The sequence below is a fragment of the Cellulomonas sp. ES6 genome (genome assembly GCF_030053835.1).
Taxonomy (GTDB): domain Bacteria; phylum Actinomycetota; class Actinomycetes; order Actinomycetales; family Cellulomonadaceae; genus Cellulomonas.
The window spans coordinates 1,820,795-1,877,575 of record NZ_CP125655.1 but is presented as its reverse complement, the minus strand read 5'-3'; the positions used below and the strand labels follow the sequence as shown (position 1 = coordinate 1,877,575).

The following is a 56,781-nucleotide window of genomic DNA, read 5'->3' as shown; positions in this document are numbered from 1 at the left end:
AGCGGCGGCATGTTCAACAACTACGCGATCGTGCAGGGCGTCGACCACATCGTGCCGGTCGACATCTACCTGCCGGGCTGCCCCCCGCGCCCGGAGATGCTGCTGAACGCGATCCTCGAGCTGCACGAGCAGATCAAGAACGAGCCGCTCGGCCGGGACCGCGCCGAGATCGCGCGCAAGGTCGAGGCCGCCGCGCTCCAGGCCGCCCCCACCTCGCACATGACGGGACTGCTGCGATGAGCGACGAGAAGCGCGACGCCGCCGAGGCCGCGAAGGCCGGTGACGCGTCCGGCGCGGACGCCGGCGCGCAGACGACGAGCGAGTCGGCCCTCGAGGCCGGCTCGCAGAACGTGCCCGCCGACCGGACGCTGCCGCTGGAGGTCGTCACGACCCGGCAGGGCATGTTCGGCGTGCACGGCTCGGGCGACACGTCCGGGTTCGGCGGCCTGGTGCAGACCGTGGCGCTGCCCGGCCCGAGCGAGCGGCCGTACGGCGGCTGGTTCGACGAGGTCGTCGACGTGCTGAGCGAGCTGCTGGACGCCTCCGGCACGGGGGCGGACGCCGCGCTGGAGTCCGTCGTCGTGGACCGCGGCGAGCTCACGCTGAACATCGCGCGGGAGCACCTCGTCGAGGTCGCGCAGCACCTGCGCGACGACCAGGACCTGCGGTTCGAGCTCTCGCTCGGCGTCAGCGGCGTGCACTACCCGCACGACACGGGCCGCGAGCTGCACGCCGTCTACCACCTGGTGTCGGTCACCCACGGCCGCCGCCTGCGTCTCGAGGTGGCCGCCCCCGAGGGCGACCCCACGATCCCCAGCACCGTCGGGGTCTACCCGGCGAACGACTGGCACGAGCGGGAGACCTGGGACTTCTTCGGCATCGTCTTCACGGGCCGCACCGACCTGGCGCGGATCGAGATGCCGGACGACTGGCCCGGGCACCCGCAGCGCAAGGACTACCCGCTCGGCGGCATCCCGGTCGAGTACAAGGGCGCGACCATCCCGCCGGCCGACCAGCGGAGGCAGTACTCATGACGACCCAGACCCCTCCGGACGTCCACGCCACGGGCCACGTGGTCGACGACGAGACCGTCGGCCTGCGCACCTTCGAGGCGACGGGCGGCGACTGGTCCGACATCGCCGAGGAGGCCGCCCGGCTCGGCGAGCAGCGCATCGTCGTCAACATGGGCCCGCAGCACCCGTCCACGCACGGCGTGCTCCGGCTCATGCTCGAGATCGACGGCGAGACGGTGACCGAGGCCCGCGCGGGCATCGGGTACCTGCACACCGGCATCGAGAAGAACATGGAGTTCCGCACCTGGACCCAGGGCGTGACGTTCTGCACCCGCATGGACTACGTCGCCCCGCTGTTCCAGGAGGCCGCGTACTGCCTGGCGGTCGAGAAGCTGCTGGGCATCACGGACGACGTCCCGGAGCGCGCCACCCAGATCCGGGTGCTGATGATGGAGCTCAACCGGATCTCGTCGCACCTGGTGTGCCTCGCGACCGGCGGCAACGAGCTGGGCGCGACGACGATCATGACGATCGGGTTCACGGCCCGCGAGGAGATCCTGCGGATCTTCGAGCTCATCAGCGGCCTGCGCATGAACCACGCGTACATCCGCCCCGGCGGCGTCGCGCAGGACATCCCCCCGGGCGCGCTCGACTCGATCCGCGAGGCGCTGGTCGGCGTGCGGCGCTACATGAAGCAGCTCGAGGACCTCATGCTCGGCCAGCCGATCCTCAAGGGGCGGCTGCAGAACGTGGGGGTGCTGAACCTCGCGGGCTGCATGGCGCTGGGCATCACCGGCCCGATGCTCCGGTCGACCGGCCTGCCGTACGACGTGCGCAAGGCCGCGCCGTACTGCGGCTACGAGACCTACGACTTCGACGTCCCGGTCGCCGAGGGCTCGGACTGCTGGGACCGCATGGTCCTGCGCATCGAGGAGTGCTACCAGTCGATGCGGATCATCGACCAGGTGCTCGAGCGCCTGCAGGCCGGCGGCCAGCGCGGCGGGGCCCCGGTCATGGTCGGCGACAAGAAGATCGCGTGGCCGGCGCAGCTCGCCATCGGCTCGGACGGCATGGGCAACTCGCTCGACCACATCCGCGAGATCATGGGCACCTCGATGGAGGCCCTGATCCACCACTTCAAGCTCGTGACCGAGGGCTTCCGGGTCCCGGCGGGGCAGGCGTGGCAGACCGTCGAGCACCCCCGCGGCGAGCTCGGCGTGCACCTCGTCTCCGACGGGGGCACCAAGCCGTACCGGGCGCACTTCCGCGACCCGTCGTTCAACAACCTGCAGGCCGTCTCGGTGCTGTGCGAGGGCGGCCAGGTGGCGGACGTCGTCTGCTCGGTCGCCTCCATCGACCCGGTGCTCGGAGGGGTGGACCGCTGATGACCACGATCGACCACCCGCGCGTGCCCGGCAGCGGCCGTCCCCGCGCGGCGTACGACGAGGAGACGCGCGCCCGGCTCGCCGCCGACGCCGCGCAGGTCGTCGCGCGCTACCCCGACAGCCGGTCGGCCCTGCTGCCGCTGCTGCACCTGGTGCAGAGCGAGGACGGCTACGTCAGCCCGGCGGGCGTCGCGTTCTGCGCGCAGACGTTGGACCTGTCGACCGCGCAGGTCTCGGCGGTCGCGACGTTCTACACGCAGTACAAGCGCCGCCCCAACGGCGAGTACACGGTGGGCGTCTGCACCAACACGCTCTGCGCGATCATGGGCGGCGACGCGATCTGGGAGGACCTCACCGAGCGCCTCGGCGTGGGGAACGACGAGACGACGGCCGACGGCAAGATCACGCTCGAGCGCATCGAGTGCAACGCGGCCTGCGACTTCGCGCCGGTCATGATGATCAACTGGGAGTTCTTCGACAACCAGACGCCGGAGTCCGCGGCGGAGGTCGTCGGGAAGCTCATCGCGGGGGAGCCCGTGGCCCCGACCCGCGGCCCCTCCCGGGTGCAGACGTTCAAGCAGGTCTCGCGGGTGCTCGCCGGGTTCTCCGACGGGCTCGCCGACGAGGGCGTCGCGGCCGGACCCGCCACCCTGCGGGGCCTGGAGCTGGCGCGCGAGAAGGGCTGGAGCGCCCCGGCGCTCGACGGCTCCGACGGGGCGGCGGCCGAGCCCGCCGCCCCCGCCACGCAGGCCCCCGCGGCCGGCTCCGCCCCGCAGCCCGGCGGCACGCAGTCCAGCGTCGACCGGCCCGCGGCCGGCGCGCCGGAACGCACCGCGGAGCAGGAGAAGGCCGAGCACCGGGCCGACGACACCAGCGAGCCCGCGGGCGACACGCCCTCCACCGACACCCCCGCGAAGGAGTCGTGATGGCCGAGACGACGCTGACCCCGGTGCTCTCCGAGCGCTGGGACGCCGACCGCCCGTGGACGCTCGGCACGTACGAGTCGAAGGGCGGCTACCGGGGCCTGCGCAAGGCGCTGTCCATGGACGCCGCCGACGTGGTGACCGTGGTCAAGGACTCCGGCCTGCGCGGCCGCGGCGGCGCCGGCTTCCCGACGGGCATGAAGTGGGGCTTCCTGCCCGCGCCCGACGGCGGCCCGCGCTACCTCGTGGTCAACGCCGACGAGTCCGAGCCGGGCACCTGCAAGGACATCCCGCTCATGCTCGCGGACCCGCAGGTGCTGGTGGAGGGCGTCGCGATCACGTCGTACGCCATCGGCTGCCACCACGCGTTCATCTACCTGCGCGGCGAGGTCGTGCACGTCTACCGCCGGCTGCTCAAGGCCGTCGAGGAGGCGTACGCCAAGGGCTACCTCGGGAAGAACATCCTGGGCAGCGGGTACGACCTGGAGGTCACCGTGCACGCCGGTGCCGGCGCGTACATCTGCGGCGAGGAGACGGCGCTGCTCGACTCGCTCGAGGGGCGCCGCGGCCAGCCGCGCCTGAAGCCGCCGTTCCCCGCCGTCGCCGGCCTGTACGCGCGGCCGACCGTCGTCAACAACGTCGAGTCGATCGCGTCCGTCCCCGGCATCGTGCTCGGCGGCTCGGACTGGTTCCGCCGCATGGGCACCGACCGGTCGCCGGGCCACGGCCTGTTCTCGCTGTCCGGCCACGTGCAGCGCCCCGGCCAGTACGAGGCCCCGCTCGGCATCACGATGCGGGAGCTGCTGGAGATGGCCGGCGGGGTCCGTGAGGGCCACGAGCTGAAGTTCTGGACCCCGGGCGGGTCCTCCACGCCGATCTTCACGGCCGAGCACCTCGACGTGCCGCTCACCTACGAGGAGGTCGGCGCCGCCGGCTCCATGCTCGGCACCCGCGCCCTGCAGGTGTTCGACGACACCGTGTCGGTCGTCAAGGCCGTCTCCCGGTGGACGCAGTTCTACAAGCACGAGTCCTGCGGCAAGTGCACCCCGTGCCGCGAGGGCACGTTCTGGCTGGCGCAGGTGCTCGGGCGCCTCGAGGCCGGCCAGGGCACCCCGGGCGACATCGACCTGCTGCTCGACCTGTGCGACAACATCCTCGGCAAGGCGTTCTGCGCCCTCGGGGACGGCGCCACCAGCCCGATCACCTCCGCCATCCAGTACTTCCGGGAGGAGTTCGAGGCCGGCACCCACACCCCGGCGGACGTGCTGTTCCCGCCGGAGCGCTCGGCCCTCTTCCCCTACACGCCGCGCCGCACCGGCCAGCTCGCGGGAGCCCACGCATGACAGTCACAGCGTCCAAGCCCTCCGGCGCCCCCGCGCCCACGGACGGCGTCACGTTCACGATCGACGGCATCGAGACCACCGTGCCGAAGGGCACCCTGGTCATCCGCGCCGCCGAGGAGCTCGGGATCCAGATCCCGCGGTTCTGCGACCACCCGCTGCTCGCGCCGGCCGGCGCCTGCCGGCAGTGCCTCGTCGAGGTCTGGGCCCCGGGGCGCGACGGCAACCTCGCGAAGATGCCGAAGCCCCAGGCCTCCTGCACCCTGACCGCCACCCCCGGCATGGAGGTGCGCACGCAGCGCACGTCGGCCGAGGCGGACAAGGCGCAGCACGGCGTCATGGAGCTGCTGCTCATCAACCACCCGCTGGACTGCCCGGTCTGCGACAAGGGCGGCGAGTGCCCCCTGCAGAACCAGGCGATGTCGAACGGCCGCGCCACGAGCCGGTTCGTCGACGTCAAGCGGACGTTCCCGAAGCCGCTGGCGATCTCGACCGAGATCCTGCTGGACCGTGAGCGCTGCATCCTGTGCCAGCGCTGCACCCGGTTCTCCCGGGAGATCGCGGGCGACCCGTTCATCGACCTGCAGAAGCGCGGCGCGATGCAGCAGATCGGCCGCTTCGACGCGGACGTCCTGGGCTTCGCGGGCGCCGACGGCGGCGTCGGCGAGACCATCGAGGACGCGGACCGGCTGCCGGCCGACGGCGTCTTCCTCGGCGCCGACATCCCGGTCGGCCCGGCCGAGGACGACGAGTCCGGCTCGCCGTTCGCGTCCTACTTCTCCGGCAACACCGTGCAGATCTGCCCGGTCGGCGCGCTGACCGGCGCGGCGTACCGGTTCCGCGCCCGCCCGTTCGACCTGGTGTCGACGCCGGGTGTCGCGGAGCACGACTCCTCCGGCGCGGCGATCCGCGTCGACCACCGGCGCGGCGTCGTGCTGCGTCGCCTCGCGGGCGAGGACCCGGAGGTCAACGAGGAGTGGATCACCGACAAGGACCGCTTCGCGTTCACCTGGCAGGCCGCGGCCGACCGCATCACGACCCCGCTGGTGCGGGACGTCGCGGCGGACGGCACGAAGGGTGAGCTGCACCCGGCCTCCTGGGCCGAGGCCCTGGAGGTCGCGGCGCACGGCCTGGAGCAGGCCCGCGCGGCCGGCGGCGTGGGCGTGCTGCCCGGCGGCCGCCTGACCGTCGAGGACGCCTACGCGTACGGCAAGTTCGCCCGCGTCGTGCTCGGCACCAACGACGTCGACCTGCGCGCCCGGCCGCACTCGGACGAGGAGCTCGCGTTCCTCGGCCACGCGGTCGCGGGCACCGGGCTCGGCGTGACGTTCCGCGACCTGGAGGCCGCGCCGGCCGTGCTGCTGGCGGGCCTGGAGGCCGAGGAGGAGGCCGGCGTCGTGTTCCTGCGGCTGCGCAAGGGCGTGGTCGCGGGCCGGACGCGCGTGCTGTCCGTCGCGCCGCTCGCGAGCCGCGGGCTGGAGCGCCTGGACGGCACGCTGATCAAGGCCGCGCCGGGCACCGAGCCCGAGGTCCTCGACGCCATCGGCTCCGGCGAGCTGGCCGACGCCGGTGCCGCGCTCGGCGCCGAGGGCGCGCTGGTGCTCGTGGGCGAGCGGCTCGCCGCCGTGCCGGGCGCCCTGTCGGCCGCGCTGCGGCTGGCGGCGCGCACGGGCGCGCGCCTGGCGTGGATCCCGCGCCGCGCGGGCGAGCGCGGCGGCGTCGAGGCCGGCGCCCTGCCGACCCTGCTGCCGGGCGGTCGCCCCGTCGCCGACGCGGCGGCCCGCGTCGACGTGGCCGCGGCCTGGGACGTCGAGCACCTGCCGGCGGAGCCGGGCCGCGACACCTCGGCGATCCTCGCCGCGGCGGCGGACGGCACGCTGGGCGGCCTGCTGGTCGGCGGGCTCGAGCCGCGCGACCTGCCGGACCCGGCAGCGGCGCGCGCCGCGCTGGCCGCCGCGGGGTTCGTGGTCTCGCTGGAGGTCCGGGCGTCCGAGGTCACCGCCCTGGCCGACGTGGTGCTGCCCGTCGCGCCGCCGGTGGAGCGCCCCGGCACGTTCGTCAGCTGGGAGGGCCGCCCGCGGCCGTTCCCGCAGGCCCTGACGTCGACCGCCATGGCCGACCACCGCGTCCTCGACGCGCTGGCGGACGAGCTCGGCGTCGCCCTCGGCCTGCGCACGATCGCCGACGTGCACGCCGACGCGGACGCGCTGACCGGCGAGTGGGACGGCGCCCGGGTGCCCGCGCCCGCCGCCGCCTCCGCCGAGCCGCCGGCCGTCGCGCCCGGGCACGCCGTGCTCGCGACGTGGCACCAGCTGCTGGACGCCGGCCGGCTGCAGGACGGCGAGCCGTTCCTGGCCGGCACCGCGAAGCGCCCGGTCGCCCGGCTGTCGGCCGCGACGGCCGCCGCCGCGGGGATCGAGCCGGGCGGTCGCGTCACGGTGTCCACCGACGCGGGCGCGATCACGCTGCCCGTCGTGGTGACCGACATGGTCGACCACGTCGTGTGGCTGCCCACCGCGTCCGCCGGCAGCCAGGTCCGGGACGCGCTCCACGCGCTGCCGGGCGACCTGGTCCGGGTCGCGGCCGCCGCCCCCGACGCCACCGCCACCACCGACGCCGGGACCGGCGCCGACGAGGAGGTCACCGCATGAGCGCCGTGCTCAGCCCCGTGCTCACCGGCCTGCCGGCCGCGCTGCCCGCGGCCGCCGTCGACGGCGGCGCCGCCGACTTCAGCCAGGACGTGTTCTGGGTCTGGCTGCTCAAGGCGGTCGGCATCCTGGTGTTCCTGCTGCTGAGCGTGCTCATCGCCATCTGGTTCGAGCGCCGCGTGGTCGGCCGGATGCAGCTGCGCCCCGGCCCGAACGTCCACGGCCCGTTCGGCCTGTTCCAGTCGCTGGCCGACGCGATGAAGCTCCTGCTCAAGGAGGACATGACGGTCAAGGCCGCCGACAAGGTGGTCTACATCGTCGCGCCGTTCATCGCGGTGTTCTGCTCGCTGCTGACGTACGCGGTGATCCCGTTCGGCCCGGAGGTCTCGATCTTCGGCGTGGTGACGCCGCTGCAGCTCACGGACTTCCCGGTCGCGGTGCTGTACATCCTCGCGTGCGCGTCCGTCGGCGTGTACGGCATCGTGCTCGGCGGCTGGTCGTCCAACTCGACCTACCCGCTGCTGGGTGCCGTGCGCTCGACCGCGCAGGTCATCTCGTACGAGCTCGCGATGGGCCTGTCGCTGGTCAGCGTCTTCATCCTCGCGGGGTCCATGTCGACCTCGGAGATCGTCGGCTCGCAGACCACCCTGTGGTGGCTCATCCCGCTGGCGCCGGCGTTCGTCATCTACGTGATCTCGATGGTCGGCGAGACCAACCGCCTGCCGTTCGACCTCCCGGAGGCCGAGGGCGAGCTCGTCGGCGGGTACACCACCGAGTACTCCTCGATGAAGTTCGCGTGGTTCTTCCTCGCCGAGTACATCAACATGCTCAACGTCTCCGCGGTGGCGACCACGCTGTTCTTCGGCGGCTGGCGCGCCCCGTGGCCGCTGTCGGCGATCAACGACGGCATGTTCAACACCGGCTGGTGGCCGCTGCTGTGGTTCGTCGCCAAGGTCTGGCTGTTCATGTTCCTGTTCGTGTGGATCCGCGGCACGCTGCTGCGGTTCCGGTACGACCAGTTCATGAAGTTCGGCTGGAAGGTGCTCATCCCGGCCGCCCTGGTGTGGCTGGTGTGCGTCGCGGTGGTCCAGGGCGTCCGCCAGTTCGCCGAGGTCGAGCTCGACACCCTGATGTTCGTCCTCGCGGGCGTGATCGTCGCGATCGTCCTCGTGTCGTTCCTCATCCCGGAGAAGAAGCCGGAGCCGGAGCCGGACCGCTCGGACGAGCCGTTCGACGCGTTCGCCGGCGGCTTCCCGGTCCCGCCGCTGCCCGGCCAGACGCTGCCGCCCTCGCCGCGCGCGCTGCGTCGCCAGGCCCAGGCGCCCGCGTCCCCCGCGCTGGTCGGCGGTCCCGCCGCCGGCGCGTCCGACGAGGGCGACGCCCCCGAGTCCCCCACCCAGGAGGTGCCGCGTGGCTGACACGCCCGACAAGTCCGTCGCGAAGGCCGACGGCGGCGGCGAGGTCGCCGCCGCGGGCCGGGTGCGGCCGTACGAGTCGCTGATCCCCAAGCGCAGCGCGGTGGCCGACGCCCTCGCGCCCGCCGCCGGGTTCGGCGTGACGCTGAAGAACTTCTTCAGCCGCACCGTCACCGAGCAGTACCCGTTCGAGACGGCGCCCGTGAAGCCGCGGTTCCACGGCCGGCACCAGCTCAACCGGTACCCGGACGGCCTGGAGAAGTGCATCGGCTGCGAGCTGTGCGCGTGGGCGTGCCCCGCGGACGCGATCTACGTCGAGGCCGCCGACAACACCCCGGACGAGCAGTTCTCGCCCGGGGAGCGCTACGGCCGCGTCTACCAGATCAACTACCTGCGCTGCATCTTCTGCGGCCTGTGCATCGAGGCGTGCCCGACGCGCGCGCTCACGATGACCAACGACTTCGAGCTGGCGGGCCCGACTCGCGAGGGCCTCATCTACGAGAAGCAGGACCTGCTCGGCCCGCTCGTCGACGGCATGCTCGCGGCGCCCCACCCCATGGTGGAGGGGACGACCGACACCGAGTACTACCGCGGCGAGGTCACCGCGCCCACGCCGGCCCAGGTCGACTGGGTCGCGGAGCACCGGCCCGACGACGAGACGCTCGAGGCGGCACGCGCCCGGGCCGGGGCGGCGGGCACGACCCAGCCGGTGGGCGGGGAGGCCCGATGAGCCCGAGCACCGCCGAGGCGGTCCTGTTCTGGGTGCTGGCGCCGATCATGGTGCTCGCGGCCCTCGGCCTGCTGTTCGCGCGCAAGGCCGTGCACGCGGCCCTGTGCGTGATCACGGTCATGATCTCGCTGGCGTTCCTCTACATCGCGCAGGAGGCGCCGTTCCTCGGCGTCGTCCAGGTGGTCGTGTACACCGGCGCGGTCATGATGCTGTTCCTGTTCGTCCTCATGCTCGTCGGCGTCGACGCGTCCGACTCGCTGGTGGAGACCATCCGCGGCCAGCGCTGGATCGGCTGGCTCGCCGGGGTCGGTCTCGCGGTCGTGCTCGTCTCGGTGATCGGGCGGGCGACGTTCCCGGCCGCCGCCGGGCTGGAGTCCGCGAACGCCGACGGCAACCCGGTGGGCGTCGCGCGGATCGTGTTCGGGCAGCACGTCTTCGGCCTCGAGGTCGTCGGTGCCCTGCTCGTCACGGCCGCGCTCGGCGCGCTGGTGCTCACGCACCGGCAGCGCCTCAAGCCGCTGGTGAAGCAGCCGGAGCGGGCCGCCGCGCGCGTCGCGGCCGGCGCCCGCCTGACGCCGCTGCCCGCCCCCGGCGTGTACGCCCGGCACAACGCGATGGACGTGCCGGCGCTCGACCCGCAGGGCAACCCCATCGACGAGTCCGTCCCGCGCGTGCTGCGCATCCGCGGCCAGGAGGCCGGCACGGCGGAGTTCCGCGCCGACACCTACCGGCGCGCCGTCACCGCCGTCCTCGCGGAGCGCGGCACCGCCGTCACGCCCGACGAGGTCGAGGCCGCCCTGGGGACGAGCACGGACGACGAGCCCCGCCCGCCCGCCGCACCGCCGGGCACGACCACCGGACCGCAGACCGACATCGACCTCGGCGGCGCCTCGACCCGGACGGAGACGCAGCCGTGACGCTGACGAACTACCTGGTGCTGTCCGCGATCCTGTTCTCGCTCGGCGCCGCGACGGTGCTGCTGCGCCGGAACGCGATCATCGTCTTCATGGGCGTCGAGCTCATGCTCAACGCGACGAACCTCGCCCTGGTCACCTTCTCCCGGATGCACGGGGACCTGACGGGCCAGGTCATGGCCTTCTTCGTCATGGTCGTCGCCGCCGCGGAGGTGGTCGTCGGGCTGGCGATCATCGTGTCGATCTTCCGCACGCGGAAGTCGGCGTCCGTCGACGACATCAACCTGCTGAAGAGCTGAGGGGACCGTGGACCTTTCCTCCGTCGCCGCGCTGCTGGTCGCGGTACCGCTGGCGAGTGCGGCCCTGCTGCTGCTCCTGGGGCGCCGCAGCGACCGCTGGGGCCACTGGCTCGGCGTGGTCGCCTCCGCGTCCGCGTTCGCGGTCGCCGCGTACCTGCTGGTGGACCTGCTCGGCCGGCCCTCCGACGAGCGGGTGCTCGACCTGCACCTGTTCGACTGGATCTCCGCGGGCCGGTTCGACCTGGCCGCGGGGCTGCGGGTCGACCCGCTGTCGCTGACGTTCGTCCTGCTCGTGACCTTCGTGGGCACGCTGATCCACCTCTACTCGGTCGCGTACATGGAGCACGACGCCGCGCGGCGTCGGTTCTTCGCGTACCTCAACCTCTTCATCGCCGCGATGCTGATCCTGGTGCTCGCGGACTCCTACCTCCTGCTGTTCGTCGGCTGGGAGGGCGTGGGTCTCGCGTCGTACCTGCTCATCGGGTTCTGGAACCACCACACGCCGTACGCCGTCGCCGCGAAGAAGGCGTTCGTCGCCAACCGCGTCGGCGACATCGGCCTGCTGGTCGCGATGATGCTCATGTTCGCGACGTTCGGCACGGTGTCGTTCGAGGGCGTCGCCGCGGGCGTCGAGGGCGGGCTCGCGTCCACCGCGACGCTCACCGCGACCGGCCTGATGCTGCTGCTCGCGGCCTGCGGCAAGTCGGCGCAGTTCCCGCTGCAGTCCTGGCTCGGTGACGCGATGGCCGGCCCCACGCCGGTGTCCGCGCTCATCCACGCGGCGACCATGGTCACCGCGGGCGTCTACCTCATCGTGCGGTCCGCGCCGGTGTTCGAGGGCGCGCCGACCGCGCAGCTCGTCGTGACGATCATCGGCGCGATCACGCTGGTGCTCGGGGCGGTCATCGGCTCCGCGAAGGACGACATCAAGAAGGCGCTCGCCGCGTCGACCATGTCGCAGATCGGCTACATGGTGCTCGCCGCGGGTCTCGGCCCCATCGGGTACGCGTTCGCGATCTTCCACCTCGTGACCCACGGCTTCTTCAAGGCCGGCATGTTCCTCGGTGCCGGGTCGGTCATGCACGGCATGGACGACCAGACCGACATGCGGCGCTTCGGCGGCCTGCGCAGGTACATGGTCATCACGTGGGTGACGTTCGGCGCCGGCTGGCTCGCGATCCTCGGCGTCCCGCCGTTCTCGGGCTTCTGGTCGAAGGACAAGATCATCGAGTCCGCGTTCGTGGTCCCGGAGGGCGCCGGCGAGTGGCGGGCGTGGGTGTTCGGCCTGGTCGCGCTGATCGGCGCCGGCATCACCGCGTTCTACATGTCGCGCCTGTTCTTCATGACGTTCCACGGGCGCAAGCGCTGGACCCGTGACGAGGCCGGCCACGAGCCGCACCCGCACGAGTCGCCCGCGCTCATGACGATCCCGATGATCGTGCTGGCGCTGGGCTCCGTCGCGCTCGGCTTCGTGCTCCAGCTGGGCGGCGGCTTCACCACCTGGCTGGAGCCGGTCACCGGGCACGTGGAGCACCACGAGCCGGTGCTGCCGGTCCTGGTCATCCAGGTCGTGACGCTCGTGGCGGTCGCCGCCGGGGCGCTCCTCGCCTGGCGCCAGTACGGCGCGCTGCCGGTCCCCGAGACCGCGCCCGCCGGCTCCCCGCTGACCCGCGCCGCGCGCGTCGACCTGTACCAGGACGCCGTGAACGACGCCCTGCTGGTCGAGCCCGGCCGGCACCTGACCCGCTCGCTCGTGTTCGGCGACCGCACCGCGGTCGACGGGGCGTTCACGGGCCTCGGCCGGCTGACGGTCGGGATCGGGGAGCTCGTGCGCAAGGCGCAGACCGGGTACGCCCGGCAGTACGCCGCCACGATGCTGCTCGGCCTGGTCGTCCTCGCGGTCGTCGTCCTGGCGCCTCGGATCTGAGGGGATGTTGATGTCGACTGTCGCCGTCACCACGGACGTGCCGTGGCTGACCCTCCTCATCGTGTGGCCGCTGGTCGGCGCGCTGGTGCTCTGGGCGCTGCCCGGGGCCACGGCCGCCGACGGGACCGCCACCGGTGCCCGCCGCTGGTCGCGCCAGGTCGCGCTCGGCGTCGCCCTCGTCGAGGTCGTCCTCGCGCTCGGCGCGCTGCGGGCGTTCGACACGGCCGCGGCCCGGGTGCACCAGCTCACCGAGACCCACGGGTGGATCCCGCAGCTCGGCGTCTCGTACGCCGTGGGCGTCGACGGCGTCGGGCTCGCGCTCGTGCTGCTGTCCGTCGTCCTGGTGCCGGTCGTGATCCTCGCGGCCTGGCGCGAGCAGGGCAGCGGGGAGGCCGCCACCAACCGGCTGCGGCACTACCTGGCGCTCGTGCTCGTGCTGACCGCGTTCATGGTCGCCGTGTTCGCGGCCCGGGACGTGTTCCTGTTCTACGTGCTGTTCGAGGCCATGCTGATCCCGGTCTACTTCATGATCGGCGCGTTCGGCGGGCCGCAGCGGCGGTACGCGGCCGTGAAGTTCCTGCTGTTCTCGCTCGCGGGCGGGCTCATCATGCTGGCGGGCGTCATCGCGCTCTACCTGCAGGGCCCGCGCGGCGAGCAGGGCTTCCTGGTGGACAACCTGGTCGGCAACCTCGACCTGTCGACCAGCACCGAGCGCTGGCTGTTCCTCGCGTTCTTCCTCGCGTTCGCGATCAAGGCGCCGATGTTCCCGGTCCACACCTGGCTGCCGGACGCCGCCGAGCAGGCGCCCGCGGGCACCTCGACGCTGCTGGTCGGCGTGCTCGACAAGGTCGGCACCTTCGGGATGCTCACGCTCTGCCTGCCGCTGTTCCCGGAGGCCTCCCGCTGGGCGGCGCCGGTGATCATCGTCCTGGCGATCGTGTCGATCTTCTACGGCGCGCTGCTGGCCATCGGGCAGCAGGACCTGTTCCGGCTCGTCGCGTACACGTCGGTGTCGCACTTCGGGTTCATCGTGCTGGGCATCTTCGCCTTCACGTCGACGTCCATCGCCGGCTCGTCGTTCTACATGGTCAACCACGGCCTCTCCACCGGCGCGCTGTTCCTCCTGGTCGGCTTCCTCGCCGCCCGCCGCGGGTCCGCCCGCATCGAGGACTTCGGCGGCCTGCAGAAGGTCACCCCGGTGCTCGCCGGCACGTTCCTGGTCACCGGCCTGTCGGCGCTCTCGCTGCCCGGCCTGTCGACCTTCGTCTCGGAGTTCCTGGTCGTCGTCGGCACGTTCGCCGCGAACCGCCCGGCCGCCGTGGTCGCCGTCGTCGCCGTGGTGCTCGCCGCGATCTACGTGCTGTGGACGTACCAGCGGGTGTTCACCGGCCCCGTCCGCGACGAGCTCGCGGGCACCCGGGACCTCGGCGGTCGCGAGCGGTGGGTCGTCGGCCCGCTCATCGCGATCATGCTGGTGCTCGGCTTCTACCCCGCCCCGGCGCTGCGGCTGGTCGACCAGCCCGCCGCCGAGTCGGTCACGCAGGTGGGCGTCGCCGACGCCCCGGACACCCCGGTCGCGCTGACCGGTGACGACGAGGGGAGCGACCAGTGAGCGCGTTCACCGTGCCCGAGATCGCCTGGGCGCAGCTGACGCCGGTGCTGCTGGTGCTGGGTGCCGCGGTGGTGGGCGTGCTCGTCGAGGCGTTCGTGCCCCGGCGCGCCCGCCGGCCCGTGCAGCTCACGCTGACGCTCGTCGCGCTCGCCGCGGCGGTGGTCGCCGTCGCCGCCCTCTGGTCCGACGTCAAGGACACCGGCGGGACCGACGTGCTCGGCGGCTCGCTGCTGGTGGACGGCCCCACGCTGGTCCTCCAGGGCACGCTGGCGCTGCTGGCCCTGCTCGCGGTGCTCGTCATCGCGGACCGCACCGACACCGGGGAGGACGCGTTCGCCCCGCAGGGCGCGGCCGTCCCCGGCTCCGGCTACGAGGAGGCGGCGCGCGTCGCCGGCCTGCAGCAGACCGAGGTCTACCCCCTGGTGCTGTTCGCGACCGGCGGCATGCTGATCTTCCCGGCCACCGGGGACCTGCTCACGCTGTTCGTCGCGCTCGAGGTGCTGTCCCTGCCGCTGTACCTGCTGGCCGGGCTGTCCCGCCGGCGTCGCCTCCTCAGCCAGGAGGCGTCCATGAAGTACTTCCTGCTCGGGTCGTTCGCGTCCGCGCTGCTGCTGTTCGGCATCGCCCTGCTGTACGGGTTCTCCGGCTCGCTGCGGTTCGCCGACATCGCCGCGGCCGTCCGCACCGTGACCGGCATGGACGGCCTGCTGCTCGCGGGCGCGCTGCTGGTGCTCGTCGGGCTGCTGTTCAAGGTCGGCGCCGTGCCGTTCCACTCCTGGACGCCGGACGTGTACCAGGGCGCCCCGACGCCGATCACCGGCTTCATGGCCGCGTGCACCAAGGTCGCCGCGTTCGGCGCCCTGCTGCGGGTGTTCTACGGCGTGCTGCCGGACCTGCGCTGGGACCTCGAGCCGATGATGTGGACCGTCGCCATCGCCACGATGGTGGTCGGGACGGTCGTCGCGCTCGTGCAGACCGACATCAAGCGCGTGCTGGCGTACTCGTCCATCGCGCACGCGGGCTTCGTGCTCACGGGCGTCGTCGCGCTCACGGAGTCGGGCATCACGGCGGTGCTGTTCTACCTGCTGGCGTACGGCGCGGCGACGATCGGTGCCTTCGGGATCGTGTCCCTGGTGCGCGAGCGCGGGTCGGTCCGCGCGGCGCAGTCCGAGCGCGTGCCGCTGCTGGTCGCCGCGGGTGCGGCGCCGGCCGGTGCCACGGCGCTCGCGTCCGCCCCGACGGTCGGCAGCACGGCCGACGTCGCGGGGACCGGCGGCCCGGTGGACGCCGCGGACGAGGCCCGGGAGCTCGAGCGGACGGAGCCCGGCGCCGACGGGAGCGAGCCGGTCGGGGCCGGCGGCGCCGACCCGGTCGAGGCCGGCGGCGCCGACCCGGTCGAGGCCGAGGGCGCCGACCCGGTCGAGGCCGAGGGCCCGGTGCTCGGCGAGGCCACGCACCTGTCGCAGTGGGCGGGGCTCGGCCGGACGAACCCGGTGCTGGCCACCACGTTCGCGCTGTTCCTGCTCTCGTTCGCGGGCATCCCGCTGACCGCCGGCTTCACCGGCAAGTTCGCGGTGTTCTCCGCGGCGGTCGACGGCGGCGCCTGGCCGCTCGCCGTGGTCGGCGTGCTCGCCTCGGCGGCGGCGGCGTTCTTCTACGTGCGGATCATCGTCCTGATGTTCTTCACCAGCCCGCACGGCGGCCCGCAGGACGGCGACGACGAGGCCCGCCCGGGCGCCGTCGTGGTCGGCTCGCAGGGCCTGGCGATCGTGTCGATCGGCCTGTGCGCGGTGCTCACCGTCGCCCTCGGCGTGTTCCCCGGCCCGGTCCTGGACGCGATCGCCGGCGTCGCCCAGCTCCTGCCGTGACCTCCGCGGCCGCCCGGTCCGGTGCCTGCGCGCCGGGCCGGGCGGCCGCGTCGGTTCTGCCCGGGCCCGCGCGGCCAGATAGGTTCGTCCCGTGACATCCCCGACCACCCTGCCGCTCGCCGACGCCGCGCTCGCCGAGCGCATCGCGGGACGCCTCGACCTGGTCGAGGAGCGCCTGCGCTCCGCCGTCGCGTACGCCGACCCGCTCGTCGACGACGCCGCGCACCACCTCGCGAACGCCGGCGGCAAGCGCCTGCGACCGCTGCTGACCCTGCTGGCCGCCGAGCTCGGGGACGGCGCCCGCGACGAGGTGCTCCAGGCGGCGGTCGTCGTCGAGCTCACGCACCTCGCGTCGCTGTACCACGACGACGTCATGGACTCCGCGCCGCTGCGCCGGGGCGCGCCCGCCGCGCACGAGGTCTGGGGCAACTCCGTCGCGATCCTCGTCGGGGACCTGCTGTTCGCGCGCGCGTCCACCACCGTCGCGCACCTCGGCCCCGAGGCGGTGCTCATCCAGGCCGGCACGTTCGAGCGGCTCTGCCTCGGGCAGCTCCACGAGTCGATGGGCCCGGGGGAGCACGGCGACCCCGTCCAGCACTACCTGCAGGTGCTGGCCGACAAGACCGCCTCGCTCATCGCGACGTCCGCGCGGCTCGGCGCCATGTACGGCGGCTGCAGCCCGGAGGTCGTCGAGACCGTCGCGGCGTTCGGCGAGCGCATCGGCGTGGCGTTCCAGCTCGCCGACGACGTGCTGGACCTCACCTCCGAGGGTGCCGTGTCCGGCAAGACGCCCGGCACCGACCTGCGCGAGCAGGTGCCGACCATGCCGGTGCTGCTGCTCCGCGAGCGCGCGGCCGCCGGGGGCGACCCGGCCGACGTCGCGCTCGTCGCCCGGCTCGACGGCGACCTGTCGGACGACGCCGTGCTCGCCGAGACCGTCGCCGCCCTGCGGGCGCACGACGTCGTCGCGGAGACCCGCCGCCGGGCGTCCGCGCTCGTCGAGGAGGCCGTGGCCGTCCTCGCGCCGCTGCCCGACGGGCCCGTCAAGGACTCGTTCGTCTCGTTCGCCGACGCCCTGGTGGACCGGGCGTCCTGACCGGGCGCCGGACGGTCCGCGTACAGCCGCCGCGGGCCGGGCGCGAGCAGGGGGAGGCATGACCACGGACCACGCCGGTGCGCGATGCGCCGTGTGCGGGGCGGCGCTCGAGCCGGGGGCGGCGTTCTGCGGCGCCTGCGGGGCGCGCACGGCCGCGCCGGCGGGTGGCGCACCTGCGCCCGTCGCCGAAGGGGCGTCCTCGGCCCCGGTGGCGCCCCCGGTCCCGGCGTGGCACGGGTCGCCCGCGGCCGGCACGGTGGTGGCGCGCGCGTGGGCCGAGGACGCCGACCTCGACGAGCTGGCCGCGCCGGTCTGGCGGCGCCTCGTGGCGCTCCTCGCCGACCAGGTGGTGACGTTCGCCGCGGGCGGGCTCGCCACGCTGGCGGTGCTGCCGACGCTCCGCGACGGGGACACCGGGTCGCTGCTCGTCCCCGCGCTCGTGCTGCTCGTCCTCGGGGCGGCCCAGTGGTTCGCCGAGGCGTTCGCGGGCCGGACCCTCGGCGGCGCGCTGCTCGGCACCCGCACGGTCTCCGTCCGGACCGGCCGGCCCGCGGGACTGTGGGCGGTCCTCGTGCGGTCGGTCGTCCAGGCCGCCGGCGTGCTGCTCGGCGGGATCGGGCTCTACGTGGTCGCGGGCTCCGGAGCCTGGGACGAGGGCCCCGCGCAACGCGGCTGGCACGACAAGGCCGCGGGGACGATGGTGCTCCGCGCGCGGGCGCAGGGTCGGGCGGGGGAGCGTTCGGCGTCGGCGTCGGCGTCGGCGGCGCCCGGGGCGGAGGCGGTGGGCTCGCCACCGTCGCCGGCGTCCCCACCCGCGGTTGCGGGGGCTCCCTCGTCCGTGGCTCCTGCGGCGTCTGCGCCCGTGGCTCCTGCGGCTGCTGCGGCTCCTGCTCCGACCGCTGCGGCCGCTCCCACCCCGGCCACACCGCTGCCCGGCTCGCTGCCGCCCGCGTCTCCGACGCCTGGTGCTGCGTTCCCGTCGGAGCCTCCGAGCGTGACGGCTCGGGCGGTGCCGGACATCCCGCCCGCGGGCGGGCTCGCTCCTGCCGACCCGCTCGTTCCTGCCGCGTTCCCGTCGGAGCCTCCGAGCGTGACGCGTCCGGCGGTGCCGGACATCCCGCCCGCGGGCGGGCTCGCTCCTGCCGACCCGCTCGCTTCTGCCGCGTTCCCGTCGGAGCCTCCCGGCGAGACGCCTGCCGCGCCGCCGGGCCCCCGGTCGCAACCGCCGTCGCCGGGGTCGGCTGGCCCGGCGCGCAGCGGGCCCCGGGCCGAGATGCCCGCCTCACCGGGCCCGCTGGAGCAGCTGCCCGACGCGGCGCCGGGAGACGGCGTGCCCGAGGCGACCATCCCCACGGTGCCCGAGCTGGGCGACCTGGAGCACACCCGGCTCGTCCGGCGCGGTGGGGAGGACGCAGGTCCGGCGCCCGAGGCGTTCGCCCTGGTGCTCGGCCCCGCCGAGCGGGTGGTCGTGAGCCGGCGAGCGGTCGTCGGCCGCCGGCCTGTGGCGCCGGACGCCACGTGGGAGCGGGTGACCGTCGCGGATCCCGGCCAGTCCGTGTCGCAGACCCACCTGGAGGTCCACCCCGCAGAGGACGGGCTCGAGGTCCTCGACCGCGGCTCGACCAACGGCACCGTGCTGGTCGACCCGGACGGCGGCCGGTGGTCGCTCCCGCCGGGCCGACCAGCCCTGGTCGGGGCCGGGTGGACGCTGGTGCTGGGCAACCTGCGCGTCGCCGTCGAGGCCGCCTGACGAGACCACGGGTCCCGCGCCGCGCCGGCCCTGTGTCTCGGGGCCCGTGACCCGGCGCGCCGGTTCCGGCCGGACGCGTGCCCGTCGCACCCGGGGGAGTGCCCGGTGCGCCTGGCGTGCGCCCGGACGCGTGCCCGTCGGGCCCGGTGCCTGCCGGGTCACGGGCTCGTCGTGCGCCGGTGCACGGCCGAGCCCGACGCCCCGGCGGCCTCAGAGCGTCGGCGGCGTCCAGGCGAGCTGCACGACCTGGCGGCCCTCGTCGCGGGTGACGAGCTGCGCGCGCCCGGGCACGCCCGGCACGGGCTTCGCCCCGCCGACCAGCGCGCCCTCGTCCGGGCTGCCGGACAGCACGATGCCGGGCGCGGCGAGGTCGCGCAGCGCCTGCAGCACGGGCTCGTACAGGGCTCGGCCGGCACCGCCGGAGCGGCGGGCGAGCACCAGGTGCAGGCCCACGTCGCCGGCCTGGGCCAGCAGGGGCACGAGCGGGGCGAGCGGGTTGCCCGTCGTGGTGGCGACCAGGTCGTAGTCGTCGACCAGGACGTACACCTCGGCGCCCGACCACCACGAGCGGTTCCGGAGCTGCTCGGGCGTGACGTCCGGCCCGGGGAGCCGCCCGCGCAGGTAGTCGGCGATGCCCTGGACCTCCCCGGCGGCCTGCTCCTGCGTCGTGAAGTAGCCCGCGAGGTACTCGTCGGGGATCTCGCCGAGCAGCGACCGGCGGAAGTCGACGGCGAAGATCTGCGCCTGCTGCGGCGTGTGCAGCCGGCGGATCTCCTGGGCGACGGCCCGCAGCAGCGCGGACTTGCCGGAGCCGCCGTCGCCGAACGCGTACAGGTGCGGCTCCTCGCGGACGTCGACGCCCACGGGGGCCAGCGCCGCCTCGTCGATGCCGAGCAGCAGGCGACCGGCGTCGGCGCGGGGGTCGGCGTGGACCTGCGCGAGCGTGACCTGCTCGGGCAGCAGCCGCAGCTTCGGAGCCGCCGGCCCCTGCCAGGCCGCGTTCACCGCGTCCACGAGGTGCGTGACGCCGGCGCCGAGGGTGTCGGGGGAGGCGTCGCCGTCGATGCGCGGCAGCGCCGTCAGCACGTGGTGCTTGGACACCGCGAGCCCGCGGCCGGGACGCTCCTTCGGGACGTTGACGGCGACCTTGCGGTCGATCTCGGAGTCCATGGGGTCGCCGAGCCGCAGCTCCAGCCGGGTGCCGAACAGGTCCTTCACCTGGGTCCGGAAGTCCATCCAGCGGGCCGCGGTCGCGACCAGGTGCACCCCGAACGTGAGGCCGCGGCCGGCGAGCGCCTGGATCCGGGCCTCGAGCTCGTCGAACTCCGTGCGGACCGTCGACCACCCGTCGACGAGGAGGAACACGTCGCCGTAGCCGTCGTCGGCGGTGCCCTGCTCGCGCCGCGTCCGGTACGTCTCGATGGAGTCGATGGCGTGCTGCCGGAAGTACCGCTCGCGCTCGTCGACGATCGACTCGACCTCGGAGACGACGCGGCGCACGACGTCCGGCTCGGCGCGCGAGGCGACGCCGGCGACGTGCGCCAGCGACGCCAGCGGGGCGAAGGTGCCGCCGCCGAAGTCGAGCACGTAGAACTGCACCTCCAGCGGGGTGCGCGTCAGCGCGAGCGACGTGACGACGGACCGCAGCACGGTGCTCTTGCCGGTGCGCGGTGCGCCGACGACCGCCATGTGACCCGCCGCGCCGCCGAGCGACACGGTGAGGTTCTCGCGCCGCTGCTCCAGCGGGCGGTCCACGGTGCCGAGCGGGACGGTCAGCGTCCCGGCGGCCCGCCAGCCGGGGGAGACCAGGCCGAGGCGCGGGTCGGCCGTCAGGTCCGGCATGAGCTCGTCGAGCGTCCGCGGCACGACCAGCGGCGGCAGCCACACCTGGTGCGCGGGCGGGCCCTGGCCCTTCATGCGCTGCACCGCGATGTCGAACGTCGCGCGGGTCTCCTCCGGCTCGCTCGGCAGCACCTCCGTGGTGGCCGGCAGCTCCTCCACCCCGCCGAGGACGGGCGCGGCGGTGAACGACTCGAGCCGCCCGCGACCGGTGCCGGTGACGGCACCGCCCCCGCCGCCGGTGCGCCGGGTCCTCGGGGGCCCGGAGACGTAGGCCGCGCGGAACTGGATCATCGTCGTGGTGTCGGGCTTGAGGTACCCGGTGCCCGGGACGGGCGGCAGCGTGTAGGCGTCCGGGACGCCGAGCACCGTGCGCGACTCCGCGGCCGAGAACGTCCGCAGGCCGATGCGGTACGACAGGTGCGACTCCAGCCCGCGCAGCCGGCCCTCCTCCAGGCGCTGCGAGGACAGCAGCAGGTGCATCTGCAGGGAACGGCCGAGCCGGCCGATCGTCACGAACAGGTCGACGAACTCCGGCTTGGCCGACAGCAGCTCGGAGAACTCGTCGCACACGATGAGCAGCGCGGGCAGCGGCGCCAGGTCGGTGCGGCCGCCCCGCCGCGCCTTCTCGTAGTCCGCGACGTTCGCGAAGTTGCCCGCGGCGCGCAGCAGCTCCTGGCGGCGCACCATCTCGCCCTGCAGGGCGTCCTGCATGCGGTCGACGAGCGTGAGCTCCTCGCCCAGGTTCGTGATGATCGCCGACACGTGCGGCATGTCCGCCATGCCCGCGAACGTCGCACCACCCTTGAAGTCGACGAGGACGAAGTTGAGGTCCTCCGACGAGTGCGTGAGCGCGAGCGCGAGCACGAGCGTGCGCAGCACCTCGGACTTGCCGGATCCCGTCGCGCCGATGATGAGGCCGTGCGGCCCCATGCCCTGCTGCGCGGACTCCTTGATGTCGAGGGCGACGGGCTGGCCCTGCGGTGTCACGCCGATGGGCACGCGCAGCCGGTCCCGGGGCAGCCGCGGCCGCCACGCCACCGACAGGTCCAGGTCCCGCACGTCGCCGACGCCCAGCAGGTCCACGAGCTCGGAGGAGACCTCCTCGTCGGAGCGCTCCGGGCCGGACTCGACGTGCAGCGGGAGCAGCCGGCGCGCGGTGGCCTCGGCGTCCGGGACGGACATCTGGTCGCCGTCCACCCGCACGGGCGCGTTGCCGAGCCGCAGCACGTCGACCGGCGCGCGCGTGGCCTCCGGGGTCGCCACGGCGGCGCCGACGTTGAGCCGCAGCGTCGTCGCGTCGTCGAGCTCGTCCCAGCGCTCCGGGAGCTCCAGCACCGTCACGCCGAGCACGCCGTCCGTCGTGAGGATCGCGTTGCCGACCGGCACCTGCCCGCCGTCGACCACCACGAGGACGTGGGGCAGCGGCGCCTCCGCGGCGTACCCGAACCGCGGCCGGTCCACGAGGTCCTCGGGCAGCAGCGACTCGACGTCCGCGAGGGTCGTGCCGATGAGGCGGGCAGCGCCCACCGCGTCCCGGGAGCGCGTCGAGTGGGCGTGCGGCAGCCACTTGACCCAGTCCCACTCGGGGAGAGCCGCGTCGTCCGCGATCACCGCGACCTGCAGGTCCTCCGGGGCGTGGAACGTCGCGAGCTGGGCCACGAGCGCGCGGGCCAGGGCGCGCGACTCGGAGGCCGCTCCCGTGACCTCGATGCGCGCCACGGAGCGCACGTCGAACGCCAGCGGCACGCCTTGCTGCACGCGGTGCGTCACGAGGAACCGGTGCGCGGCCGACGCGGCGACCGGGTCGAGCTGGGCGAGCGGCGGCGTCTGCGGCGCCTCCAGGTCCAGGCACAGCGGCTGGGCGCCGACACCGACGCGCGCGTGCAGGAAGTCGTCGTGCTGCGGGCGCCGCTCCCACACGCGGGTGCGCTCCTCCGCGACGGCGGGCAGCGCGCGGGGGTCGGGCGACGTCCACTCGGCGGCGCGACGCTGGGCGCTCGCGGCCTGGCGGACGGACGACCGCAGGTCCGCCAGGTACGCCAGGTACTCCCGCCGCGCCCCGACCACCTGGGCCTGGTGCTGCGAGCGCTGGCGCCAGCCGTTCACCCCGACGAACCCGAGGGACGCGAGCAGGAACATGCCAGCCGCGATGTAGCCGCGGGGGCCGGGCTGGTTCATCGCGACGAGGACGATCGAGCCGACCGACCCGAGCATGGGGATCGCGTTCGCCAGCAGGCCGCTGACGCCGTCGGACGGCTGGATCTCCGGGGGCGGCTGCAGGACGACCTGCCCGCTGGGGACGGCGGGCGGCTCCAGGCGCGTCCCCTGCTGCGGCGCGATCGACATCGTCGGCGCTCGGTCCCTCCTGCCGGGCGGGGAGCCGCACGCCCCCCGACGTTCTCGTGCGGTCAACCTACCCGGGCGGGCGCGCGCGGGCGGCTCGTGGCTCCTCCGTCCGGGCGAACCTGGGGACCACGACCGCGGCCGGACGAGGACCGACGTGCCGACGCGGCCCGACCGCATAGCATGACTGCGCTGCGCCCGGGGGCAGGCGGGTCCGCCGCCGCCGTCCGTCCCGAGCGCCCGACGGCGGAGGGAGCGCGCGTGACGGTCCAGGCACCCGGCACGCCGCTGACGCGCGTCGCCGTGCACCTGGGAGGCCGCCGCCTCGACGTCGCCCTCGACGCCGGCCGCACGCTCGGGGAGCTCCTCGCCGCCGCGCAGGTCCCGCTCGTCCCCGGACTGCTCGTGCTCGACTCCGCGGGTGCGGCCCTCGACCTCGGCACGCCGCTCGCCGCCCAGGTCCCCGACGGTGCCGCGGTCCACGTCGTCGCGCCCGCCCCCCGGCCCCGCGGGCGCGCCGCCCGGCTGCGGGCCGGCTGGGTCGCGCGGCGTCCCGACCCGCAACCCGCGCTGCTCGCCGCTGCCGCGGCCTCGGCCGCCGTCCTCGCGACCGTCGTCATGGCGGACCCCGCCCCGCGCGGCGCCCTCACGTTGGTCGCCGCCCTGGTCCTGGCCGCCGGGGCGGTCGCGCTCGCGGTCGTGCCCGTGGCGTCGCGCTCGGCAGCGACGCTCGCCGTGCCCGTGCTGGCGTTCGCCGCGGGGGTCGCAGGGGTCGACCCGACGTCGGCGGCGGACCGCCGGCTCGCGCTCGCGGCCGGGCTGGTCTGCGCCACAGGCGGCGCCGCCGTCCGCTGGGTCGCCGCGCGGGCGCAGCGCGAGGGCCGGGACCTGGCGTCCGCCGTCCTCGCCGGGGCGGGCGTCCCGGCCGTCGTCGTGCTCGGCGTGCTGCTGGCCGGGCTGCCCGGCGTGCTCGCGGCGGCCGTCCTGCTCGGGGTCGTCCCGGTCGCCCTGCGGGCGCTGCCCGTGCTCGCGCTGTCCGTGCCGGACGAGCAGCTCGTCGACCTCGCCCACGTCGCGCGCACGGCACCGTCCGTCCGCGGCCCCCGTCCCCGGGCGCTCGGCCGGGTCAACGAGCGCCAGGTCGTCCTCACCGTCGGCGCCGCCGAGCGCCGCACGGACGCGGGCGTGCTGCTCGTCTGCGCCGTCCCGCCGCTGCTGGTGCCCGTCGTGGTCGGTGCCGCCCTCGCGGATCCCGCGCGCGGCGCGCTGCGCGGCTGGGCGGCGGTGGCCCTGGTGGCCGCGCTGCTCGCCGTGCTCGGACTGCAGCCCCGGAACGCGCGAGGGTCGGTCGCCCGGTGGGCGCCGCGCGCCGCCGCCGGCCTGGTGCTGCTCGAGCTGGCCGTGCTCGCCGGCGCCCGGATGGGCGGGTCGGCCGTCCTGGCGGCCGTCGCCTGCGCGGTGCTGGCGGTGCTCGTCGCGGGCGTCTCCGTCGCGCTCGGCCGCGGCTGGCGGTCCGTCGTGGCGTCGCGGTTCGCCGACGCCGTCGAGGGGCTCGGCGTCGTGCTCGCGCTGCCCGCCGCGCTCGTCGCGGCGGACCTGGTCGAGACGCTGCGGCGGGTGACGTCGTGAGGCGCGCGGCGGGCGCCGGGTGCGCCACGGCCCGTCGGGACGGCCCGGTGAGGCGGTCGAGGGGGACGTGGACGTGGGGGACGAGGACGACGGCGACAGGGGGCGGGACGTGGAGCAGACGATGAGCGCCGTACCGGTCGCCACCCTCGCCGTGTGCGCGAGCTGTCGTCGGCCGCTGCAGCCCGGGGCGCGGTTCTGCACCGCGTGCGGGGCGCCCGCGCAGCCCGACGCGACCGTCACGCTCGTCGAGGGCGCCCAGGGCCGCTCCCGGTCGACCGCCGCCGCGCGCGAACCGCGTCCCGCCGTGCTGCACCCCGCCTTCGGGGCCGCGACGCCCGCCGCACCCGTGCGCCGGGTCCTGGCCTACGCCGTCGACGCGGTCGCTGTCGGCGCCGTCGCCGGCGGGCTGCTCGCGTGGACCGGCTCGTGGCTGCTGGCCGGCCTCGTGGTCGTCGAGCTGGCCGTCGGCCTCGTCGTCTGGGAGGCGCACACGGGGCGCACGCTCGGCAACACCGCGCTCGGGCTGCGCACGGCCCGCGAGGAGACCCCGTACTCCGTCGGGCCGGCCCGCGCGTTCCTGCGCGGTCTGGTGCTGACCGCCGGCCACGCCGTCGCGGGGCTCGGGCAGTGGGTCGTCGTCGCCTCCGGCGCGTTCGACCGCACCGGACGCGCGCAGGGGTGGCACGACCGCGTCGGCCGGGCGGTCGTCGTGGACGTCCGGGCGCACGAGCGCGCCGCCGGGACCGCGTCGGACACGGCGGAGCGCGACCACACCGGGGCCGCCGTCGTGGAAGGCCGTGGTGGGGCCGTTGCGCCGGTCGCGTCCGGGCTGCAGGTCGGAGCACCGGGGGCGTGGGGGACAGCGCCCGCGGCCGCGTCGCCCAGCCCGGTCGCCCACACCGGCGGCGTCCCCGGGCCCACGGCTGCGCCGGCCGGGCAGGTCGTCGCGTCCGGGGGCGCCGGTGCTGCGCCCGGCGGGCTCCTCGGTGCCGCCGCGTCCGCGCCGCCGGCCGCGGTGCCGGCCGCGGTGCCGCCGACTCAGGGTGCCGTCGGCACGGGTGCGGGCCCTGCCGGGACGCCCACCGAGCCGGCCGCGCCCCTCGGCCGTCGTGCGGCCCGAGCCGCCGCGGAGCGCGCCTCCTCGGCCGCGGGCACGCCGCCCGCCGCCGCGTCCGCCTCGCAGGCGCCGTCCTCGGCCGGCATCCGCCCCGTCGTCCCCGGCCCCGCCCCGGTGGAGCCCCTGCCCGCGGCCGCGCCCCGCGTCGCCGACCGGGCGCAGCCGGCGCCGTTCCTCGTCACCCTCGACACGGGCCAGGTCATGTCCGTGACCGGTCCGGGTCTCATCGGACGCGCGCCGCGTCCCACCCCGGGTGAGCGCTGCGACCACGTGATCGTCGTCGAGGACCCCGAGCGGAGCGTCTCCCGCACGCACGCGCGGTTCGGCATCGAGGCGGGGACGTTCTGGGTGTCCGACGCGGGATCGGGCAACGGCACGACCCTGCGCCTGCCGAGCGGCCGCGTGGTGCCGGTCCCGACGGACCAGCGCGTGCCGGTCCCGTCGGGCTCGACGATCCAGGTCGGTGACCGGGGCGTCCGGATCGACGCCCCGGAGCCGCGCGGCTGAGCTCCTCGGGCTCGGTGAGCCCGAGGCTCAGCGTTCCGAGAGCTCGAGCCCCGTCCCGCAGCGAGTTCGCGCGTCCGCTCAGCGAGGCGGGCGTGCTCCGCCTGACCCGGCCGCGGGTGAGAGCGCCATCGTGCGCGCCGCCTGGTGGACCAGGACCGTCACCTGCGCGACGCAGAGACCGATGATGACGGGTGTGGTGACCGACAGCAGGAGCGAGCCGGCACCGCCCGCCGCCCGCGCGACGCCGTACACCAGGCCACCGAGCGCGAGCAACGGTGTCAGGCAGACCAGGACGAAGGAGGTCGCGACCGGCGCGCGCCCCGCGACCACGGCGAAGCCGCAGACGGAGGTCACGAGCAGGACCCCGGTGAGCCCTGCCGCCCACGCCGCGAGGCGGAGGTCTGGTTCGGTGCCGTACACCGCGGTCAGCACGCCTATCCCGAGCGCCAGAGGTGCGGTGACAAGCGACCCCAGTGCGCAGGTCAGGGCATTGCGGCGGGCTCTCTCGGGTGTCTTGAGGACTGGTGCCGTGCTCATGACAGCGCGAAGGACGGCCAGGCGGTCAGGCCCGAGGACCCGACCCCGTTGAGCGTGCTCTCGGCGGACGATGCTTGGGACGTGAGGACGGCGAGCGTCCCGCCGAGCGAGGCGAGCGCGGTGAGCACGGCGGCCGCAGCGAGGACCGGGGCTGCCGGAAGGCCCACGATCGTCCCCGTGGCGGTGATCGCGCCGATGATGCCCGCCACCAGAGCGGCGAGCGCTGCCCCTGCACCGCACCAGAACACGACGATCCCGTCGCGCACCTGGTCGAGGGCCGCGGTGATGCCGGCCGTGAACTCGTCACGGATGGCCCGGATGGCCGCCTGCTGCTCGGGCACCTTCTGGCGGTACTGCTCGGCGGCCGCACCGTCCCACGCGTCGTCGGTGCGCAGGTCGCCGGCGTCCAGCCTCTCGGCCAGGGCGGACGTCACCGCGGCGACCTCCGCGTGCCAGGCGTCGCGCGTCTCGGTGAGCTCCCCGGGGTCCCCGGCGTACAGCAGCTTGTCCCCGATCCACAGCATCACCTCGCGGAACCGGCGCATGAACTCGTCCCAGCCGTCCTCGACGCGCTCGACGACCCACGTGAGGAGGTCCGGCACCCCACGCAACGCGGAGCTCACGGCCGCAGCCAGCTCGGCGACCTTGCGGTCGAGCCGCTCGAGCAGCTCCGTGATCTCGGCGACCACCTCGTCCATCCCAGTTCCTCTCAGTGGTCCCAGGTCCAGAGACCGGCGATCCTGTCGCGAGCGTCCTGGTCGGCGCCCTCGTACGTCGCGCGCACCCGTCGCAGGGCGGTGGCAGCACCGCCGCTCGCGGCCTCACGCTCCTGGAGCAGGCGCTCGACCTGGGCCCGGAGGGACTCGTAGGTGTCCGCCACGCCGAGCGCGGCGAACGAGAAGGCCCGGGGGCGCACGTGGAGGCCGATGACGCGAGTCCTGGCGTCCTCGAGCCCGTCCGCGGTCTCGTCCCAGAGCGCCGCGTCGGCGGTCAGTGCGTCCAGCGCGGCGGTGACGTTCATCGTCGTCCTCCCGCCGTCACAGCACACCGAGGCGGGTCGCGAGGCCCCGCGCGTCGGCGACGTCGGCCGCGATCGCCCCGAGCGCGGTGCCGTCGAGCACCGAGGCCGGTGCCGCCGCGGCGGCCGCTGCGGCGGCGGCGTGCACCGCCTGCGTCATCTCCCGCGAGATGTTCGTGCCGTGGGCGCGCGCGGCCCAGCCCTCGTCGACCTCCACCCGGACCGGGGACCCCGAACCGTCCGCCCAGGCGCGCACGTGACCATCCGTGCTCCGGCCCGCGTGCTCGCGCGCCGCACGCTGCTGGACCTGCTCGAGCGCCGTGTCGAGCTCGGCGTTGATCTCCCGGAGCATCTCCGCGAGCGACCGCATCGCGTGCCGGGCGTCCACGCGATCACCGCGTGCGCTCACGACGTCGGCCAGGTCGGCGGCGAGACTGGTGCTCCTGGGCGGAGCCGGTCGTGTCACCGGCGTCGAGTCGTCGTCGGCGACCTGCTCCGCCCAGGAGCGGAGCCGTGCGGTGGCGGCCGAGGCCACCGCGCTGACCAGGGCAGGGCCGAGATCGGCTGGTGCCAGGACGTTGCGCCAGGTGCTGGTCAACCTCACCCGGTGGACTCGACCGTCCGCGCCGAGGAGCACGCTCAGCTGTCCGGTCTCGTCCGAGCCTGCGACCGGGGGCCCAGCGCCGGCGGCGCGCTCGTAGACCTGCGCGCGCCGGTCCAGATCGTCCCGGATGTCGGCGAGCGGCTCGGCGTCGTCACTCACGTCGGTCGGACCCTCACCACTCGTCGGGGTCGACGTCGCCCGCGGACGGGCGCTCCTCGACCGGGGTGGTGCGCAGGGAGTCGCGGCCCCCCGCGCCTGCCGCGAGACCGAGGTCGGGACGCTCCGCGCCGTCCTCGACGTCGATGTCGGGGGCCAGCAGGCCGTCGGACGTGCGACGCTTCGACCCCTTGGACGAGCCAGCGCCGGCACCGCCACCCATCGGGGCGCCCATCATGCCGCCGCTCCGGGCGCCGGACGCACCGGCACCCGTCGCGCCGGCCTGCGAGCCCTGCACGAGGGCGGACGTCGAGCCGGACAGACCCGACCCCGACGAGCCCGCGCCGACCGTCCCCAGGGGGATGCCGGCACCCGACCCGCCGGCGCCACCGACACCACCGACACCCCCGACGCCGACCCCGCCGCCTCCGGCGAGCCGGCTGAGCCCGGCACCGCCGAGCGCGGCGCCACCGACCGTCAGGCCGCCGGCGAGGCCACCCGCGCCGAGGCCGGACAGGCCGCTCGCGCCGGAGCCGCCCGCCGAGCCGCCGGGGCCGCCGAGGTGGGCGCCGCCGGCCCCGCTGCCCGAGCCGGGCACCGTCCCGCCGACGAGACCGTCGGACGAGCTGCCGTCGCCCGTGCCGGGCACGTAGCCGCCGCCGGTCCCGGACCCGCCGCCGGACCCGCTGCCGCCGGTCCCGGACCCGGACCCGGATCCGCCGCCAGGCTGCCAGCCCGGTCCGACCGACCCGCCGCCGGAGCCGGATCCGCCGGTCCCGGACCCGCTGCCACCGGTCCCGCTGCCCGAGCCGCCGCCCGGAGTCCACCCGATGTCCACGGTGCCCCCGCCCGGCGTCGGGGTCGGGGTGCCCACGGTGCGGCCGCCGCTCCCGCTCGTACCGGTCCAGCCGTCGGGCACGCTGCGACCGCCGGTGCTGCCCGTCGGACCGCTCGGGTCGGTGGTGCCGGTGCCGGGAGTGAAGTCGCTCAACCGGTCGTGCGCCGGTGGGTCGACACTGATGGCAGCCATCGACGCGTCCAGCTCCCGCAAGGCTGCGGCCGCCCGGGCCTCACGTGCCTGCTCGCGCTGCCGGGAGAGGATCTCACCGGCGGCGATGCCCGTCACGGTGCCGATACCCGGCAGGGCGACGGTCCCGGCAGCGGTCAGGCTGGCGCGCTCCGCGAACGTGAGCTCGCCATCGGGGAGGTTGGCGTACGCCGCCTTCGCCGCGACGATCGCTTGGGTGGCGCGGGCGCCGGCATCGGCGAGGGTCGACAGGTAGTCGGCGACGGCGGCGACCTCGCGCGCGAGCCCCACGAACCGGTCGGCCGCGGCGTCGGAGCTCGCGCCCTCGATGCCGGTGTCGCTCCCGACGGCCCGGAGCGTGTCGACCGTGGGCTCGATGTCCGACGAATAGGCCGAGAGCTGCCGCACGGACGTGTCCATCACGCCGAGGTCGGCCTCCCGTGCCCGTCCGAGCTGCTCTGCGCGCTCACCCATGGTTCCCCCTCGTGTCGGTCGGCGGTGCGTCGTGGTGGTCGGAGGCGGCCACCGCCGGATGCCGACGGCGGCGTGCGAGGACGGTCGCGACGGCGACACCGACCACCACCACGCCGGCGGCCGCCCCGAGCACGACACCGATCCCGGGGCCGGTCGTGGCCGCCTCAGTGGGCCCGGTGCCGGATGCGTCGCCGTCGACGTCCCCGGGGGCGGCGGTGGCGCTGGGCCGGTCGTCCGTCGCAGGCGCGGTCGCCTCCGCGGTTCCCAGGATCTCGGCGGCCGTGGGGACGACGTTCGGGTCGTCAACGATGAACGGGTTGACGTCGGGGAGTGTGGTCGGGTCCACGGTCATCAGCACCCGGGCGTTGACGACGCCGTAGCCCCAGGCGGGGTCGTGCGTCCACGTGTCCTTGACCTCGCCGTCCGTGGTGCGGATCAGCGCCTGGAGGATCTGCCCGTCTGTCGCGTCCGGGTACAGCGACCACAGCAGAGCCAGGACGCCCGCGGTGTACGCCGCGGCGTTCGAGGATCCGGTCGTCGTGCCGTAGCTGTCCCACGTCGGCGCGAGGGCGCGGAAACCGGTCCCCGGGGCGACGACGCTGAGACGCGGGCCCTCCACGCTCCCAGGATCGAGCGTCTGGTCAGGGGTCAGCGTGCCGGTGGAGACGACGCCGTTGAAGACGGCGGGCATGCCCGTGAGCACGCCGCCGTCGTTGCCGGCCGCACCCACGACGATCACGCCGGCTCGTTGGGCCGCGGCGACGACCTCCTGGGACATCTCCTGGGTACCGGGCACGAAGATGATGTCCGCGCCGTCGGCGATGGCGTCGCGCACGGTGTCGTCCGAGGAGATCTGGTCGCCTCGTGGGGTGTGGCACGGGAGGCCGTCGAGGTTCGACGCGTACGTGCGCAGGGTGATCCCGGGGGCGATACCGGGGATGCCGGGCTGCCCGTCGAGGCCGGCGTCGCGGCCGACGAGCACGGTCGCCATCGACGTCGCGTGCCCTGCGTCAGGTCCGGTGGACGTGCCCGGATACGGATCACCGCCCGCCGCGTCCGCGCAGTAGGACGGTTCGTGGGGGCGGATGTCGGCGCCGACGAGGTCGGCGACCTCGGTGTTCACGCGCCCGTCGACCAGGGCGACGGTGATGCCCTCGCCGGTCGTCCGCTGGTGGATCTCCGCCATGCTGGTGGCCTCGTAGTACCAGCGGCCGTCGTCGACCCCGGGCACCGCGGCGGACGCCGGGGTGGAACCCCCGAGGGCGACCAGTGTGACGGCGGCGACCACTGCGCCCGCGCGGCGCGGCGCGAGGCGCATCAGAACGCGGACCGGCCGAGCCGACCGGCGGCGACGGCACCCGCGACGAGCGCCTCGGGGACCGGCGTCGCCTCCAGGCGCTCGGCGAGCAGGCGGAACTGCTCCTGGATGGCGGCGTCCTGCTGCTCGAGGGAGAGGCCGCTGTCCGCCAGTGCCTGACGGCAGGCGTCGATGGTCGTGCGGATCACCTCGAGCCGGTTCTCCACGGACTGCAGCGCCTCGCGGTACCGGGCCGCGAACGCCTGGACGCTCGGGATCTCCGGCCACACGCCGCCGCTCTGGTTGTACCGCAGCGTCTGGATGCGGGTCTTGAGCTGGTCCGTGTCGTCGAACAGCCTCACGAGCTGCCGCAGTCGGGCCTCCAGGACCTGCGTCCTGACCTCGACGTCCCCTGCCACGTCCGTCCTCCGCGTGAAGTCTCGGTGCGCCGCCCCCGCGGCGCCCGTGCTCCGCGCGGTCGCGCCCGGCCGTCGGTGGGACGGCGGACGCGACCGCGCGGGTCGTGCTGGGTGGCGTCGCGCGGTGCGCGGCGCCGGGTGTTCACCAGCGGGCGGCGTTGGCCCGCTCGGTGGACTGGTAGTCCTCCCCGGAGGTGGACACCGCACGGCCGACGTCGGCGAGGAGCGCCTTCATGTCGGTGAGCGCGGCCTCCCACTTGGCCTTGGCGGCGGTGTAGGCGGTGGACGCCTCACCGGACCAGTTGGCCTTGAGGGGCTGGAGCGACCGGTCGAGGTCCGCCAGGCGGGACTCGATGTTGCCCGCGGAGGTCTGGATGTCCGCGGCGGCGGTCGACAGACCGCCGAAGTTGACCTTGAGATCAGCCATCGTCTCGTCCTTCCCGGGTCAGCCCAGCCGGCCCTGCAGGCGGCTGAACGTGGACTGCTGGGCCTCGTCGGACGCGGTGTACGTCGACTGCGAGGAGAGCAGGTTGGCCTCGAACTCGTTGAGGGCGGACACGATCTTGTTCGCGTCCTCGCGCCAGCGCGCCATCAGCGCGGTGAACGCCACGGCGCCCTGGCCCTGCCAGTGCGACCCGATCCCGGACAGCTTGCCCTCGAGGGCGCTCAGCTCGCGCTGCAGCTCCCCACGACTCTGGGCGACCGCGTCGGCGCCCTGCTTGAGCGCGCCATCTGCTGCGGAGACCTCTGCTGCCATGTCACCTCCCCTGCCACGGCCCTGCGGGCCTGCTCGGTGCGTGCACCCCTGCGGCGCCGCAGAACCAGGACCTGTGCGGTTCCTGGGACTGCTCAGGAGGCTAACCCAGGGCTCCGGAGAGCGTCACTCCAGATGACGCGGGCTGTGGACGGTCACGCTGACTGGTGTCGCGCTTCACCCGATCGGCCCATCAGGATCCGCTGTTCTGCGCGGAGTTGTCCCGATTGTCGCGTCGGCGGTGCACCGCAGGAGTGACGGCCGACCGGTCGGACGCCGCCGAGGTCCACCCGGTCGGCCGCCACCACCCGGGGGGCGTGCGTCGTCCGACGAGCGGTTCCGTGAGCCGTCGCTATGCTGACCGCCGACCTGCCCAGGGAGTACAGGGGACCCGATGACAGACGCCTCCGCCTCCACGACGTCCGTCGGGACGCTCGTGCGGGTGTCGGTGACCGCGGGGGACCGGCGGCTCGACCTCGGCATCCCGGGCGCCGTGCCGATGGCCGAGGTGCTGCCGGGCCTGGCCCGCGCGCTCGGCCTGCTCGATGCCACGACCGCGCACGGCGGGTACCGGCTCGTGCGTGCCGACGGCACCCCGGTCGACTCCGCCCGCAGCCTCCTGGCCGAGGGCGTCGAGGACGGCGCGGTGCTCACGCTCGAGTCGGGCGCCCGGCGCGAGCAGGAGCGGATCTACGACGACGTCGTGGAGGCCGTCGCGGACGCCGTGGAGCAGCAGTACGCCCCGTGGACGCCGCGTGACTCCGCGCTGAGCGCCGCGTGGACCGCCGCCGCGCTGCTGCTCGCGGGGGCGGCGCTGCTGCTCGGCGCGGACCGTGCCTCGCTGGTGCCGCCGGTCGTCGCGGGGCTCGGCTCGCTGCTGGCGCTCGTCGCCGGTGCCGTCGTCGGCCGCGTGGGCACGGAGCCTGCCGCGGGCCGCGTCCTCGTGCTGGTCGCCCCGGTGCTCGCGGGCGTCGCGGGGCTGACCGTCACGTCAGGGTCGCCGTCCTGGGGGTGGCCGGCCGCGCTGGCGGGGACCGGTGTGCTGGTCGCCGGCCTGCTGGGCATGCCGGCCCTGGTGGACCACCGCGAGCTCGGCGCCGCGCCGCTGGCCGGCGGGCTCGCGGTCGCCGTGGCCGGGACGGCCATCGCGCTGACGGGTGCCGAGCCCGGCGAGGTGCTGGCCGTCGTCGTGGCCGCGGTCGCCACGGCCAGCATCGGGGTGCCCTGGCTGGCGCTGTCGAGCACGCCGCTGCGGGTCGTCTCGCCGCGCAACGACGCCGAGATCCTCGCGGACCCGCAGCCGGTGGGTCAGGCGCAGGTGCGGGCGCAGCTCGCCGCCGGGCACCGCGTGCAGGTGGCGCTCCGCGTCGCGATCGGCGCGCTGGCGGTGCTGGCCGCCCCCGCCGTCGTCGCGACCGGGGTCGCCGGGACCCTGCTGCTCGTGCTCGCCGCCGCCGGGCTGCTGCTGGCGACCCGGCAGACGTACTCGCGCCTGGACGTGCTGCTGACGGTCGGCATGTCCGTGCTGGTGCTGGTCACGGTGGCGGTGGTCGCCGCGACGCAGCACCCGTCGTGGCGCCCGGCGCTCGTCGTGCTGGCGGGCGCCGCCGCGGCCGTCGTCATCGGGCTCGGGCTCGTGGCGCCGCGGCGTCGGGTCGGCCTCGCGCGGCTGGGGGACTTCCTCGAGATCGCGTGCCTGGCGCTGCTGCTGCCGCTCGGCGTGACCGCCGCGGGCCTGGTCTGAGCCGTGGCCTCCAAGCGCGACCTCGTCGAGGCGCAGACCTACAGCCGCCGCCGGCTGCTGACGGCGTTCACGAGCGGTGCGCCCGGCGGCCGGGAGCTCGAGCCCACGAAGCCGCTGCGCGGCGTCGTCGCCGGGGTGTCGCTGACCGTGCTGCTGGTGCTGGGCAGCCTCGGGTTCGGCCTGCTGAGCCCGTCCCTGCCGGACGGGTGGGACGACCAGTCGCTCGTCATCGTCGAGGGCGACGGGAGCCGGTACGTCGGGATCCAGGGCACCCTGCACCCGGTGTTGAACGTGACGAGCGCGCGCCTGGTGCTCGACTCCGGCGCGTTCCACGTGGTCGACGTCAGCGAGGACGACATCACCGACGCGCCGCGCGGGGCCACCATCGGCATCCCGGGCGCGCCCGACGAGCTCCCGCTCCCGAGCCGGCTCACCGCCGCCGGGTGGGCGTCGTGCGTGGCCCCGGACGGCAGCACGACCCTCGACCTCGACCCGGAGGCGCCGGCCCCGGACGTCGACCCCGACGCGGGGGTGCTGGTGGAGGTCGCCGGGAAGCTCCACCTCGTGGCCGGCGGCGTACGCCACGCCGTCCCGGAGTCCGACGAGGCCGCCGTGCTGCGCGCGCTCGGCCTCGACACGGCCACCCCGGTCGAGGCGGGCGCCGACTGGCTCACGCTCTTCCCGCTGGGCTCCGACCTGGCGCCGCTGACCGTCGAGGGGGCGGGCGACCCGGCGCTGCCGGAGGGCGGGCTGCCCGTGGACACCCGTGTCGGGACGCTCGTCGAGGTCACCGGGACCGGGGAGGGCGACCGCCGCTACGTCGTCGACGCCCGTGGTGAGCTCGCCCCGCTGAGCGACCTCGCCTACCCGCTGTACCTGCTGGGCGCGGGCGACCTGGCCGCGGAGCCGCTGCGGGTGAGCGCCTCGGACATCGGGGAGGTCCGGACGTCCACGACCCCGGTCGCCCCCGCGGACCTGCCCGCGACCGTGCCGACGCTCCCGGCGGCGGGGCAGGCGCCCTGCTCGGTGCTCCGCCCGGGCGAGGACGGCGGGGTGGACCTCGTGCTGCGCGACGGCGACGTCGAGCCGGGCGTGCGCGTCGCCCCGGGCTCCGGTGCGCTCGTGCGGGCGCAGACCACCGAGGGCGGGACGGCGACCGTCAGCCTCGTCGACGGCTCCGGGCGGGCCTACCCGGTGCCGGACGCGAGCGACGAGGTGCTGGCCCGGCTCGGGTACGGGCCCGAGGACGTGACGACCGTGCCGCCGGCGTGGGCGGCGCTGCTGCCGACGGGTCCGTCGCTGACGGTCGAGGCCGCCGCCACGGAGGTGTCGGGCGCGACCGCCGCGTCGGGCGGCGCCGGGGACTCGTGAGCGGCGTGCCCGCCGGGCGTCGCCGGGCGGCCGCCGGGCTGCTCGGGGCGGCGCTGCTGCTCGCGCCCGCCGCGCAGCCGGCGTCCGCCGCGCCCGCGCCGGCCGTGCCCGCGCCGGCCGCGACCGACCAGCAGTGCACACCCGACCGCGTCGCGTACAGCACGGAGCAGCCGCAGGCGCTCGCGCGGCTGTCCGCCGAGCGCGCCTGGGACACCGCCACGGGCCGGGGCGTCCTCGTCGCCGTCGTCGACTCCGGCGTGGACGCCCGCAACGAGCACCTCGCGGACGCGGTGCTGCCCGGCGTGGACCTGGTCGGGGTCAGCGGCGACCCGGGCGGGCGCACGGACACCGCGGGGCACGGGACCGCCGTCGCCGGCCAGATCGCCGCCCGGCCCGTGGACGACTCCGGCGTGGTCGGGCTGGCCCCGGACGCCGAGATCCTGCCGGTGCGGGTGTACTACGCCGACGACGACCGGGCGCGGGAGGAGGGCGTGGCCCCGGACGCCGGGCGGATCGCGGCCGGCATCGAGGCCGCCGTCGCCGCCGGGGCGCAGGTCGTCAACGTCTCGATGAGCACGCCCACGGACACCCCGGCGCTCCGCGAGGCCGTCGCCCGGGCCACGGCCGCCGGCGCGCTCGTCGTCGCGAGTGCCGGCAACCGCACGACCAGCAGCGACGAGACGGACGGGCCGCGGTACCCGGCGGCGTACGACGGCGCGCTCGCCGTGACCGCGGTCGACGTGGACGACGCGCCGTCCGCGGACGCGATCCACGGGGAGCACGTGGACGTCGCGGCGCCGGGGACGAACGTGCTGACGACGTACCACGCGGCCGGCGACTGCCTGCTGTCGGGCGAGAACGTCTCCACCAGCTTCGCGACGGCGTACGTCAGCGCGGCGGCGGCGCTGATCGCGGAGCGGTACCCGGACGAGACCCCCGAGCAGTGGGCGTACCGCCTCGAGGTCACCGCCGCCCGCGCGCAGCCCGGTGAGCGGGACGACCTGGTCGGCTGGGGCGTCGTCCGGCCCGCCGAGGCGCTGGGCTTCGTCGACGACGGGACCGCGGTCGGGCCGCCGAGCCCCGTGCACGGCACCGACGCGGCCGCGACGCCCGAGGCGCGCACGGTCGACGTGTCGCCGCGCACCGACCCGCTGGCCGCCGCCCGCCGGGGGGCGACCTGGTGGGGGATCGCCGGCACCGCGCTCGTGCTGCTGGCCGCCCTCGCGGGCCGCGTCGTCGGTCGCCGCCGGCGCCGCTGACCTCTCGCGCGGGCCGCGCCGCGGGTCAGCGCCCCGCCCCGGGTCAGCGCCCCGCGACGTCCGCGAGCCGCAGCACCGTCGCCCGCCGTGCCCGCACCCCGTCGACCGTGAGCAGCACGAGCGCGACCCACACCAGCCCGAAGCCCCACCACCGGGCGGGCGGCATGGTCTCGTGCAGGACGAGCACGCCGATGACGAGCTGCAGCACCGGCGCGAGGTACTGCAGGCTGCCGACGACGCTGAGCGGGAGACGCCGGGCGGCCTCGCCGAACAGCAGCAGGGGCAGGGCCGTCGCGATGCCCGTCCCGGCCAGGGCGAGGGCGTGCCAGGTGCCGTCGGCGCTGAACGTCGCGTCGCCGGTGCCCTGGAGCCACACGAGGTAGACGGCGGACGCGGGCGCGAGCACGAGCGTCTCGGCAGCGAGGCCGGGGGCCGCCGCCACACTGCGTCCGACGCGGTTCTTCAGCAGCCCGTACAGCCCGAACGACCCGGCCAGCGTGAGCGCGACCCACGGCAGCCGGCCGAGGCCGAGCGTGATGACGACGACGGCCGCGACGCCGAACCCGAGGGCGACCCACTGGAGGCGCCGCAGCCGCTCGCGCAGCACGAGGACCGCCAGCAGGACGGTGACCAGGGGGTTGATGAAGTACCCGAGCGCCGCGTCGACGACGTGCCCGCTGAGGGCGGAGAACACGAACGTCAGCCAGTTGACCGCGAGCAGCACGGCTGCGGCGGCGATCAGCGCGAGCGTCCGTCCGGAGCGCAGCACGACGCCCAGGGCGCGCCAGGTCCGCGTGACCGAGAGCACCACCGCGCAGAACACGAGCGACCACAGCACGCGGTGGGCGACGATCTCGGTCGCGGCCGACGGCTTGAGGAGCTCGAAGTACAGCGGCAGGACGCCCCACAGCAGGTAGGCGCCGGCGCCGGCGGCGAGCCCGCGGGGGTCGAGCGCCGCGGGGGCCGACGTCGGGGGAGGGACGGGGCCGGAGGCCGCCGCGGTCGTGCTCGGGGCGGCACCGGCCGCCGGGGACGGGGTGGTCACGAGCAGACGCTAACGCTGTCCGGGGACAGCGCCGGCACCCGCAGGGCCGGGCCGGGCAGAACGGCAGGAACTCGCGCACGTCCGGCAGAGGTTAGGCCGTCCTACACTGGCACCGTCATCCTGTGCGCACCGCGCCGGGCTCCGGCCGGGACGTCCTCCCGACGCCGCCGGGCCGCGCCGCGCCGGGACCTCGGAGGAAGGACGTGCGTGAGCTCGAACCGCCCTGTCCGTGTGGCCGTCGTCGGCGCCGGACCCGCCGGGATCTACGCGTCGGACATCCTGTCCCGCTCCGGCCTGGACGTGTCCATCGACCTGATCGAGCGGCTGCCCGCGCCGTTCGGTCTGGTCCGGTACGGCGTCGCGCCGGACCACCCGCGCATCAAGCAGATCATCGTCGCGCTGCACAAGGTGCTGGAGCGTGGTGACATCCGGCTGATCTGCAACGTGGACTACGGCGCGGACCTCAAGCTCGACGACCTGCGCCGCCACTACGACGCGGTGATCTTCGCGACGGGCGCGATCAAGGACGCGGACCTGCCGATCCCGGGCATCGACCTCGAGGGTTCGTACGGTGCCGCGGACTTCGTGTCCTGGTACGACGGCCACCCGGACGTCCCGCGCACGTGGCCGCTGACCGCGCGGCACGTCGCCGTGCTCGGTGCGGGCAACGTGGCGCTGGACGTCGCCCGCATGCTCGCGAAGCACGCCGACGACCTGCTGCCGACCGAGGTCCCGCAGAACGTCTACGACGGCCTCAAGGCCAGCCCGGTCACGGACGTGCACGTGTTCGCCCGGCGCGGCCCGGCGCAGGCGAAGTTCTCCCCGCTCGAGCTGCGCGAGCTCGGGCACGTGCCCGACGTCGACGTGGTCGTGTACCCGGAGGACTTCGACTTCGACGAGGGCTCGATGGCGGCGATCCACTCGTCGAACCAGACCAAGCAGGTCGTCAAGACGCTGACGGACTGGACGCTCAAGGAGCCGGAGGAGCTCACCGCGAGCCGCCGCATCCACCTGCACTTCCTGCACAGGCCCGTCGAGGTGCTCGGTGAGGACGGCCACGTGGTCGGCCTGCGGACGGAGCGCACGGCGCTGGCCGGCGACGGGACGGTCGCCGGGACCGGGCAGACGCACGACTGGCCGGTCGAGGCGGTGTACCGGGCGGTCGGGTACTTCGGCTCCCCGCTCGTGGACGTGCCGTTCGACGAGGCCGCCGGCGTCATCGCGAACCGCGAGGGCCGGGTCGTCGACGTCGACGGCGAGCCGGTGCCCGGGGTCTACACCACCGGCTGGATCAAGCGCGGGCCGGTCGGCCTCATCGGGCACACCAAGTCCGACGCGAGCGAGACGATCCGGCACCTCGTCGAGGACGCCGGCGACGTGACCGACCCGGGTAACCCGTTCCTGTCCGCCGCGGAGCCCGACCCGCAGGCCGTGCTCGACCTGCTGACCGCGCGGGGTGCCCGGCCGATCCACTGGGCCGGGTGGGAGCTGCTCGACGCGTACGAGCGCTCGCTCGGCGAGCCGCACGGCCGGGAGCGCGTCAAGGTCGTCCCGCGCGAGGACATGGTCCGCATCGCCCTGGCCCAGGCGGCCGGCGAGGCCTGACGGGCACGGGAGGCCGGGTCAGGCCGTGAAGCGGCGCAGGAACTCGCGCGTGCGCGCCTCGCGGGGGTCGACGAGCACCTGCTCGGCCGGCCCCCGCTCGTGCACGCGGCCGGCGTGCAGGAAGCACACCTCGTCGGCGACGTGCCGGGCGAACGCCATCTCGTGCGTGGCGACGACCATCGTCGTGCCCTCGTCCTTGAGCTCGCCCAGGAGGTCCAGCACCTCACCGACCAGCTCCGGGTCGAGGGCGCTCGTCACCTCGTCGAGCAGCATGAGGGCCGGCTGCGTCACGAGCGCCCGGGCGATGGCGACGCGCTGCTGCTGACCGCCGGAGAGCTCGTCGGGGAACGCGCGCGCCTTCGCGCCCAGCCCGACCCGCTCCAGCATCGCGGCGGCACGGTCGCGCGCCTCGCCCCGCGGCACCCCGTGGACGAGCCGCGGGGCGATCGCCACGTTGTCGAGCACCCGCAGGTGCGGGAACAGGTTGTAGGCCTGGAACACCATGCCGATCCGGGAGCGGACCGCGTTCGCGTCGACGCGCGGGTCGGTGACCTCCTGGCCGGCGACCTCGATGACGCCGTCGTCGACCTCCTCGAGCAGGTTGATGCAGCGCAGCAGCGTCGACTTCCCCGACCCGGAGGCGCCGATCAGCACGACCACCCGGTGCTCCGCGACGTCGAGGGAGAGGTCGTCGAGGACGACGTGGTCGCCGAACGCCTTGCGCACCCCGTCGACGCGCAGCAGCGGCGCGCCCGCAGCCCGGGCCCCGGGGCCGATCCCGGTCACCGCATCGCCGGCGTTCACCGCATCGCCGGCGTTCACCGCATCGCCCCCGCCCCGGCGAGCCCCGCCTGCGACCCGAGCCAGCCGCTGCGCCGGGCGAGCGCGTCGGTGAACCGCGTCAGGGGGATGGTGAGCAGCACGAACAGCACCCCCGCGACGACGTAGGGCGTGAAGTTGGCGTAGGTGGCGGTCTGGATCTGCGCGGCGCGCACGGCGTCGACGGCCCCGAGGATCGAGATGAGGCCGGAGTCCTTGGACAGCGCCACCAGGTCGTTCAGCAGCGGCGGGACCACCCGGCGCCACGCCTGCGGCAGCACGACGTGCCGGAGGGTCTGCCCGCGGGTCAGGCCGAGGGACCGCGCGGAGGCGATCTGCGACGGGTGCACCGACTCGATCCCGGCCCGGAACACCTCGGCGACGTACGCCGAGTACGTCAGCACGAGCGCGAGGCCACCCAGCACCACGGCGGACGTCGGGATGCCCTGGAGGCGCAGCCCGGGGAGCCCGAACCCGACGAGCAGCAGCACGAGGATGAGCGGCAGGCCGCGGAACACGTCGACGTACCCGGTGGCGAGCGCCCGCAGCGGGAAGAACGCCGGCCCGCGCAGGGTCCGCGCGAGGGCCAGCAGCATGGCGACCACGACGATGAGCACCGCGCACACGGCCATGACGCGCACGTTGAGCCACAGCCCCTCGGCGATCTTCGGCAGCGACGCCCACGCCACGTCGGGGTCGAGGAACGACTGCCGCACGCGCGGCCACCCCGGCGACGACACGAGCCCGAGCACCGCGAGCCCCGCCACGACGACCGTGCTCACGAGGGCCACGAGCGTCGAGCGGCGGGCCTGCGTGCGCCGGTAGGCGTCCCTCCCGCGCTGCCGCTCGGACGGCACCCACACGGGGAGGGCGCCGTCCGGCGGCGTCGTCGGGGTCACTTCAGGACGGGAGCGCCGGCCGCGTCGGTCAGCCACTCGGCCTCGAGGTCGGCGAGCGTGCCGTCCTCGCGCAGCGCGTCGACGGCCTCCGTGACGGGGCCGGTGAGCGCCGAGCCCTTGTCGAGCACGAGGCCGAACTGGTCCGGGTCGTCGCCCGCGGGCAGCTGCCCGACCAGGACCCCGCCGTCGAGCTCCGCCGCCGTGATGTACAGCGCGGTGGGCAGGTCCACGACGATCGCGTCGACCAGGCCGGACTGCAGCGCCTGCTTGACCTGGTCGTTGTCGTTGAACACCTGGACGTCGGTGGTCGGGTCGATCGACTCCTGCGCCACCGTGAGGCTGGTGGTGCCGACCATCGCGCCGATCTTCGCGTCCTGGAGGTCCGCCAGGGACGTCGCGTCGGCGACGGGGCTGCCCTCGACCGTCACGACCGCCTGCGCGGTGTCGTAGTACGAGGACGAGAAGTCGAGGTTCTCGGCGCGCTCCGGGCTGATCGACACCTGGTTGATCGCGAAGTCGAAGGACTTGGCGCCCGGGGCGATGATCTGGTCGAACGTCACCGGGACCCACGTGACGTGGTCGGCGTCGAAGCCGAGCTCCTCGGCCACGGCGTACGCCACGGCGGACTCGAAGCCCTCGCCGTTGGACGGGTCGTTGTCGACGACCCACGGCTCGTAGCCGGGGTCGGACGTGCCGATGGTGAGGACCCCGTCGGTCAGGGTCTCCAGCGAGCCGTCGGCGGCGGGCGAGCCGGACGCGGCGGGCTCGTCGTCGGCGGGGGCGCACGCGGCGAGCGCCAGGGCGCTCGCAGCGGCCAGGGCGATCAGGCGGACGGTGCGCACGGTGCTCTCCAAGGGGTCCGGGGCGGGGTTCGACGACGTGCGGGGTCAGGGTAGGGGAACCAGCGCGCCCGCCGCGGCGTTGTCCTCCACGCGGGACGAGTCGACGGGACCGCGCGGAGCACCGAGAGGACGGACATGGGTCACCGGCACTACAACGGCCTGAAGACGGCGCTGCTGTTCGGCGTGCTCTGGGCGGTGCTGCTCGGCATCGGCACGTTCGTCGCGAACGGCCGGTACATCTTCCTGTTCGCGCTGTTCGGGGTCGCGATGACGGCCTACTCGTACTGGAACTCCGACAAGATCGCGATCCGTGCGATGCGCGCGCGCCCGGTGTCGGAGATCGAGCAGCCCGCGATGTACCGGATCGTGCGCGAGCTCTCCACCGCCGCGCGGCAGCCGATGCCGCGGCTGTACGTGTCGCCGACCGCCGCGCCGAACGCGTTCGCCACCGGCCGCAACCCCCGCAACGCCGCGGTCTGCTGCACGGACGGGATCCTGCAGATCCTCGACGAGCGGGAGCTGCGCGGCGTCCTCGGGCACGAGCTCATGCACGTCTACAACCGCGACATCCTCACGTCCTCGATCGCCGCCGCGGTCGCGGGCGTCATCACGTCGGTGGCGCAGTTCGCGCTGTTCTTCGGCGGTGGCAACGACCGCGACCGCGGGGGCAACCCCGTCGCGGCGCTGCTCATGGTGTTCCTCGCACCGCTGGCGGCGACGATGATCCAGCTCGCGATCAGCCGCACGCGCGAGTACGACGCGGACGAGGACGGCGCGGCGCTCACCGGTGACCCGCTCGCGCTGGCGTCGGCGCTGCGCAAGCTCGAGGCCGGCACGCAGGCGCGGCCCCTGCCCCAGGACCGTGAGCTCGTGGACGTGTCGCACCTGATGATCGCCAACCCGTTCAAGGGCGCGGGGATCGGGCGGATGTTCGCGACCCACCCGCCGATGGCCGACCGCATCGCGCGGCTCGAGCGCATGGCCGGCACCGGGGGCCCGGTCACGCGGTACTGACCGCCCGCCTGCGAACTCGAGCCCCGGGCCCGTGGCGTCCCCCTAGGGTCGTGAGGATGGCGCGACCGACAGCGATCCTCTACGTGGACGGGTTCAACCTCTACCGGCGCTGCCTGGAGCGGTACCCCGAGCTGAAGTGGGTCGACCTGCTCGCGCTCGCGCAGAACCTGATGCCGTACGCGGACGTCGTGGCCGTCCACTACTTCACCGCGCTGATCAGGCCGGGTACCTCGCTCGACCGGCAGAAGCCCCAGCGGCAGCAGGTCTACCTGCGTGCGATCGCCACCCAGGCCCCGCGGGTCCAGGTCCACCTCGGCAAGTTCCGGGTGGACCCGCGCGAGATGGTCCGGCACCCGCTCGTCCTCGACCCGGGCACGGGCGAGCCCGCGCGGGTCAGGGTCCGGAAGATCGAGGAGAAGGGGTCCGACGTCAACCTGGCAGGGCGGGTGATCTCGGACGCCCACCTGGGCCGCGCCGATCTCTACGTGCTGCTCACGAACGACTCGGACCAGGCGGGGACTCTGCGGATCGTGCGCGACGACGCAGGCGGGGTGACGGGGCTGGTGCTGCCGATGGAGACCGCCCGCGGGTCCAAGGAGCTCATGCACGCCGGGCCCGGGTTCGTCGGGTTCGTGACCCGGCCGCTGCTGGAGGCGTCGCAGCTGCCGGACGTGCTCCTTGACGAGGTCGGCTCGATCCGGCGGCCGGGCACCTGGTCCAGAACGTCCGAGGACCCCGGCACCAGTGGCGCCGGGGTCCTCTAACCGGTAGCCGAAGCATCCGGGGGTGTGTAGACGAGTCTACAGCAGGCGTCGTCGCGTCGTCGGCGCGCCCCGCGTCAGCGGTAGTTGATGAACTGCAGCGCCGCGTCGATGTCGTCCGCGCCCTTGAGCAGCGCGATCACGGACTGCAGGTCGTCGCGGCTCTTGGCGGAGACGCGGACCTCGTCGCCCTGGATCTGCGTCTTGACGCCCTTCGGGCCCTCGTCGCGGATGAGCTTGGTCACCTTCTTCGCGATCTCGGAGGACAGGCCCTCCTTGACCGACGCCTCGAGCCGGTACTCCTTGCCGGACGGCTTCGGGTCGCCGTCGCCGGTGTCGAGCGACTTCAGCGAGATGCCGCGCTTGATGAGCTTGGTCTGGAACACGTCCAGCACGGCGCGCACCCGCTCCTCGGAGTTGGCGACCATGAGGATCTTCTCGCCGCTCCAGGCGATCGAGGCGCCGACGCCCTTGAAGTCGTACCGCTGGGCGATCTCCTTGACCGCCTGGTTCAGCGCGTTGTCGACCTCCTGCCGGTCCACCTTGCTGACGACGTCGAACGACGACTCGCTCGCCATGACTTCCTCCTGCTGTGCGGTGCGGGTGCTGCGGGTGTGCTCCCCGAGGGCCGATTGCGGTCCGGGGCCGATCCGTTGCTATCCTTCCATCCGCACCACGGGGACGCAGTCGCCGTGCGCGCATCCCCGGCGGGTTACCCGAGTGGCCAAAGGGGGCTGACTGTAAATCAGCTGGCATCGCCTACGGGGGTTCGAATCCCTCACCCGCCACGCGATGGACGACAGGGCGTCCTCCTCACGGAGGGCGCCCTGTCGCGTGCCGCGGGTGTGACGGTGCCGGGCGGCGGCGTGGGGTGCCCGGTGATCGTGCGGGTCAGCCGGGTGCGGTCGGAGAGATTTCGCTCCGGCCCCGGCCACCGTGTAACCTAGCCCGCGCTGCCCCGATAGCTCAGTGGTAGAGCACTTCCTTGGTAAGGAAGAGGTCACGGGTTCGAATCCCGTTCGGGGCTCTGCGGTGTGCCGCAGGTCAGGACACTCGTCCTGGCCGGGTGCATCCGAGGCGGGGTAGCTCAGTTGGTGAGAGCGCACGACTCATAATCGTGAGGTCGCGGGTTCGAACCCCGCCCCCGCTACCAGTGTGGAGAACCGCGCGTCGGCCGGCGCGTGACGACGAGATCGCAAGCGCCCCGGGCGCGAGAGGTGGCAAGACCATGGCCAGCAAGAGCGCGGACGTCCGTCCGAAGATCACGCTCGCCTGCACGGAGTGCAAGGAGCGGAACTACATCACGAAGAAGAACCGTCGGAACGACCCCGACCGGCTCGAGATGAAGAAGTTCTGCCCGCGCGACGGCCGGCACACGCTGCACCGCGAGACCCGCTGACCTCAGCGCACCGTCGTGGCCGTCAACCCTGAGTACGCGGGACGCGAGTACCCGCCGAACGAGGCGTACGAGGTCGGCCGCGAGAAGCTCCGCGAGTTCGCGGAGGCGGTCGGGGCCACGCACCCCGCCCACACCGACGTCGACGCGGCGCGAGCACTCGGGTACCCCGACGTGATCGCGCCGCCGACGTTCGCCGTCGTGGTCGCGCAGCGCGCCGAGGCGCAGCTCATCGCCGACCCGGGTGCGGGCATCGACTTCACCCGGGTGGTGCACGCGGACGAGCGCTTCATCCACCACCGCCCGATCCACGCCGGCGACCGGCTGGTGACGGTGCTGCACGTGGACTCGGTCACGGAGCGTGCCGGGCTGTCGATGGTGACGACCCGCGCCGTGATCAGCGCCGCCGACGGCGAGCCGGTGGCGACCGTGACCTCGACGCTCGCCGTGCGGGGGGAGGACGCCTGATGGCCCTGCCCGTGCTCGAGGAGCTGACGGTCGGCCAGGAGGTCGGCCGGCGCGAGATCGCCGTCGACCGCTCCCGCCTGGTCCGGTACGCCGGTGCGTCCGGGGACTTCAACCCGATCCACTGGAACGAGCGGTTCGCGACCGAGGTCGGCCTGCCGGGCGTCATCGCGCACGGCATGTGGACGATGGGCGCCGCCGTCGGCGTCGTCTCCGACTGGCTCGGCGACCCGGGCGCCGTCGTCGACTACCAGACGCGGTTCAGCCGGCCCGTGCCCGTCCCGGACCCCGGTGCGGCGACCGTCGAGGTGGTCGCGACCGTCGGCGCCGTGGACGCGGACTCCCGCACCGCGCGCGTGGACCTGACCGTCTCGACCGGCGGCACGCGCGTGCTCGCCAAGGCGCAGGTGCTCGTCCGCCTGGGCTGACCCGCGTCAGTCCCGCGGGGCCGGCCCCGTCGTCGTGCCCACCCGCAGCTCGACGGGCAGCACGGCGTCGGCCGGGGTCCGTCCGGCGAGCAGCGCCTCGATGGCACGGCCGACCGCCGCGCCCTTCTCGGCGATCGGCTGCACCACCGTGGTGAGGACGTCGGGCGCGAGCCACGGCAGGTCGAGCCCGTCGAACCCGGCCACGGACACGTCCTCGGGGACGCGCAGCCCGAGCTCGCGGGCGCCGAGCACGACGCCGGACGCCAGCAGGTCGGACTGCGCGACGACGGCGGTCGGCCGGGTGGCGGCGGGGCCGGACAGCAGCGCGTGCGCGGCCGCGGTGCCGTGCTCGACGAGCGAGGCGGGCGTCTCGTAGACGACGGCGGGCGTCACGCCGGCGTCGGTGATGCCGTCGAGGCGCCGCCGTGACAGCGTCCACGTGATCTGCGCGATGCGGTCGGCGTCGGCCACGGCGGCGCGCCGCTCCGGGCCGAACGGGAGCGTCACCGCGGCGATGCGCCGGTGGCCCAGCCCGACGAGGTGCCGGGTCGCGTCGGCGATCCCCCCGCGGTCGTCGATGCCGACGGTCACGACGCCGGGCAGGTCCTGGCCCTCGACGACGACCGCCGGGATGCCGCGCCGGCGCAGGGCCTCGAGGGTGGGGTCGTCGAGCGTGCCGCCCCACAGCATGACGGCGACGTCCACCGCCGCCGTCTCGATCAGGGGGTCGACCGCGCGGGCGTCGGGGGCGGTGGGCCCGGGCACCAGCAGCACGCCGAGCCCGAGCGGCCCGATCGTGTCGACGAGCCCGTCGAGCAGCTGCACGGACACGGGGTCGCGGAACGAGCGGCGGAGCGTGTCGCCCACGACGACGCCCACGATGCCGGAGCGTCCGCTGCGCAGCTGCCGCCCGAGCGGGTTCGGCCCGGAGTAGCCGAGCCCGGCGGCGGCCTCGAGCACGCGGGTGCGCGTCGCGTCGGCGATGGGGCCGGCTCCGGAGAACGCCAGGGAGGCGGTGGAGACCGAGACGCCGGCGGCGGACGCCACGTCGGCCAGGGTCGGTCGCTGGGACACCGGTGCTTCTCCCGGGTCGGGGGCGGTGGCAGGCATCACGGTTGACGCCGCCGTCAGCGTACCCGCAGACTTGAGCTCTCCCTCGCATCGATTCGACCGCCGCTCGCGGCCCGGGATCGAATCGATTCGACCGAGTCGTTCCGCACCCCGCCCGTCCCCGACCAGGAGCTGCCGTGAGCCAGCCGCGCGCCCGCACCGGCCGCGTCTCCCTGCGACCCGCCAACCGCCGTCCCCGCCCGGGGTCGCCGTCCTCGGCGGGCCGCCGCCCGGGCGCCACCCGCCGCCCCGTCGCGCCCGTCGACCCCGACGTGCAGCGCGCGCGGGTGCTGCTGCTCGGGCTGTTCGGCCTCGTCGGCGTGATGTTCTCCGGGTGGCTGGCGCGGATCCCGTCCGTCCGGGACGCCCTCGGGATGAGCCCGGCGGAGCTCGGCGGCATCCTCATCGCCGGGTCGGTCGGGTCGCTGGTGACCGTGTCGGTGGCCGGCCTCCTCGTCACGCGGTACGGCGGCCGGCTGGTGCTGTACGTGTCCACGGCGGCGTTCGCCGCGGCCTACGTGCTCATCGGGCTGGGGCCGACCGTCGGCTCGGTGCCGGTGCTGACCGCCGGCATCTTCCTGTCCGGCGTCGCCTTCGCGCTCGGCAACGTGCCGCTGAACGTCGAGACGGCCGCCGTCGAGCGGCGCATGGGCCGCACGGTGCTCCCGCAGTTCCACGCGGCCTTCTCCATCGGCGCGGTGGTCGGCTCCGGGATCGGGGCGCTCTGCGCGGCGGCCGGCGTGCCGATCGTGGTCCAGCTCACCGCCACGGCGGTGGTCGGGACGGTGTGGCGCCTGCTGTCGATCCCCGGCGCGGTCATCGAGTCCCTGCCGCCCGACCGTGCCGCCGCGCGCGCCGCCCGGGAGGCGCTGCTCGCGGGCGCCGGACCGCGTGAGGCCGGGCTCGCCGGTCGCCTGCGCGCCGCCCGGGTCCGGCGGAGCGCCCGGCCCGGGTCGGCGCTCGGGGCGTGGCGGGAGCCGCGGACGCTGCTCGTCGGCGTCGTCATCATGTCCGCGGCGCTCTCGGAGGGCTCCGCGAACGACTGGCTCGCGCTGGCCGTCGTGGACGGGTTCGGGCAGGCCGAGGCCGTCGGCGCCGCGGTGTTCGGCGCGTTCGTCGGCGCGATGACCGCGGTCCGGTTGCTCGGCACCCGGCTCATCGACCGGTTCGGTCGCGTGCGCGTGCTGCGCGCGTCGGGTCTCGTCTCGCTGGCCGGGCTCCTGCTGTTCGGGTTCGCGCCGTCGCTGCCCCTCGCGGTGGCCGGCGTGCTGGCGTGGGGCTTCGGCGCGGCGCTGACCGTCCCCCTCGGCATCGCGGCGGCCTCCGACGACCCGCTGCGCGCGGCCGGCCGCGTCGCGGTGGTCTCGGCGTTCTCCTCGACCGCCTCGCTCGCGGCGCCCCCGCTGCTGGGGCTGGCGGCGGAGGTCGTCGGGCCGCGGCACGCGCTGCTGCTCATCACGGCGGCGATGGCGACGACGATCCTGCTCGCCCGCACCGTCCGGCGCCCGGACGGGCCGCCCGCCGCGACCCCGGTCGACCCGCCGGGCGCGAGCACGCCGGCCGCGGCGGCCCTGACCCCGGCGACCGCCGCGCCCGTCCCCGCGGCTCCGCACGAGCCGGCGCAGGAGCCCGCGGCCTGCGTCCCCTCCGGTAGCGTCCGACGGGACGCCACCCCGGAGCACCGGCCCGAGCCGGCCCGCCCCGCCTGACCGGCCGGTCCCGGCGCGCCGCACGCCGCGACCGGCCCGCCCCACCGCACCACCCACCCACGAGCCCGCGAGGTAGCACGGCGATGGCGCAGCACCCCCCGATCGACGCCCGGCGCGTGAACGCGGCCTCCGTCGCCGTGTTCACCGTGTTCGCGCTGTCCGGCTTCAACTTCTCGACCTGGGCCGCGCGGCTGCCCGCCGTGCGGGACGGGCTGGACCTCTCGGCGAACCAGATGGGCCTGCTGCTGCTCGTCGGCTCGTTCGGCTCGCTCGTCGCCCTGCCGCTGTCCGGCCTCGTCGTGACGCGGATCGGTGCGGCGCGCACCGTCCTCGTCTTCGCGCTGCTCAACGCCACGGGCCTGGCGACGGCGGCCGTCGGTGCCTCCGCCGGGGAGGTCGTCCTGGCCGGCGCGGGCCTGGTGGTCTACGGCGTCGGCACGGGGGTGTGGGACGCGGCGATGAACCTCGAGGGGGCCGTCGTCGAGCAGCGCCTGGGCCGGACCGTGATGCCGCGCTACCACGCGGGGTTCTCGGTCGGCACGGTCGCGGCCGCGGGGATCGCCGCGCTCGCCGCCCGCGCGGACGTCCCGGTGCACCTGCACGTGCTGGTCGCGGTCGCCCTGTCGTCGGTCGCGGTCGTCGTCGCCGTGCGCTCGTTCCTCCCCGCCGGGCACGACGCCGCGCCGGACGGCGAGGGCGCGCACGGCGCCGGGCGGACGTCGGTGTTCTCGGCCTGGCTCGAGCCGCGGACGCTGCTCATCGGGCTCGTTGTGCTCGCCGCGGCGCTCACCGAGGGCGCCGGCAACGACTGGCTGAGCCTCGCCGTGGTCGACGGGTTCGGGCGCTCGGACGAGATCGGCGCGCTGTCGTTCGGGGTGTTCGTGGCCGCGATGACGCTGATGCGGTTCCTCGGCACCGGCCTCCTCGACCGGTTCGGCCGGGTGGCCGTGCTGCGGCTGTGCGCGGCGCTCGGGCTGGTGGGCCTGCTCGTGTTCGGGCTGGTGCCGGACACCATGCTGTGGCTCGCGGTGCTCGGCGCGGTGCTGTGGGGCATGGGCGCGGCGCTCGGGTTCCCCGTCGGCATGAGCGCCGCGAGCGACGACCCGCTGCGGGCCGCCGCGCGCGTGAGCGTGGTCTCGACCATCGGCTACACGGCGTTCCTCGCGGGGCCGCCGCTGCTCGGGCTGCTCGCGGAGCACGTGGGTTACCGGCACGCGCTGCTCGCGGTCGCCGGCCCGATCGTCATCGGTCTGCTCGTCGTGAACGCCGCCGCCCCGGCACGGCGGGAGCCCACCGACCGGCCTACGCTCGTGCCGTGACCACCGTCCTGCAGCCCGCCACGTTCTCGGAGCTCACCACCCTCGGCGTGGGCGGGCCGGTGTCCCGGTTCGTCGAGACCACCTCCGAGGCCGACCTCATCGAGGCGGTGCGCACGGCCGACGCCGAGGGTGTCCCCGTGCTGGTGGTCGGGGGCGGCTCGAACCTGCTCGTGTCCGACGCGGGGTTCGACGGGCTCGTCGTGCGGGACGGCCGGCGGGACCTGACCACCCCCGACCACTCGGCGTGCGCGGGCGTCACCGTGTCCGTCGTCGCCGGCACCCCGTGGGACGACGTCGTCGCGCACGCCGCGTCGCACCGGCTCAAGGGCATCGAGGCGCTCTCCGGCATCCCGGGCTCCACCGGCGCGACGCCGGTGCAGAACGTCGGCGCGTACGGGCAGGAGGTGTCCCAGACCGTCGCGACCGTGCGCGTCTGGGACCGCTCGCGCGCCCGCGTGCGGACCCTGCCGCTGGTCGACCTGCAGTTCGGCTACCGCACGTCGCTGCTCAAGCGCTCCATGCGCGCGCTGCCCGACGCCGCCGACCCGGACGCCCCCTGGTACCCGACGCCCCGCTACGTGGTGCTCGACGTGACGTTCCAGCTCCGCGTCGCCGACCTCTCCGAGCCGATCGCGTACGGCGAGCTGGCCCGCGAGCTCGGCATCGCCGTCGGGGAGCGCGCGCCGCTGCCGGACGTCCGCGAGGCGGTGCTCGCGCTCCGCGGGCGCAAGGGCATGGTGCTCGACCCGGCCGACCCCGACACGCGGTCCGCGGGCTCGTTCTTCACCAACCCCGTGCTCACGGCCGAGGACGCCGCCGACCTGCCCGAGGACGCGCCGCGCTACCCGGCCGGCGACGGCCTGGTGAAGACCAGCGCCGCCTGGCTCATCGAGCAGTCCGGCTTCGCGAAGGGCTACGGCCTGCCCGGCCCGGCCGCGCTGTCCACCAAGCACACGCTCGCGGTGACGAACCGCGGCGGGGCCAACGCCGGGGACGTGCTCGCGCTGGCGCGGACCGTGCGGGACGGCGTGGCGCAGCGGTTCGGCATCGTGCTGGAGCCCGAGCCGGTGGTGGTGGGCACCGACCTCTGAGGGCGCCCCGGCGTTCACCCGGGCCCTTCGGATCCGTTCGCACCGACGCGCCCGGCGAGCCTGCCCGTTCGGATCCGAACGCCCAGCCAGGGGGCGGCGCGGCAGGCTCAGCCGCGAACAGCCCCCGCCCCCGGCCCCGGCTCCGCCGCCAGCCACGCGTCCACGCCCGCGAGCAGCCGGGTCTTCGTGCCGTCCGACGCCCGGCTGGCCCGGACCGACGCCCGCGCCAGGTCGGCGAGCTCGGCGTCGGAGAACCCGTGCACCTCCCGCGCCGTCCGGTACTGCTCGACCAGGCGCGACCCGAACAGCAGCGGGTCGTCCGCCCCGAGCGCCACCGTCGCCCCGGCGGACACCAGCTCCCGCAGCGGGACGTGCGCCGGCTCGCGGTAGACGCCGAGGGAGACGTTCGACGCGGGGCACACCTCCAGCGCGATGCCGCGGTCGACGATGCGGCGCAGCAGCGCGCCATCCTCGGCGGAGCGCACGCCGTGCCCCAGGCGGTCCGGCGCCAGCGCCTCGAGGACGTCCTCGACGTGCGGGGGGCCGAGCAGCTCGCCGCCGTGCGGCACGGAGGCCAGGCCCGCCCGGCGCGCGATCGAGAACGCGGGCGCGAACTCGGACGTGTCGCCGCGCCGCTCGTCGTTGCTCAGCCCGAACCCGACGACCTCGCCCGGCCCGTCCCCGGCGTACCGGGCGGCGAGCCGCGCGAGCGTCCGCGCGTCCAGGGGGTGCCGCATCCGCGACGCCGCGACGACGACCCCGACCTCCAGGCCGAGGTCCCGCGAGGCGAGGCGGGCCTCGTCCAGCACGATCTCCAGCGCCGGGGTGATGCCGCCGACCGGGGGCGCGTACGACGTGGGGTCGACCTGGATCTCCAGGCGGCCGGAGCCCTCTGCGGCGTCGTCCGCGGCGGCCTCGCGCACGATGCGCCGCAGGTCGTCCTCGCCGCGCACGCAGGCGCGCGCCGCGTCGTACAGGCGCTGGAACCGGAACCACCCGCGCTCGTCCGCGGGCACCCGCAGCCCCTCGCCGTCCAGCAGCGTGGCCGGGAGCCGGACCCCGCGGTGGGCGGCGAGGTCGGCGAGGGTGGCGACCCGCATGGACCCGGTGAAGTGCAGGTGCAGGTGGGCCTTGGGCAGGAGGGCCAGGTCTCGCACCCGGCGAGTCTGCCCGATGCGCGCGGCGGTCACGACCGCGACCCGCCCGGACCGCGCCGTGACCCGCCCGGACCCCGGCGCGCCCGGCGCGTCCGGCTCACGGCGCCGGCAGCAGCCCCCGCTGCATCGCGACCGTGACCGCCGCCGTGCGGTCGTCGACGCCGAGCTTGCCGAACGCGCGCAGCAGGTGCGTCTTCACGGTGGCCTCCGCGATGAACAGCTCGCGTCCGATGGCGGCGTTCGACAGGCCTTGCGCCACCCGGCCCAGCACCTCGAGCTCGCGGGCCGTCAGCCGGTCGGACTCGCCGCGCACCTGCTGCACGAGCCGCGACGCGACGGACGGCGACAGCGCCGACTCCCCGCGGGCGGCGGCGCGCACCCCGGCGACGAGCTGCTCCCGCGGGGTGTCCTTGAGCAGGTAGCCGGTCGCCCCCGCCTCGACCGCGCGCAGGATGTCGGCGTCGGTCTCGTACGTCGTCAGCACCAGGACCCGGACGCCGGGCAGCTCCGCGACGATGCGGGCGGTCGCGGCCGCGCCGTCCAGCACCGGCATCCGCAGGTCCATGAGCACGAGGTCGGGCCGCAGCTCGCCCGCCGCCCGCACCGCCGCGGCGCCGTCCGCGACCTCGCCGACCACCTCGATGTCCGGCTCCACGGCCAGCAGCCCGGCCAGTCCCGAGCGCACCACCGGGTGGTCGTCGGCCAGCAGCACCCGCACCGTCGTCACGTCGTCCCGTCCTCGTCCGTCGGTCCCGTCCCGTCGTGGTGCGGTGTCCCCGCCCGCGTCCCGCCCGTGGGTGCCCCCGCCGCCAGCGGCAGCGCGAGCCGTACCCGCGTGCCGTGCCCCGGCTCGCCGGCGACGTCGAGCGTGCCGCCGCCGGAGGTCACCCGGTCCCGCATGCCACGCAGCCCGACGCCCTCCGCCGTGCCCGGGGCCAGCCCGCGACCGTCGTCGAGCACCTCGAGCGTCACGGAGCCGTCGCCACCCGCGAGGCGCAGCAGCACGCGGCGGGCCCCGGCGTGCCGGCGGACGTTCGCGAGCGCCTCCTGAGCGGCGCGCAGCAGCACGACCTCCGTGTCCCGCCCGGCCGGCCCGACGTCCGCCAGCGTGACGTCCACCCGCACGCCCGTCTCGGCGCGGAACCGCTCCGCCAGCCGCTCCAGCGCCTCGCCGAGCGTGGCGTCCGCCAGCGCGGCGGGCCCGAAGGCGGCCACCAGCGCCCGCGCCTCCGCGAGGTTGTCCCGCGCGACCTGCTCGATCTGCGCGAGGCGGTCCGCGGCCTGCGGCTGCTGGCCGACCTCGAGCTGCGCCTGCGCCGTCTGCGCGAGCATGACGACGCTCGTGAAGCCCTGCGCCAGCGTGTCGTGGATCTCCTGCGCGACGCGCTCCCGCTCGGCGAGCACCCCAGCGGCGTGGTGGCTGGCGGCCAGCTCCGCCTGCGCGGCCTCGAGCTGCTCGATGAGGGCCGCCCGCTCCTCCGACTGCTCGGCGACCCGGGTGATCCACAGCCCGAGCGCGAGCGAGAAGATGAGCCCGATCGCCATCTGGCCGGTCAGCGACAGCAGGTCCCGGCCGGTCGCGCGCTCGGCGACGGCCATCGCCGCGCTCGTGGCGACCGTGAGGACGACGGACGCGAGCACGCCCTCGCGCAGGCTGCCCGAGAAGAACCAGACCTGCGAGAACCCGATGAACAGCAGGATCGACCCGATCGGGTTGACCCCGCTCGCCAGCGCGACGACCGCGATGAGCACCACCACGTAGACGCGCGTGAGCCGGGCGTCCCCCCGCAGCGCGCCACGCCGGCCGAGCAGCAGGTAGGCCGCCAGCAGCACCGCCAGCCCGCCGATGGCCGCCGCGGTGCCGGGCCGCGGGGGCAGCGTGCCGTCGACGGCCAGCATCGAGACGGCGCTGATCGCCAGCAGGGCGTAGAACGCGGCGTCCCAGCCGGCGAGCGCCCGCCGCCAGAACTCGTGCCGCTCGGCCGACCCGGCGCCGGCGGGCAGCCGCGTGCGGACGGCGCGGGCCCGCCCCGCCGACGCCCCGGCGCCCGGCCCGCGACCCGTGTCGTCGTCCAGGAACCACCCGGGCGCGCCGCCGGTGACCGGGGGCACGCCCCCGGCCGCCGGCTCCTGCGGGCTGCTCACCGGCCCAGTGTGGCGCAGGTCAGCCGTCGTCACGCCGACGCCACCGGAACGTGCGGGCGCCCACCACGAGGCCGACCACGAGCCACGCGACCAGCACCGCGGCGATCGCCCCGTGCTGCCACTCGCCGGAGGGCTCGAGGGCGCGTGCGCTGTCCGGCAGGAACACCGAGCGCATGCCCTGCGCCATCCACTTGAGCGGGAACACCGACGCCAGGTTCTGCATCCACGACGGCAGGTCGTAGAACGTGAAGAACACCCCGGAGATGAACTGCAGCACCAGCACGACGGGCGTCACGACGGCGCTCGCGGACCGGCCCGAGCGGGGGATCGACGAGAACCCCACGCCGCACACCGCGCCGGAGGCGGCCCCCAGCAGGAACACCCACGCGAACGTGGCCCACAGGGCGGAGGTGCCCGGCATGTCGACGTCGAACAGCAGCGCCGCGACGGCGAGCAGCAGGCCCACCTGCACCACCGACGTGACCAGCACCTGGCCGACCTTGCCGAGGAAGTACGCCGCGGGCGGCAGCGGGGTGCCGCCGAGCCGCTTGAGCCCGGCCTCGTCGCGCTCCACGGGGATCGAGACCGCCAGCGACTGGAACGACGAGAGCAGGACGCCGGTGGCGATCATCCCCGGCAGGAAGTACTGGGCGAAGGGCACGCCGTCCGCGACCTCCGCCCCGTCCTGCCCGAACACCGTCGCGAAGATCGCCAGCATGATGATCGGGTACGCGAAGATGAAGATCACCGCGTCCCGCTCGCGGAAGAACCCGCGGACCTCGTAGCGGGCGCGCTCGTACCCGAGCTGCAGCGTGCCGGGCAGCCGCGGGGCGGCCGGCCGGTCCAGGGTGGGCGCGCTCATCGCAGGACCTCCGTCGGGGTGGGGGCGGCCGCGGCCGCCGGGGTGGTGGACGCGTCGTCGGCGATGAGGCCCAGGTAGACGTCCTCGAGCGTGGGGCGCGTGACCTGGAGCCCCGGGACCTCGCCGCCCAGGCGGTGGGCCAGCGCGGTGACCAGCCCGGTCGGCGAGCCGGTCCGCTCCTCGCGGGGCACGCCGCCCTCGACCCACCGGACGACGGCCTCGCGCGCGGAGCGCCCGCCCAGCTCCGCCGGGGTGTCGACCGCGACGACCCGCCCCGCGCGGACGACCGCCACCCGGTCGGCCAGGTGCTCGGCCTCCTCCAGGTAGTGCGTGGTGAGGACGATGGTGGTGCCGCCGTCCCGCAGGCCGGCGATGAGGTCCCAGAACGCGTGCCGCGCCTCGGGGTCGAACCCGGTGGTGGGCTCGTCGAGGAACAGCAGCTCGGGCCGGCCGACGATCCCCAGGGCGACGTCGAGCCGGCGCCGCTGCCCGCCCGAGAGCTGGCGGCTGCGGGTGCGGACCTTCTCGCGCAGGCCGACCGCGTCGATGACCTCCTCGGGGTCCCGCGGGTCGGGGTAGTACCGGGCGAAGTGGTGCACCAGCTCGCCGACCGTGGCCTCCGCCAGGTCGTTCGTCGGCTGGAGCACGATCCCGATGCGCGCGCGCCACTCCCGGCCGGCGGTCTGCGGGTCGGCGCCGAGCACGCGCACGTCGCCGGCGTCGCGGTGCCGGTAGCCCTCGAGGATCTCGACGGTGGTGGTCTTGCCGGCGCCGTTCGGCCCGAGCACCGCGACGATCTCGCCGCGGGCGACGGTGAGGTCCAGCCCGTCGACGGCCCGCTTGTCGCCGTACCGCTTCTGCAGCCCGGTCACCCGGACCGCGAGGTCGTCTGTCGTCATGCCGCCAGCGTCCCGCGCCGGCGCACGCCGCCGCGACGACCGGCGGACGGGACCCGGCGTCCACCGACCGGTGGACGCCGGCGTCAGCCCTCGGCGAGCAGCGCCTGGATGCGGCCGACGCCCTCGGCCAGGTCCGCGTCCCCGAGCGCGTACGACAGGCGCAGGTACCCGCTGGGCCCGAACGCCTCGCCGGGCAC

The 56,781-nt window shown here is 75.3% G+C and carries 51 protein-coding genes and 3 tRNA genes (2 of these 54 only partly in view); 32 read left to right on the top strand and 22 right to left on the bottom strand.

Annotated elements, in window-relative coordinates; translation table 11 throughout:
- The 15 genes from P9841_RS08865 to P9841_RS08795 all read left to right on the top strand — a co-directional run.
- A protein-coding gene (locus P9841_RS08865; RefSeq protein WP_222171197.1) for a NuoB/complex I 20 kDa subunit family protein crosses the window boundary here: on the top strand, positions 1-240 show its 3' end. The gene continues 312 nt to the left of window position 1, outside the view; the window shows 240 of its 552 coding nt (coding positions 313-552); its start codon lies beyond the left edge, outside the window; it ends in the stop codon at positions 238-240.
- Entirely contained in the window at positions 237-1,034 is a 798-nt protein-coding gene (locus P9841_RS08860) for an NADH-quinone oxidoreductase subunit C (protein ID WP_283321658.1), read from the top strand. The genes P9841_RS08865 and P9841_RS08860 overlap by 4 nt, the downstream gene beginning before the upstream one ends.
- The gene (locus P9841_RS08855; protein ID WP_222171199.1) at positions 1,031-2,398 is read left to right on the top strand and encodes an NADH-quinone oxidoreductase subunit D; all 1,368 of its coding nucleotides are present in this window, start codon (positions 1,031-1,033) and stop codon (positions 2,396-2,398) included. The genes P9841_RS08860 and P9841_RS08855 overlap by 4 nt, the downstream gene beginning before the upstream one ends.
- A complete protein-coding gene (gene nuoE / locus P9841_RS08850; protein WP_283321657.1) occupies positions 2,398-3,324 on the top strand; it encodes an NADH-quinone oxidoreductase subunit NuoE in 927 nt (308 codons plus the stop codon). The genes P9841_RS08855 and nuoE overlap by 1 nt, the downstream gene beginning before the upstream one ends.
- The gene (nuoF, locus tag P9841_RS08845) at positions 3,324-4,664 is read left to right on the top strand and encodes an NADH-quinone oxidoreductase subunit NuoF (protein ID WP_283321656.1); all 1,341 of its coding nucleotides are present in this window, start codon (positions 3,324-3,326) and stop codon (positions 4,662-4,664) included. Before nuoE ends, nuoF begins: the two co-directional genes overlap by 1 nt.
- Positions 4,661-7,312: an NADH-quinone oxidoreductase subunit G gene (locus P9841_RS08840; protein WP_283321655.1), complete on the top strand. Its 2,652-nt coding sequence runs from the start codon at positions 4,661-4,663 to the stop codon at positions 7,310-7,312. Before nuoF ends, P9841_RS08840 begins: the two co-directional genes overlap by 4 nt.
- Positions 7,309-8,727 (top strand): NADH-quinone oxidoreductase subunit NuoH, encoded by a 1,419-nt coding sequence (gene nuoH / locus P9841_RS08835; RefSeq protein WP_283321653.1) that lies wholly within the window; start codon positions 7,309-7,311, stop codon positions 8,725-8,727. The genes P9841_RS08840 and nuoH overlap by 4 nt, the downstream gene beginning before the upstream one ends.
- Positions 8,720-9,454 (top strand): NADH-quinone oxidoreductase subunit NuoI, encoded by a 735-nt coding sequence (gene nuoI / locus P9841_RS08830; RefSeq protein WP_459349130.1) that lies wholly within the window; start codon positions 8,720-8,722, stop codon positions 9,452-9,454. Before nuoH ends, nuoI begins: the two co-directional genes overlap by 8 nt.
- Positions 9,451-10,371: an NADH-quinone oxidoreductase subunit J gene (locus tag P9841_RS08825; protein ID WP_283321652.1), complete on the top strand. Its 921-nt coding sequence runs from the start codon at positions 9,451-9,453 to the stop codon at positions 10,369-10,371. The genes nuoI and P9841_RS08825 overlap by 4 nt, the downstream gene beginning before the upstream one ends.
- Positions 10,368-10,667 (top strand): NADH-quinone oxidoreductase subunit NuoK, encoded by a 300-nt coding sequence (nuoK, locus tag P9841_RS08820; RefSeq protein ID WP_146833940.1) that lies wholly within the window; start codon positions 10,368-10,370, stop codon positions 10,665-10,667. Before P9841_RS08825 ends, nuoK begins: the two co-directional genes overlap by 4 nt.
- A gap of 7 nt (positions 10,668-10,674) precedes the next feature.
- On the top strand, positions 10,675-12,594 hold the full coding sequence (gene nuoL / locus P9841_RS08815; RefSeq protein WP_283321651.1) for an NADH-quinone oxidoreductase subunit L: 1,920 nt from the start codon (positions 10,675-10,677) through the stop codon (positions 12,592-12,594).
- A 10-nt stretch (positions 12,595-12,604) separates the two neighbouring features.
- Positions 12,605-14,206 (top strand): NADH-quinone oxidoreductase subunit M, encoded by a 1,602-nt coding sequence (locus P9841_RS08810; RefSeq protein WP_283321650.1) that lies wholly within the window; start codon positions 12,605-12,607, stop codon positions 14,204-14,206.
- Entirely contained in the window at positions 14,203-16,074 is a 1,872-nt protein-coding gene (nuoN, locus tag P9841_RS08805; RefSeq protein WP_283321649.1) for an NADH-quinone oxidoreductase subunit NuoN, read from the top strand. The genes P9841_RS08810 and nuoN overlap by 4 nt, the downstream gene beginning before the upstream one ends.
- Before the next feature lie 91 nt (positions 16,075-16,165).
- Positions 16,166-17,170: a polyprenyl synthetase family protein gene (locus P9841_RS08800; protein WP_283321648.1), complete on the top strand. Its 1,005-nt coding sequence runs from the start codon at positions 16,166-16,168 to the stop codon at positions 17,168-17,170.
- A 58-nt stretch (positions 17,171-17,228) separates the two neighbouring features.
- Positions 17,229-18,920 carry an RDD family protein gene (locus P9841_RS08795; protein ID WP_283321647.1) on the top strand — a complete coding sequence of 564 codons (1,692 nt, stop codon included), beginning with the start codon at positions 17,229-17,231 and terminating at the stop codon, positions 18,918-18,920.
- A 210-nt stretch (positions 18,921-19,130) separates the two neighbouring features.
- On the opposite strand, the gene eccCa is transcribed toward P9841_RS08795, so the two are convergent.
- Positions 19,131-23,108, bottom strand: coding sequence for a type VII secretion protein EccCa (gene eccCa / locus P9841_RS08790; protein WP_283321646.1), 3,978 nt, complete (start codon positions 23,106-23,108; stop codon positions 19,131-19,133).
- Between the two features lie 258 nt (positions 23,109-23,366).
- Between eccCa and P9841_RS08785 the strand changes: the two genes are divergently transcribed.
- Both P9841_RS08785 and P9841_RS08780 read left to right on the top strand, forming a co-directional pair.
- Entirely contained in the window at positions 23,367-24,734 is a 1,368-nt protein-coding gene (locus P9841_RS08785) for a hypothetical protein (protein ID WP_283321645.1), read from the top strand.
- 121 nt (positions 24,735-24,855) lie between these two features.
- On the top strand, positions 24,856-26,358 hold the full coding sequence (locus tag P9841_RS08780) for an RDD family protein (RefSeq protein ID WP_283321644.1): 1,503 nt from the start codon (positions 24,856-24,858) through the stop codon (positions 26,356-26,358).
- A 78-nt stretch (positions 26,359-26,436) separates the two neighbouring features.
- On the opposite strand, the gene P9841_RS08775 is transcribed toward P9841_RS08780, so the two are convergent.
- The 9 genes from P9841_RS08775 to P9841_RS08735 all read right to left on the bottom strand — a co-directional run bounded on the left by P9841_RS08775 (position 26,437) and on the right by P9841_RS08735 (position 32,647).
- The gene (locus P9841_RS08775) at positions 26,437-26,790 is read right to left on the bottom strand and encodes a hypothetical protein (protein ID WP_283321643.1); all 354 of its coding nucleotides are present in this window, start codon (positions 26,788-26,790) and stop codon (positions 26,437-26,439) included.
- Positions 26,791-26,891: 101 nt separating this feature from the next.
- Entirely contained in the window at positions 26,892-27,593 is a 702-nt protein-coding gene (locus P9841_RS08770; protein WP_283321642.1) for a hypothetical protein, read from the bottom strand.
- A gap of 11 nt (positions 27,594-27,604) precedes the next feature.
- Positions 27,605-27,916: a hypothetical protein gene (locus tag P9841_RS08765; protein ID WP_283321641.1), complete on the bottom strand. Its 312-nt coding sequence runs from the start codon at positions 27,914-27,916 to the stop codon at positions 27,605-27,607.
- A gap of 16 nt (positions 27,917-27,932) precedes the next feature.
- Entirely contained in the window at positions 27,933-28,676 is a 744-nt protein-coding gene (locus P9841_RS08760) for a hypothetical protein (protein WP_283321640.1), read from the bottom strand.
- 13 nt (positions 28,677-28,689) lie between these two features.
- Positions 28,690-30,174: a hypothetical protein gene (locus tag P9841_RS08755; RefSeq protein WP_283321639.1), complete on the bottom strand. Its 1,485-nt coding sequence runs from the start codon at positions 30,172-30,174 to the stop codon at positions 28,690-28,692.
- Positions 30,167-31,405 (bottom strand): S8 family peptidase, encoded by a 1,239-nt coding sequence (locus P9841_RS08750; protein ID WP_283321638.1) that lies wholly within the window; start codon positions 31,403-31,405, stop codon positions 30,167-30,169. The genes P9841_RS08755 and P9841_RS08750 overlap by 8 nt, the downstream gene beginning before the upstream one ends.
- 86 nt (positions 31,406-31,491) lie before the next feature.
- Complete coding sequence (locus P9841_RS08745) at positions 31,492-31,890, bottom strand: hypothetical protein (protein WP_283321637.1); 399 nt, start codon at positions 31,888-31,890, stop codon at positions 31,492-31,494.
- A gap of 142 nt (positions 31,891-32,032) precedes the next feature.
- Complete coding sequence (locus tag P9841_RS08740; RefSeq protein WP_283321636.1) at positions 32,033-32,317, bottom strand: WXG100 family type VII secretion target; 285 nt, start codon at positions 32,315-32,317, stop codon at positions 32,033-32,035.
- An 18-nt stretch (positions 32,318-32,335) separates the two neighbouring features.
- Positions 32,336-32,647: a WXG100 family type VII secretion target gene (locus tag P9841_RS08735; RefSeq protein ID WP_283321634.1), complete on the bottom strand. Its 312-nt coding sequence runs from the start codon at positions 32,645-32,647 to the stop codon at positions 32,336-32,338.
- 391 nt (positions 32,648-33,038) lie between these two features.
- On the opposite strand from P9841_RS08735, the gene eccD reads away from it, so the two are divergent.
- The 3 genes from eccD to P9841_RS08720 are packed head-to-tail and all read left to right on the top strand — an operon-like array spanning position 33,039 to position 37,018.
- Entirely contained in the window at positions 33,039-34,388 is a 1,350-nt protein-coding gene (eccD, locus tag P9841_RS08730) for a type VII secretion integral membrane protein EccD (RefSeq protein ID WP_283321633.1), read from the top strand.
- 3 nt (positions 34,389-34,391) lie between these two features.
- Positions 34,392-35,759, top strand: a complete 1,368-nt coding sequence (eccB, locus tag P9841_RS08725) for a type VII secretion protein EccB (RefSeq protein WP_283321632.1) — start codon at positions 34,392-34,394, stop codon at positions 35,757-35,759.
- Positions 35,756-37,018, top strand: a complete 1,263-nt coding sequence (locus tag P9841_RS08720) for a S8 family serine peptidase (RefSeq protein WP_283321631.1) — start codon at positions 35,756-35,758, stop codon at positions 37,016-37,018. Before eccB ends, P9841_RS08720 begins: the two co-directional genes overlap by 4 nt.
- 43 nt (positions 37,019-37,061) lie before the next feature.
- On the opposite strand, the gene rarD is transcribed toward P9841_RS08720, so the two are convergent.
- Positions 37,062-38,063, bottom strand: a complete 1,002-nt coding sequence (rarD, locus tag P9841_RS08715) for an EamA family transporter RarD (RefSeq protein WP_283321630.1) — start codon at positions 38,061-38,063, stop codon at positions 37,062-37,064.
- A 207-nt stretch (positions 38,064-38,270) separates the two neighbouring features.
- On the opposite strand from rarD, the gene P9841_RS08710 reads away from it, so the two are divergent.
- A complete protein-coding gene (locus P9841_RS08710; protein WP_283321629.1) occupies positions 38,271-39,668 on the top strand; it encodes an FAD-dependent oxidoreductase in 1,398 nt (465 codons plus the stop codon).
- An 18-nt stretch (positions 39,669-39,686) separates the two neighbouring features.
- Here the strand turns inward: P9841_RS08710 and P9841_RS08705 are convergent, their stop codons facing one another.
- Genes P9841_RS08705 through P9841_RS08695 form a run of 3 tightly spaced genes read right to left on the bottom strand, consistent with a single transcriptional unit; the run spans position 39,687 to position 42,228 of the window.
- Positions 39,687-40,454, bottom strand: coding sequence for an amino acid ABC transporter ATP-binding protein (locus P9841_RS08705; protein ID WP_283321628.1), 768 nt, complete (start codon positions 40,452-40,454; stop codon positions 39,687-39,689).
- A 32-nt stretch (positions 40,455-40,486) separates the two neighbouring features.
- Complete coding sequence (locus tag P9841_RS08700) at positions 40,487-41,386, bottom strand: amino acid ABC transporter permease (protein WP_283321627.1); 900 nt, start codon at positions 41,384-41,386, stop codon at positions 40,487-40,489.
- Positions 41,383-42,228, bottom strand: a complete 846-nt coding sequence (locus P9841_RS08695; RefSeq protein WP_283321626.1) for an ABC transporter substrate-binding protein — start codon at positions 42,226-42,228, stop codon at positions 41,383-41,385. Before P9841_RS08695 ends, P9841_RS08700 begins: the two co-directional genes overlap by 4 nt.
- 135 nt (positions 42,229-42,363) lie before the next feature.
- On the opposite strand from P9841_RS08695, the gene htpX reads away from it, so the two are divergent.
- Positions 42,364-43,242 (top strand): zinc metalloprotease HtpX, encoded by an 879-nt coding sequence (gene htpX, locus P9841_RS08690; protein WP_283321625.1) that lies wholly within the window; start codon positions 42,364-42,366, stop codon positions 43,240-43,242.
- A 56-nt stretch (positions 43,243-43,298) separates the two neighbouring features.
- Positions 43,299-44,006: an NYN domain-containing protein gene (locus P9841_RS08685; protein WP_283321624.1), complete on the top strand. Its 708-nt coding sequence runs from the start codon at positions 43,299-43,301 to the stop codon at positions 44,004-44,006.
- 74 nt (positions 44,007-44,080) lie between these two features.
- Here P9841_RS08685 and P9841_RS08680 read toward each other — a convergent pair whose 3' ends face one another.
- The gene (locus tag P9841_RS08680; protein ID WP_222171233.1) at positions 44,081-44,581 is read right to left on the bottom strand and encodes a YajQ family cyclic di-GMP-binding protein; all 501 of its coding nucleotides are present in this window, start codon (positions 44,579-44,581) and stop codon (positions 44,081-44,083) included.
- A gap of 128 nt (positions 44,582-44,709) precedes the next feature.
- Between P9841_RS08680 and P9841_RS08675 the strand changes: the two genes are divergently transcribed.
- The 6 genes from P9841_RS08675 to P9841_RS08650 all read left to right on the top strand — a co-directional run bounded on the left by P9841_RS08675 (position 44,710) and on the right by P9841_RS08650 (position 46,292).
- A tRNA-Tyr gene (locus P9841_RS08675) sits at positions 44,710-44,791 on the top strand.
- Positions 44,792-44,958: 167 nt separating this feature from the next.
- Positions 44,959-45,030: transfer RNA gene (locus tag P9841_RS08670), tRNA-Thr, on the top strand.
- Positions 45,031-45,079: 49 nt separating this feature from the next.
- A tRNA-Met gene (locus tag P9841_RS08665) sits at positions 45,080-45,156 on the top strand.
- A 75-nt stretch (positions 45,157-45,231) separates the two neighbouring features.
- Positions 45,232-45,402, top strand: coding sequence for a 50S ribosomal protein L33 (gene rpmG, locus P9841_RS08660; protein ID WP_146839572.1), 171 nt, complete (start codon positions 45,232-45,234; stop codon positions 45,400-45,402).
- Positions 45,403-45,417: 15 nt separating this feature from the next.
- Positions 45,418-45,867 carry a MaoC family dehydratase N-terminal domain-containing protein gene (locus P9841_RS08655; RefSeq protein WP_283321623.1) on the top strand — a complete coding sequence of 150 codons (450 nt, stop codon included), beginning with the start codon at positions 45,418-45,420 and terminating at the stop codon, positions 45,865-45,867.
- On the top strand, positions 45,867-46,292 hold the full coding sequence (locus P9841_RS08650) for a MaoC family dehydratase (RefSeq protein WP_283321622.1): 426 nt from the start codon (positions 45,867-45,869) through the stop codon (positions 46,290-46,292). The genes P9841_RS08655 and P9841_RS08650 overlap by 1 nt, the downstream gene beginning before the upstream one ends.
- Positions 46,293-46,298: 6 nt before the next feature.
- On the opposite strand, the gene P9841_RS08645 is transcribed toward P9841_RS08650, so the two are convergent.
- Entirely contained in the window at positions 46,299-47,402 is a 1,104-nt protein-coding gene (locus P9841_RS08645) for a LacI family DNA-binding transcriptional regulator (protein ID WP_283321621.1), read from the bottom strand.
- Between the two features lie 137 nt (positions 47,403-47,539).
- Between P9841_RS08645 and P9841_RS08640 the strand changes: the two genes are divergently transcribed.
- The 3 genes from P9841_RS08640 to P9841_RS08630 all read left to right on the top strand — a co-directional run bounded on the left by P9841_RS08640 (position 47,540) and on the right by P9841_RS08630 (position 51,521).
- A complete protein-coding gene (locus tag P9841_RS08640; protein ID WP_283321620.1) occupies positions 47,540-49,111 on the top strand; it encodes an MFS transporter in 1,572 nt (523 codons plus the stop codon).
- Between the two features lie 83 nt (positions 49,112-49,194).
- Positions 49,195-50,430 carry an MFS transporter gene (locus tag P9841_RS08635; protein WP_283321619.1) on the top strand — a complete coding sequence of 412 codons (1,236 nt, stop codon included), beginning with the start codon at positions 49,195-49,197 and terminating at the stop codon, positions 50,428-50,430.
- On the top strand, positions 50,427-51,521 hold the full coding sequence (locus tag P9841_RS08630) for a UDP-N-acetylmuramate dehydrogenase (protein ID WP_283321618.1): 1,095 nt from the start codon (positions 50,427-50,429) through the stop codon (positions 51,519-51,521). The genes P9841_RS08635 and P9841_RS08630 overlap by 4 nt, the downstream gene beginning before the upstream one ends.
- Before the next feature lie 107 nt (positions 51,522-51,628).
- Here P9841_RS08630 and P9841_RS08625 read toward each other — a convergent pair whose 3' ends face one another.
- From P9841_RS08625 to P9841_RS08600, 6 genes are all read right to left on the bottom strand, one after another.
- Positions 51,629-52,678, bottom strand: coding sequence for an adenosine deaminase (locus P9841_RS08625; RefSeq protein WP_283321617.1), 1,050 nt, complete (start codon positions 52,676-52,678; stop codon positions 51,629-51,631).
- A 97-nt stretch (positions 52,679-52,775) separates the two neighbouring features.
- Entirely contained in the window at positions 52,776-53,405 is a 630-nt protein-coding gene (locus P9841_RS08620; RefSeq protein WP_283321616.1) for a response regulator, read from the bottom strand.
- Complete coding sequence (locus P9841_RS08615; protein WP_283321615.1) at positions 53,402-54,823, bottom strand: sensor histidine kinase; 1,422 nt, start codon at positions 54,821-54,823, stop codon at positions 53,402-53,404. Before P9841_RS08615 ends, P9841_RS08620 begins: the two co-directional genes overlap by 4 nt.
- 19 nt (positions 54,824-54,842) lie before the next feature.
- Entirely contained in the window at positions 54,843-55,685 is an 843-nt protein-coding gene (locus P9841_RS08610) for an ABC transporter permease (RefSeq protein WP_283321614.1), read from the bottom strand.
- Complete coding sequence (locus P9841_RS08605) at positions 55,682-56,584, bottom strand: ABC transporter ATP-binding protein (RefSeq protein ID WP_283321613.1); 903 nt, start codon at positions 56,582-56,584, stop codon at positions 55,682-55,684. Before P9841_RS08605 ends, P9841_RS08610 begins: the two co-directional genes overlap by 4 nt.
- Before the next feature lie 83 nt (positions 56,585-56,667).
- Positions 56,668-56,781 carry the 3' end of a pyridoxal phosphate-dependent aminotransferase gene (locus P9841_RS08600; protein ID WP_502848758.1) on the bottom strand. It continues 1,134 nt past the right edge of the window, so the window shows 114 of its 1,248 coding nt (coding positions 1,135-1,248); the start codon falls outside the window, past its right edge; its stop codon occupies positions 56,668-56,670.

Excerpts from the sequence above, each read along its gene's own strand:
- P9841_RS08860 (WP_283321658.1), top strand. The coding sequence starts at position 237 with ATGAGCGACGAGAAGCGCGACGCCGCCGAGGCCGCGAAGGCCGGTGAC.
- P9841_RS08855 (WP_222171199.1), top strand. The coding sequence starts at position 1,031 with ATGACGACCCAGACCCCTCCGGACGTCCACGCCACGGGCCACGTGGTC.
- nuoE (WP_283321657.1), top strand. The coding sequence starts at position 2,398 with ATGACCACGATCGACCACCCGCGCGTGCCCGGCAGCGGCCGTCCCCGC.
- nuoF (WP_283321656.1), top strand. The coding sequence starts at position 3,324 with ATGGCCGAGACGACGCTGACCCCGGTGCTCTCCGAGCGCTGGGACGCC.
- P9841_RS08840 (WP_283321655.1), top strand. The coding sequence starts at position 4,661 with ATGACAGTCACAGCGTCCAAGCCCTCCGGCGCCCCCGCGCCCACGGAC.
- nuoH (WP_283321653.1), top strand. The coding sequence starts at position 7,309 with ATGAGCGCCGTGCTCAGCCCCGTGCTCACCGGCCTGCCGGCCGCGCTG.
- P9841_RS08825 (WP_283321652.1), top strand. The coding sequence starts at position 9,451 with ATGAGCCCGAGCACCGCCGAGGCGGTCCTGTTCTGGGTGCTGGCGCCG.
- P9841_RS08810 (WP_283321650.1), top strand. The coding sequence starts at position 12,605 with ATGTCGACTGTCGCCGTCACCACGGACGTGCCGTGGCTGACCCTCCTC.
- P9841_RS08795 (WP_283321647.1), top strand. The coding sequence starts at position 17,229 with ATGACCACGGACCACGCCGGTGCGCGATGCGCCGTGTGCGGGGCGGCG.
- eccCa (WP_283321646.1), bottom strand. The coding sequence starts at position 23,108 with ATGTCGATCGCGCCGCAGCAGGGGACGCGCCTGGAGCCGCCCGCCGTC.
- P9841_RS08780 (WP_283321644.1), top strand. The coding sequence starts at position 24,856 with ATGAGCGCCGTACCGGTCGCCACCCTCGCCGTGTGCGCGAGCTGTCGT.
- P9841_RS08770 (WP_283321642.1), bottom strand. The coding sequence starts at position 27,593 with ATGGACGAGGTGGTCGCCGAGATCACGGAGCTGCTCGAGCGGCTCGAC.
- P9841_RS08765 (WP_283321641.1), bottom strand. The coding sequence starts at position 27,916 with ATGAACGTCACCGCCGCGCTGGACGCACTGACCGCCGACGCGGCGCTC.
- P9841_RS08755 (WP_283321639.1), bottom strand. The coding sequence starts at position 30,174 with ATGGGTGAGCGCGCAGAGCAGCTCGGACGGGCACGGGAGGCCGACCTC.
- P9841_RS08740 (WP_283321636.1), bottom strand. The coding sequence starts at position 32,317 with ATGGCTGATCTCAAGGTCAACTTCGGCGGTCTGTCGACCGCCGCCGCG.
- P9841_RS08735 (WP_283321634.1), bottom strand. The coding sequence starts at position 32,647 with ATGGCAGCAGAGGTCTCCGCAGCAGATGGCGCGCTCAAGCAGGGCGCC.
- eccD (WP_283321633.1), top strand. The coding sequence starts at position 33,039 with ATGACAGACGCCTCCGCCTCCACGACGTCCGTCGGGACGCTCGTGCGG.
- htpX (WP_283321625.1), top strand. The coding sequence starts at position 42,364 with ATGGGTCACCGGCACTACAACGGCCTGAAGACGGCGCTGCTGTTCGGC.
- P9841_RS08685 (WP_283321624.1), top strand. The coding sequence starts at position 43,299 with ATGGCGCGACCGACAGCGATCCTCTACGTGGACGGGTTCAACCTCTAC.
- P9841_RS08680 (WP_222171233.1), bottom strand. The coding sequence starts at position 44,581 with ATGGCGAGCGAGTCGTCGTTCGACGTCGTCAGCAAGGTGGACCGGCAG.
- rpmG (WP_146839572.1), top strand. The coding sequence starts at position 45,232 with ATGGCCAGCAAGAGCGCGGACGTCCGTCCGAAGATCACGCTCGCCTGC.
- P9841_RS08650 (WP_283321622.1), top strand. The coding sequence starts at position 45,867 with ATGGCCCTGCCCGTGCTCGAGGAGCTGACGGTCGGCCAGGAGGTCGGC.
- P9841_RS08645 (WP_283321621.1), bottom strand. The coding sequence starts at position 47,402 with ATGCCTGCCACCGCCCCCGACCCGGGAGAAGCACCGGTGTCCCAGCGA.
- P9841_RS08635 (WP_283321619.1), top strand. The coding sequence starts at position 49,195 with ATGGCGCAGCACCCCCCGATCGACGCCCGGCGCGTGAACGCGGCCTCC.
- P9841_RS08610 (WP_283321614.1), bottom strand. The coding sequence starts at position 55,685 with ATGAGCGCGCCCACCCTGGACCGGCCGGCCGCCCCGCGGCTGCCCGGC.
- P9841_RS08605 (WP_283321613.1), bottom strand. The coding sequence starts at position 56,584 with ATGACGACAGACGACCTCGCGGTCCGGGTGACCGGGCTGCAGAAGCGG.